This window comes from Paenibacillus sp. J22P90 (assembly GCF_059692195.1).
The window spans coordinates 692,060-749,730 of the sequence record NZ_JCAUAY010000002.1 but is presented as its reverse complement, the minus strand read 5'-3'; the positions used below and the strand labels follow the sequence as shown (position 1 = coordinate 749,730).

Below are 57,671 nucleotides of genomic sequence, written 5' to 3'. Positions count from 1 at the left end.
CTATGTGATGCCCGTTTTGGAAAATGGATTTGGCCCTGTCATGCAAGGCACCGTGTTTTCGACGCACGGCGTGCTGGAAATCGTTATCTTATTATTGATTCAGCAGCATTTGAAGCAGAAAGTAAAGACTTCTTTTTTATTTGTTTATGTGATCGTCTCCATCGGGCTGATCTTAGGAACGATGGTCGATATAATTATGAATTTCTCACCGAATGAGGTAGCGATTCAGCGTTACCCGACATTCGAACAGTGGGGACTTGTATCACTTGGTAAAAACATCTCCCATCTGGACTTCCTCTCGATTTACGAATGGCTAAGCGGCTCTTTCATCCGAATTTCACTTTGTATGTATTTAATTCCGGAAATGATGCAATTGAAGAGCCGGATGTCAAATAGTATAGCTCTCATCGCTTTAACTTTCATTATGCTGATCGTACCGCTGTTCCCTATTAGCGATCCAACTTTTGTGAAATTATTGCGAAATTGGTATTATCCTCTTGCTTTAGCACTTATTACATGTGTAATTTTGTTATTGATTCTATTTGCGGTTATTTATCGTGTGAGAGGAAGGGGACGTGAAGGCCATGCTACAAAACCCAATACGACCCATTGAGCGAACACTGCAGCAATTATTCGGGAGTTGCGCAGATGTTATCTTTCACCGGGTACAGGTCGTCCAAGAACACGGTGATTGGGGCGTGCTATTTATTTATTGCGAGGGCTTGTGTGAGAGCAAGCTAATCGACCAATTGGTCATTCCCCAATTAGAAAAACTGCCTCGTGCACGGGTCGAGTTGGGAATGCTGGGTAATTTGTCACTTGTGAATATTGAAGCAGATGCCCGGCAAGTGGTGGATGCCATTTTTTCTGGTCAGCTGCTCCTCTTACTCGATGAGTACGATTCGCTGTTAGCGCTGAACCTGTCCAATCCTCCGCAGCGGCAGCCGGAGGAGTCGAATACGGAGGTTTCGGTAAAGGGTCCGCGCGACGGTTTTACGGAACAGATCCAGACGAATATCGCATTAATTCGGAAAAGACTGCGCACTGAAACTTTGAGCTGCGAAAACTATATTATCGGACGGCGCAGCCGCACAAAGGTAACGTTGATGTTTGAGCGGGATATCATAAATCCTCAAATTCTAGAGACTGTACGAAATAGATTGCAAAACATCGATGTGGATGCTCTGGTGAGCAGCGAAGAGCTGGGAGAGCTCATCTCCGATTCTCCGTTTAAGTTGTTTCCGCTACTTGATTATATAGGGCGGCCGGATTTTGCCGTCGAGGCGCTCCTAAGGGGCCGATTTATTATCCTCGTCGACGGAACGCCGATGGTGCTAATAGCACCGACAACGCTGTCAGCACTTCTTAAAACGCCTGAGGACATTCATGCCTCGTTCTTATTTGTGGCTTGCGAATCACTGCTGCGGTATTTAGGGCTTTTTTCCGGGATCTTCCTCCCTGGGTTCTATATTGCACTAACTTCATTTCATTTTGACCAAATTCCAATCACGACTCTGGCGACGATCCTTAACGTACGGAAAGGTCTTCCCATCTCGGCGCCTCTTGAAGCTTTTCTGATGCAAATTACATTCGAGCTGTTCCGCGAAGCGGGAATAAGGCTTCCCAAAGGCGTTGGACAAACAGTCACCGTCGTCGGCGGGCTGTTCATCGGACAAGCCGCGATCGATGCGGGACTGACGTCCTCGGCGATGCTGGTGGTTACGGCAATGTCCATGGTCTCTGCGTACACGCTTGTCAATCAATCGCTCAGCGGATTAGTTACACTGCTTCGCCTGTTTGTATTGGCTTGTTCGTCTTTTTTGGGTATGTACGGTTTCTTTTGGGCAATGTTTGCCTTATTGATTTATTTGTCGAAACAGGAATCTTTCGGTGTGCCTTACTTGGCGCCGATATCACCGCCTGTCTTAAAAGACATACTGATGGCGCTAATAACGAAACCAAGGTCGCTCGTGCGAACTCGGCCTTTGATTTATAAACCGATTGATGACATGCGCAAAGGGGATAAAAAATAATGAAGATAAGCATCAGTACGGCTTCCTGTCTGCTGGTGACATGCTTGCTTCTGACAGGGTGCTGGGATGTAAAAACCTTATCCGAGTACAATTTCGTGACTTCCCTAGGTATCGACTATGCAAAAGGTAAGTACATCATATATACGGAACTGACGAATTTTGGGCAAATGGGTAATCAGGAGCAAGGAGCGTCCAGTGAGAGATCGAAGATGTGGATTGGGAAAAGTGAAGGTGATACGTTGTATCAAGCGATTACTGAACTCTACAAAACGGCGCAGCAAAACCTATACTGGGACCACTTAACAACGATTATTTTTAGCGAAAGTGTGCTTCAAAAAAATATAAGCAGCTTTATAGATTCCATTCCCCGTTTTCCACAAATTCGATATAAATCCTGGGTATTCGGCACGAAGGAACCAATTAATGAGTTGTTTAAATACTCGACGTTTTTCAATCTTTCACCGATCTCCAATCTCGTTCATAATCCGAAAGTTCTGAACAAACAATTGTCCGTTATACAGCCGGTCAGGTTGAGCACCGTGCTTGCCAATGATGGAGAGACGGGGCAAACCGATCTTATTCCGTCTTTGACAATAAATAAGAAAGATTGGGAGGACACGGAGAAGCCTCAGCCTGTCATTCAAATGAATGGAGCCTATGTACTAAATCAAGGTAAAGCAAAGAATAAATTCACGGAGAAGCAGCTGGGTGGAGTCCGCTGGACAGAGCCCAAAGCAAGACGCAATTTACTTCCTATTAGCCGCAATGGAAAAAAAATCGCGATGATTTCCATTTATAAGCCGAGGAAACAGGTGAAGGTGACATTCGATCAGGGGCAGCCTGTGTTTTCAATGCATCTAAAGTTCTTGGGAATTGTGGATGAAATACTAGACAATTTGACCGTTCAGCAGCTGGAAGAATTGGCTAAGAAAGAGATCACAGATGAAGTGCAGCAAACGTTCCAAACCGGCATCTCCAATCAAATAGATATCTACGGGCTTGAGCAGGTGTTGTACCGAAGTCATCTTGCTGAATGGAAAAAGCTCAAAGCAACCGCTTCTGGCGAAGAGCAGCTCATAAAAGAAGGTGCGCTTGGCACTGTGAACGTTGAGTTATCTATTTCGCATTCCGGTATGTATGACTTGGCGCCTTACCAAGAAACAAAAGAAACAGAAGATCTCAATAAAGGGATGCCGGCAATTTCGGCCAACTAATGAGAAATATCCAAGCACTTTAGTATTCAATACGTTAGCAACTTGGGAAACGTTGTATCCGGTTCATGACGCCAATGATCAAAGTTGGATAAATAAGGATCTGCAAAGCTCCTTATTTCTATTTAAAATATTGTTTAGGCGTCTGGCCATAGGTTCGTTTGAAAATGCGTATAAAATAGCTGGTCTCCATCCCCAGTTGCTGGGCCACCTTTTCCACTGTAATAGAAGGGTTCTCTTCAAAGAGTTGAACAGAACGGCGCATTCGGATTTGTTGGATATAAAGCATAGGGGAAATACCATAAATGCCTACGAACAGACGGTGAAAATGTTGAACAGAGTAACCGACGGCTCTAGCCAAGTTGGATAAATGCAAGCGTTCATTATAGTGATCATGTATAAGTTTGATCGCTTCTTGAAGAGCAGCATTGGAATGCCCGATTGGTTTAATTCGCTGCTTGATTTCTTGATTAGATTGTCCTTCAAGGACGGACAGCAGGAAATCATACATTTTTCTAGACGCTTCCCAGTAACTGCTTTCGCCATTTAAGTTGATAAGCTGCCATATGGATTCAAGTTTATTCCAATACTCCTGGAACTGAGTTTTCTTTAATACCGTGGGCTTTTGGTGGCCAAGGTGCTCGAGGATCGAACTCGCTGTGGAGCCGCTGAAAGCCACGAAACCCAGCTCCCAAGCATCTTCAGATTGATCAGGAAAATATTCATGAGGTACACCTGCCGGAAGGATGAGCATGGTACCTGGCGTCATCACCATATCGCGAATACCCTCTATACGAAATATTCCTTTCCCGCGTCGACTTAAGAATATTTGATGAGTTGGATACCCATCTGGTCTTAGAAGATGCTTTTGCTCATGACTGCCAACACAATACACATAGAGAGGCAACTTGTTCTCCAGCATAGCAAATTCAGCTAAAAGGAAAGGCATCATACTCTCCACCACCTATGTTCATATTGTACGATTTTTAATCTCATAATTTCTATTATTCTATCAACTCTTTGTCCTATAATCAAAATTAATAAGAGAATAAGACAATTATGAGGAAGAGAGATGATATGAAAATGACTCGCAAATTTCAACCCATTAGCAATAAGCTGCCCGTCATGATGCACGGCGCTGATTATAATCCAGACCAATGGCTTCACGACCCACAGGTTTTGGAGGAAGATATTCGCCTAATGAAACTAGCTGGCTGCAATGTGATGGCGATTGGTATTTTTGCTTGGGCGGCATTAGAGCCGGCTGAGGGAACCTTTACTTTCGAGTGGATGGATCGTCTACTGGATACATTTGCTAAGAATGGCATCTACGCATGGCTCTCAACGCCTAGTGGAGCGCGTCCAGCATGGATGTCGGAACGCTATCCAGAAGTTAGAAGGGTAGAGGCGAACCGTGTACGCAATTTGCATGGCCTTAGGCACAATCATTGCTTCACCAGTCCCATCTATCGGGAGAAGACGAAGATGATAAACAACAAGCTTGCTGAACGGTATGGTCAGCATCCTGCAGTCATCGGCTGGCATATTTCCAATGAATTTGGTGGAGATTGCCATTGTGGGTATTGTCAGGATGCCTTCCGGGAGTGGCTGCAGAAGAAATACGGCTCGCTGGAAGCATTAAATGCGGCATGGTGGACTTCATTCTGGGCGCATACTTACACGGATTGGCAACAGGTCGAATCTCCAGCACCTCATGGTGAGTATATGGTTCATGGGCATAACCTGGATTGGCGTCGATTCGTTACGGACCAAACGGTAGATTTCTGCAAGCACGAGATTGATGCGGTTCGTGGATCAAATCCTGCTCTTCCCGTAACAACGAATATGCATATGATTGAAGGTTTAGACTATCGCAAGTTTGCGGAAATATTGGACGTTATTTCGTGGGATGCCTATCCAACTTGGCATGAAGGGCAGAATAACAGCCAATTAGGAGCTTCCGTTGCTTTCTATCATGATCTGTTCCGCTCGCTGAAGAAGAAGCCGTTCCTGCTGATGGAAAGCACACCTAGTCTTACGAACTGGCAGTCGGTTAGTAAGCTGAAACAACCAGGTATGCACAGACTGTCCTCCCTTCAAGCAGTAGCGCATGGCTCGGATTCCGTGCAGTATTTCCAATGGCGCAAAAGCAGGGGATCCAGTGAGAAATTTCATGGTGCGGTCGTTGACCATTGCGGGCATGAACATACACGTGTGTTTAAGGATGTAGCAGATTTGGGACAGACCTTATCCAATGTTACAGAAGTAGTAGGCACCACGACACCTTCGGAAACAGCGATTCTGTTTGATTGGGATAATCGTTGGGCAGTTAAAAATGCCCAAGGACCGCGCAATATGGGCATTCATTATGAGAAAACCATTCTTGCCCATCACCAAGCGTTTTGGGAACAAGGTGTATCGGTCGACGTAATTGGCTCGGAGGATGACCTATCTGCATATAAGCTAATAGTTGCGCCTATGTTGTATCTTTGCCGTGAAGAAACGGGTCGTAAACTCGAAAGGTTTGTAGAGCAAGGCGGAACGCTGGTAACGACCTATTGGTCTGGTATTGTGAACGAGCATGATTTGTGTCATCTAGGCGGATTCCCGGGACCTCTTCGGAAAACGCTTGGCATTTGGGCAGAAGAGATTGAAGGCTTATACGACCATGATCGCAATTGCTTATCCATGTTACCAGATAATCAGCTCGGGCTAGCGGGGACTTTCGAGTCACATGAGATCTGCGAACTAATCCATACCGAAGGCGCAGAGGTGTTAGGTGTCTATACGGACAGCTTTTATGCTGGGCAACCAGCTCTTACGGTAAATCGTTACGGAGAAGGGAAAGCCTATCACATGGCCACGCGGTTAAAGGCAGATTTTCTTCAAGCATTTTACTCGAAAATTATTGAGCAAACTGGTGTTGCTAGAGCGATGAATACGTACCTTCCTCAAGGAGTAACAGCTCAGGTGAGAACGGACGGATCAATGGATTATGTATTTATCATGAATTTCAGCGGACAAACCGAACATATTACTCTTGATGACAGCTACTATTCGTATTTGGAATCGAATGCATCGGTAAAAGGTGTTATTGAACTGCCGGTTAATGGGATTGTGCTGCTTAAACGTAGCAAACATGCAAAATTAATGGCAAGCATCCATTCTGATAGCGGCGCTAGGCTGGAGTGAACAAAATAAGGTAAAATGGGAAGTGCGTGACACAGATGCTTCTACACAAGCGTTTTATGATTTGATTAAGTCCAACGATGCCAAATCGCTGCATGGTATTTTCAGTGGGCATGTGCATTTTGAACACGAAGAACGCATATCCGGAGAACTAAGGCAATATGTAACAAAGCCTGGTTAAGAGGGCTACGTGCGAATCGTGCAATTGGTGTGAGGAGGCCCGTCATTGAAGGCTCTAATTATTTCTGATATCCATGCTAATATTTATGCTTTAGAAGCGATTTGGAAACATGAGAAAGACAGCGAGATCATTTATTGTGCAGGTGATTTAGTGGATTATGGGCCTTATCCGAAGGAAGTGCTGCAGTGGGTAAAGGCGCATAAAGCTCTGTGTGTAAAAGGGAACCATGATGAGCGTGTAGCTGCCTTATACCGAAATCAAGATCAATTGTGGAATGTACCGGATGAAGAGCGAACCTGGGCGCATGACAACGCGCAGAAGCTCAGTGAGACGGAAATCGAATTTTTGGAAAAACTGCCATATTCCTTGGCTTTCACTATGGATTCCATTGGGTACAGTATGCAGCATATGTACAATAATTACGAGACTATCCCCAGTCTCCATCAGTATTACAGCTTTTGGGACAAGCAGACCGATGAGCCGGTCCGGAGCATGCAGCAGAAGCGAATGATTTTTGGCCACACGCATCGGAGAGTCATCCATTACCTGGACAACCATGTGCTTTGGATGAATCCAGGAAGTGTTTCGTATCGTAGACCTGACGATCCATGCAAGGAAGCACATTATATGACGATTACCGACGGCCGTATCGAAATGAAAAGCTTAGAATACGATCGTACTCCGCTGCTGCAGGCGACCTTGTCCACCAAGCTGAAGCAGCGAGGCGAGCTTGACGTAGCGCTTGTCTTTTTCGGGTAAGATGAGCTGAAGGGGTGAAAATGATGTGGAATCCAGACGATTATTTGAAGTATGTATACGATGGCATTCAACCTTCCCACAGCTTCAAAGGACAGTCGATGGCCGAATGGCGGCAATGGCGGAACGAATTTAGGAAGCATTTTGTTACACTGTTGGGCAGTTTCCCGGAGCAGTCTCCGGAGCTGTCCCCCCAACTATTAGAATCGGTGGATTGCGGAGATTATACGAGACAACGGATCCAAATTCAGACATTCGAGCGGTTATTCATGCCCGTATATGTGCTTATCCCTAAGCAGAGAGATGCGAAGCGAAGAGCTGTCATTGCCTTGCACGGTCACGGTTATGGCAGCAGGGATATCGTTGGGCTGAACCCCGACGGTTCCGACAAAACAGGAGAGGCTGGCTATCAGAACAATTTTGCCGTTGAGCTGGTGAAGAAAGGGTTCCTCGTTGCGGCGCCGGAGCTGTTCGGATTTGGGGACCGGAAGTTGACCGAGGACAAAAATGATCCAAACTCATGCAACCGTATCTCAAGCTTTTTACTGTCGGTCGGCAAAACGATGGCATCTTACCGTGTGTTTGAAACCATGCGTTGTGTGGACTATCTACAAACTCGTGACGATGTCGACGCGAAGAGGATCGGCTGCATGGGCATCTCTGGCGGCGGATTAGTCTGTTCGTATTTGGCCGCCGTTGACGAGCGAATTTCAGCTGCTGTCGTTAGCGGGTTCGCGAACACGTTTCAGGCCAGCCTTTTCTCCGTCCGTCATTGTATCGACAATTATGTGCCGGGACTTTCCTTAGCGGCAGAGATGCCTGACGTACTTAGCCTAATTGCGCCGCGTCCTTTACTTATCGAAGCTGGTAAAGACGACCGCATCTTCCCTGAACACGGAACTCTACAAGCTTACGAAGCGCTCAGCAGGGTTTATTCCCTGCTGGAAGTAAGAGATCGGCTAGAGCTGGATCTATTTGACGGGGGGCATGAAATCTCTGGGCAAGTGGCCTATGATTGGCTGGGTCGTTTGTTATAGTCGGAAAACAGCACAATCTTGTATATATTCAGCCACTCAAAGTATGTTTCTAATCGAGTCACGCCTCTATAATTAACCTATGCTACATTGTAAGTGCTTACATTTACCTATCTCCGGAGATTTTGTGACAGATACTGCAGCGTCTGTCACGATAGAAACAACCCAAAAGGAGAGTGATTTTTTATGAATAATGTTGTTAAAGCATCTAAATGGTTATGTTTCATATTCGCACTTGCTGTTCTTGCACCGTGGTGTACCTTCTCGAACCCCTCAACCGCTTCGGCGGCAACGGGGTCCCTGAAGGTACATATGCTGTCGCACGATGACGGACGCAACGACTCTTTTATATTCGAACTCCCTAACGGCGAGGTGATGGTGCTTGATAATTATGACAGCAGCGCCCTCATTACTAAGCTGGGCAGTCTGGGCATATCGGAGGTGCAATATGTGGTTGGGACGCACCGCCATGTCGATCACATTGGCGGCTTGGACGACTTCATTAACAGCGGCTTCACGATTGACAATACGAAGATATATTACCCCGATGGCGATATCAATAAGCTGTATGCCAACTATACGAATCTGGTGAGTGCTGCCACTAGCAAGGGCTTGTCGGTTGACTATTTATTGGACGGCGACTACATTTTGAATACCACGTATAATGGCAAGCCGCTCGTGATCATGGCTCTCGGTCCGTTATATTGGAGAGTGAACGGATACAACCAAGATACCAACGATTTTACGGTTGCTAATGATGCTTCACTTGTGTTGAAAATCACTTATGGCAACAAGTCCATCCTTATGATGGGAGATGCCAAATCGACGGTCGAGTCTGATTTAATGGCCTACCGTAATAGTTGGTTGAACGACATTCAAGTGCTGAAGGTCGGCCATCACGGAATCAAGGATGAAGGCGAATGGGCCGCCAGCGATGCATTCCTGGATAGACTAGGGGTTAATAAAGCATTAATATCGAACGGTACGCATGATATCGCCGTTACCATCGTCAACAATTTGCAAGAGCGAAACATTAAATATTGGTCGACTGGGCAGAACGGTGTGAAAGGTCCCGATGTGATGATTTCTACCGACGGGACAGCCGATTGGACTAGCGCATCCACACCATATTGGCAGTACGGGAATACGGGGACGACGTACTACTTTATTGAGCATGTGGGAGATACTGCAGACACGAATGGTTTGCGCAGGTTGTGGAACAATCCCGCTGATGGAACAGACGTATCTATTTTCGATGCAGGGAAAGGTTACTATGAGATGAGATGGCAGTTGATTGATGCCGGCAGCGGGTATTATTATATCCAGAATATGGCCAATGGCATGAGGCTGTATGCGAAGTCAGACGGATCGGATGACGTATATATGGTATCTGGCAGCAATACAAGCGACAACGTGAAATGGCAATTGAACGCATATGACGCAACGTGGAAATATATTGATAATAAAGCGATTAGTGATCGCAAGCGATTGCATGCAAAAGTGGAAGAAAGTTGGCTTGTCAGATTGTCGAGCACAGTGTATACAGGCTATAATTTACAGTGGAAGTTTGTTCCTGTTCCGTTAGGTTCTTAAATGGACATGAAAAGGACGCCGCAAGGCGTTCTTTTTCATGTTTCGTGCAAAATAGCAGTTTTCGTTGTAATAATAGCATTCTACAACAGTTACTGTTCACAGGATTCCAGTATAATAGAGGTATGCCTAGTGATGTTCCAGTGCGTATATCCTATAAAATGGAGGCATTGAATGTTCGAATCGCCGAAAAGAAAACCTCCCGGAGTCCTCTCGACAGATATTTACCGCAAGGAGTTCGGCTATCATGTCTATCGTTCGAAAGGGACGAGAGATTGGCAGATGATATTTACTTTATCCGGTGTTGGCGTCGTCAATAACGGCTCGAGCCGCTTTATTTGTGAAGCAGGAGATTTAGTCTTGATATCCCCAGGTACAGTGCACGATTACTATACGGCGGAAGGATCAGTTTGGGAGAAGATGTGGTGTCATTTCACACCGAGTCCTGATTTTTTTGAATGGTGGAGTTTTTTGGGGAACTTCAGAGGGATGCATTATTTTCGATTAGAACAAAATTATGTAAAGAACGAGATTCATGATGCGTTTGAACGGTTGATTTCTCATAATCAATCCCAAAGCCCATATTCGGAAAAGCTTGCAGTTCATGCGCTAGAAGAGATCCTTCTATTGATCGCCCAACATCAACATGCCACCGAGTCGGTTAACTTTGATCCGCGAATTCAAGAGTTAGTCAGATATTTGGAACAAAATTATAGGCAGAGAATTGATCGTGACCATCTCGCGCGCATAGCATGTTTGTCACCATCTCGGCTCACGCATTTATTTAAAGAAAGCGTTGGCCAATCTATCACAGATTTTCTTATGAACTACCGTTTGAAACAGGCTGCGCATATGCTTAATACGACAGAGAGATCCATTCAAGACATTTGTTTAGAAACCGGGTTTAATTGGCCAACGTTTTTTACTCGCAAGTTTATTGCGTTCTACGGAGTTAGTCCCGGCTTGTTTCGCAAGAGATGCAGAGGCTATGACGCAGACATTAATACTAATTTGGCTAAAATGAAATAAAACTCCCCGCAGCGAGCTGCGGGGAGTTAAATGGACTGAGATTAAACTTAATTTTTGTATTTGTCCAGCGTGTAATTTTGGGACGGGCTCCAATTTGTAAAGATCCAATCCTCTTTTTTCGCACCGGCTACCGATTTTAAAGCATCTTCCAAAAACTGCTGCTGCTCGGTTGCATAAGTATTCATATATTTGTCGATATCCATCTTTTTTCCACTTAAATACTCTTGCACGGTTTGTCCCAACGGTTCCGTTGACGTTTTGGTCAGCAGCTTGATTTTCACTTCGGTATCGACTGGATTTTTAAGTGAGGGAGATGGCTGCATCTTCACAATATTGTCGTACAACTGGATCAACTGCTTAAACTCTGGCTTCATCTCAATATTAGTTAATTTGTTAATGGAAGGTATGGGGGTTAAATCGATCGATTTCTCCAACAACTTCGGATAATAATGTTTGCTGAGATATTCAAACCACTTGATCGCTACATCGGCACTTTTCGATTTTTTAGAGACGACAAACGCATTGCTAGAACCGCCTTCTACTCCCCAGTAGGCAGGTGTGCCTGTTTTCGAAGGTAGTGGTGCCAAGCCAAACTCTAGTTCCGAATAACTTTCTTTCATCCACATGAGCCGCCAGTGCCCGTCAAATAAGAAAGCCGCTTCATTTTTTCCAAATTGCGCAGCAGCATTCGGACGTTCCATGATAACGAAGTCAGGGTTGATGACTTTTTCATTTTTCAATTTTTCCAAAAATTTAAGCGCTTCCAAAGCTGGTGCCGCCGTAAAGGCATTCCCGGTTTTCCAATTAAACAGCTTGCCCGGGAGTGACTCCATGTAAATGCCGCCACCATCCACTGTTGTGGCGAGCTGGGCAACGAGACGTTCTGCGAACCAGCCCGATTTCAAAGTGGTTGTGGCTCCATACACTTTTCCCCCGCTCTGTTGCGTAACTTGTTTGGACTGTTCAAAGAATTGCTCCCAAGTAACAGGGGGGCTATCTGGATTGAGCCCTGCATCCTTCATGACTTTTTTGTTATAGAACATGATGAGTGGTCCACGTATGAACGAGCGGTCTGGCCAGCCATACACCTGACCTCCAAGGGTCGTACTGCCCTCCCACCAAGCAGAAGGATCGAACTGTTTGAGGAACTCATCTTTGAATGGAAGAGGCTGGATCAGCCCGAGTTTATTCAACTGAGCGAGCGATATGGCGTAATGTGTTTGAAAAATATCCGGTAATTGGTTGCCGGATATGGCTGCTTGAAGTGACGCTTGATATTGACCGTCTGCAATCGACACTATTTCTATGCGATTGCCGGTTTCTGCTTGGAAGCCATTTGCCGCATCATTGAGAATTTCTAATGTTTCAGGGGTCCGTACCCACATGGTTAATTTACCAGGTACTTTCTTTGTTTCTGTTATCGATTTGTCCGCCGAGTCTCCCATATGAATGCCCAGACCGCTGCAACTTGTAATCACAATGCTCAAGACGAGCGCTGCAATGACACCAAATAGGGAAGAGCATTTCGACTTATGCAGTCTCATACAGTTAGCTCCTTTATAAATCTCTGTTCACTCATTAGATTGGGATTCGAGTGATGTTTTTTTCGAAATTTCCCAGGGCTTACTCCGAAAAAAGCTTTAAACGTCTTCGTGAAATAGTCAGGTGAACTGAATCCGACACTCTCGGCGATTTCATTAATCCGTAACGGCGTAAATTGCAGCAATTCGGTCGCATGGTGCAGCCGCATCCTCATTAATGTTCCGATGATGGAGTCTCCTACTTGTTGCTTGAATAAATGGGCAAGACGAGAAGGGGACAAGTGTACTTTCTTGGAGAGATCTGTAACGGTATGATCCTCGGTCAAGTTTTGAGAAAGATAATTTAGAACGACTTGTACCCGCATATCTAACGGTACTTTTAATGCTTGTGGCGATTGAATCCAGTTGGAAAGAGAACTTCCATGATTCGGATCAAATTTTTCTAATTTATCATTGCGAAAAGCAAGTGCGATATAACTAAACCCAGCCTGTTTGGCTTCCTCCAACATATCCATCCACGTATCCTTGCTATGACTTTTGGATGTCGAAGTATCGATCAACCAAAAATTGCGATCCGAGGACTTTACAGCATCCAGTCGTTCCAAGTTCAAACTCATGAGAGTGTCACCTTTGCCTTTCTAATAGAGACTTGTTGCTCATGATCAAATGTAACCCCTTACAATTTACTTTCTTCTTTATTGTAAATTTTAAGAGCTGCATTTGAAACCGTGGAATGCTTTGCAAAGAAGGGGATTTTTTTTGCATGTCGGATGAATTCTAATCTAACTTATCCGTAAAGAGGGTTTTTCGATATTCCTGTGGGGAAATTCCACAGTGCTTTTTGAACACTTCAGTAAAATAACGATGATCGAGGTAGCCGACTGATTCCGAAATATGAGATATTTTTAACACAGGTTCGCCTAGAAGCTCTCTGGCTTTGTTCATTCGCAGTCCTGTCAGATATTTGATGAAGGTGAGGCCTTCTTCGGAGTGAAACTTCCTGCTGAACGCTGCTGTGTTCATCTGAACTTGCTCGGCTACTGCATCCAAGGTGGCCACATCTATGTGTGCTGAAACCCACTCTTTTGCTAACGAGATCAAGCTTTGCGGTTCTTTTTCTTTCGAGACAGTTTGTTCCTCGGACTTCTCGTCCAGTTGTTGCCGAAGTCGGTTGATTACGCGGAGAATTTCCGTGTCTTCCAGTGGCTTGAGGAGATAATCGAACGCTCCCAGTTGAAGCGCTTTGCGTACATATTCGAACTCTGTGTATCCTGTGATCAGAACAACCTGGATATGCCCGTGATCCTTCCGAATCTGTTCCAGAAATAGAAGACCGTCCATCCCCGGCATTCGTATATCACTAAATACAACATCCGGTTCCAGCCTTTCGATCTCAAACAAGCCCTCGATCCCATTTGACGCAGTTCCGACAACTTGAAGATCACCGAATGCTTCTATCCGCCTGATTAAGCTTTCCCGAAATAATCTCTCGTCTTCCACGACAACAACTCGAATCATCCTGGATCCACCTTTCCAACTGGTGATGTTTCTATGTATAATGGGGGCACATTTTAAAATAGAGGAGAATAGATATGCATTTGCCCGTGCGATTCAAGCAATTAGCTTCGTTGCTCTTTAGCTCATTATCAGGACGGATGTTCCTAATGAGTTTATTGCTAATCTTATTTCCCCTAACAATCACTGGTGTTTATGGTTATATCACGTATTCAAAAAATATGGAAGTAGCCACACATCAATATTCCCAGCAAATTCTTGAAAAGTTGCGTCAGCAAGTCGATGATATGTTCCAACAAATCGATGACACGCTGGTAGTACTTTGGATTCAACCTGATTTGCAGAACTTGATCAAGGAGCCCCCGCAAGAATGGCGGAATCATCCAGCGGAATACTTCAATGTATCTAAACTTATCAATAATCTTTTTGGCTGGAAAAAAGGAAATAGGGGTCTGTTTATTGCCACGTCTGAGGGCGGATTGCTCCACGAGTTGACGCAAACTGCATTGAAATTTGGTTATGACTTCACCAAGGAGCCTTTCTTTGAAGCATCTAAAACAACACGCCCATTTTTTATATCAGGTCCACATCCCCAAAATTACACAGATAATTCTCCTGTCTTTTCAGTGACTCGACCACTGCTTGAGTTGCCGAATTTCGAATGGCGGGGAGTCATTCACTACGATTTGGATGTTCAACAAGTGTATCGGTTGTTCGACTCTATCGAGTTAGGACTAAGTGGGAGTGTGCTTGCGATAAATCCGGAAGGACAAATGGTGTATCAGCCTGAGGGGATTGCGATTGGTGATTTATTGCAGCTTCCGAATTGGGAGATGATTCGTTCCACCGAGCAAGGCAGCTTGGTGGCGGATATTGATGGGGTCCCGAATTTGATTGCGTATGAAACCTCCCTTCAAAGCGGTTGGAAGTTTATCGGCATTGTACCCGTTCATGAAATGAACAAGGGAGCGATCCATGTAAAGAATGCGATTATTAAGATTGCCATTTTGAGCATTCTCATAGGGTTTGTGGTTACATTTCAGCTAAGCCGTATCATCTTAAAGCCGTTGCACCAACTGAATCGCGCGATTGGCAAGCTTGCAAGAGGTGATTTCTCCGAGAAGATTCGCATTCCTCGATTGAGGGATTTACACATGGTAGTAAACAAATACAATAACTCTGTAGAAAAGCTTCAGCAGCTGACGGATGAACTCTATATTTCAAAGTTAAAGCAGTTGGATGCCGAGTTGGCCGAGCAGGGAATTCGTCTGAAGCATCAGGAATCCCAATTAAGAGAGCGAGATGCCGAGCTTACCCATCTTCAAGCGCAGATCAATCCGCATTTCTTGTACAATACGCTATCCTGTATAGACAGCATGGCCGAGGCCGATCAATCTCCCCGAATTCAAGAAGCTGTCGGACACTTGTCCCGCATTCTGCGCTACTTGGTAAGAGAAGGACCCTCAGAAATTCCTTTTTACGAAGAGTGGAAATATGTAGAGGCATTTATCGCCATCCAAACATTCCGTCATGCGGAAAGGATTCGGGTAGATGTTGATATCGATAGCGAGACGATGAATGCAGCCGTACTCTGTCTCACTATTCAACCGATCGTTGAGAACGCTTACTTTCATGGAGTTGAGCAGAAAATGGGAGAAGGGAACATTCGGATCCGTGCGGCTGTTCGTGAAGAAAGACTTATGATCCGAATCGAAGATGATGGTCTGGGTATGACGGAGTTCCGTTTGCAGGAGCTGCAACAATTTATTATGAATAAGGGCATCTTAGTGCAAAATGCTGCTGGCAGCATCCGATATTCCGGCTTATATAATGTGATCAGGCGGCTGAATCTGGCCTACGAAGAGCAATGTAGTATCCAAATTTGCAGTGATGAAATGGCAGGAACATCCATTACATGGAGCATCCCCTACAAAAAAATGGACGATAGAGAAAAAGAAAAACAGCAGAATAGTAAAGGTTTACTAGCAGAATAAGCGCTATTTTTGCAATAAACCCCGTTGATATAATAATTTCAAATTCCAAGATTACCAGGCATGCTTGTTGGAATTTCAAATCATGATATGGGGGACATGGAATGAAAAAAACGTTAATTAGCATCATGGCTACATTTCTAGCGGCAAGCGCTCTTCTGACGGGATGTACCAGCGCAACCGATTCGAATCAGAAAACACCAGAAGCAACGAACAGCAGCGCGAACAAAGGTGGGGAAGCAACGAAGGAAGCAACGAAAGAAAAAGTGACACTTGTTTTGTGGAACCGCATTCAGACGGATCTATTTGACAGAACAGTTGTTGAGTTTCAAAAGAAATATCCGAATATCACCATCAAGGTGGAGAATTTACCTTCGGCCGGGGCAGATGTTCCGCAGTATCAAGCGGCAATTACCAGTAATGAATTGCCGGATATGTTCGTCAGGCCTACGGGTTATAGCCTTACCCAACTCGTAGCACTAGATAAGCTTCATGATCTGGATGAAGTATTTCCCGCTAATATACAGAACCGATTCACGGATGGGACATTCGCAGAAGGGATTAGTAAGGTTGGAGGAAAGGTGTTCCAATTTCCGTTGTATTCCTCCCTGCACGGCACGCTCGTGATGTATTACAACAAAAAGTTATTTAATGAATTAGGATATAAGGAAAGTGATATCCCGAAAACGTGGGATGAGCTTAATGCATTCGGGAAAAATATTCAGCAAAAATCGGGCGGTAAGAAGTATGCGTTGGTTTTCGGGGCGAAAACGAACTACATGTCTACCTTCCTGGTGAATCAATTATCGCCGCCGTTGTCTCCTGAAATGGGCTGGAATTCCATGAATTACCTAACTGGACAATACAATTGGAATACTTCGGGCATGAACGAAACGATGAAATATCTCAAGGACGCCTACGATTCGAAGGTTCTTCATCCTTCGACGATCGATGCGGATACAGGTAAGTCTTATACATTGATGAAAACCGGAGAAACAGCCTTTGTGTTCGGTGGTAACTGGAGTGGAGGCGCTCTTGCCGATCCGACCGGAAGCTCAGCCCAATTCACGAATAATGATTGGGGAGTAGCTCCAATACCTACGAAAGATGGAAAAAATTCACTTACCTACTTTGAAGGTGGATCCGGTGAATCCCTATCTGTTGCGAAGACTACAAAGCATTGGCCTGAAGTAAAGTTGTTCCTGGAATTTGCGAGGGAATTTGTTTATGCGGACATCGTTAAGCAGGGTGGAACATTGCCATCAAGACTTATGGAGGATATTAAGGGTGTAGAGCCGCCTTTCGAGCAATATAAGACTATTGCTGATTTGATGGTGAAAACCAAGGTACTTACGCCAAGCGTTTACGATCGTAATCCTGGCATCGTCGATGTTATGACGAAGTTTGAAAGCTACAAGCCGCGTGAGAATGTCGGAACGATATTGCTCGGCTACATGTCAGGTCAATTCAAGGATGTATCAGCTGAACTGAATAAGTTAACAGTTGGGTTTAACGGGGCACTTGATAAGGCAATCGGTGAAACGAATGGAAAGGTGAAGAAATCGGACTTTATTTTCCCAGATTGGGTGCCGGGAAAAGCGTATAAAAAGTAGAGTTCGTAGGTCATCAGCGAGACACGGCGAATAATGACATTTGAAAGTAATTATATGTATCGGAGGCACGCCGTGTCTCCTTTTTCAGTTTTCATACATCGAGTTCCGGGGGCTGTGACATGGAGAACATAAAATCAATGAAGAAAGTCAATGTTAACTTGCGTCGCAAATATATGTGGGCTTATCTGTTTATTTTGCCGCAATTGCTTTACTTTTTAGTGGCATCCTTGTATCCGATCATCATGAGCTATGTATATTCGTTCTTTGAATGGGACGGACTTGGTCCACTTACCAAGTTTGTCGGCTTTGCCAATTATATTGAACTGCTCTCTGATGAGAAGTTTTGGAACAGCTTTGTGAAAGCGATCCAATATGCATTCGGCACCACCGTTCTTACGGTCGTTTTCTCATTAATGCTAGCGCTGGTTCTGAATGATTCGGCAATGAAGGGAAAATCTTTTTTTCGGGCGCTTTATTTCCTGCCGGTCGTAACGACCTCTGCGATTATCGGGATCATTATGAATAATATTTTCGGCGTCCAGGGCTTCGCGAATCAATTTCTGCAAAGTGTTGGCATTATCGACGAACCCATTCGTTTCTGGCTGGATCCTGTGCTTGCCATGCTCATGTTGATTATCATTGGATCATGGAAGCATGTCGGTGTGGTCATGGTCTATTGGTTGGCAGGGCTGCAGATGATTTCGAATGACTTATACGAGGCTGCGCGAATAGATGGAGCCAACTATTGGAGGGCGTTGTGGCACATTACGTTACCACTGCTCAAGCCTGTAGCCGCAACGATTCTACTGCTCACTGTTGGAAGCAGCTTGCATGTGTTTGACCTCGTAAAAACCTTGACCAATGGTGGACCTTTCCACAAAACGGAAACGATTGAATTGTTTATTTATCAATATGCCTTCGCATCAGATCTTGGCGGCGCGCGTGTCGGCTATGCATCAGCTGCAGGTGTATTTCTAGGCGTGTTCGTATTATTCCTCAGCTTGATATTCGGTTGGTTGGTCGTAAAGGCAAATGGCAACAGTAAAAGCAAATCTGCACTTAAGGGGGAAGAAGCATGACGACATCCAAGTTTTCTCGAACGGTTATTACGATCGTCTTGAGTCTAATCGGCATAGTCTGGATGTACCCATTCGTCTGGATGGTATCCTCCTCACTTAAGGACAATCATTCCTTTTATGCCTCAGGAGCCAATCCAATTCCGGCGCATTTCAACTGGGAGAATTATAGTCGTGCGTGGGAAGTGGCAAAAATTTCGCAGTATTTTGGAAATTCAGTGATTATTACAGTTTCTACAGTTATTATCGTTGTTGTACTAAGCTGCATGACAGGGTATGCCCTTGGAACAGTAGCGTTTCCAGGACGTAAGGTTATGATAGCGGGAATTGTAGCGCTACAGTTCATTCCTAAGGGGTATACGATTATTCCCTTGTATCAACTCATCGACTTTTTGGGATTAAAGAACTCGTACGTGGGAGTCATCTTTGCTGAATCCTCAGGTGCTCATGTATTGTTCATTCTTCTATTCGCGGCATTTTTCTCGAAGGTTCCCAAAGAAATTGAGGAGTCAGCGGAAATGGACGGCTGTGGATTTGTGGGCACATTTGCCAAAGTCATCTTACCTACATCAAAGCCTGTTATCGCAACGGCTTGTATTATGCAATTCATATGGACATGGAGCTCATTCCTCATCCCTCTTGTGTTGACCATTAATAAACCTGCACTAAAAACCTTATCTGTTGGTATGCTTTCTTTTACCGAATTATACAGAACAGATTGGACAGGGATGGCCGCAGGAGCAACGATTTCTCTGATTCCTGTTATGGTTATTTTTATTGTGATGCAGCGTTACTTTTACGAGGGAATATCAGGGGCGGTCAAATCATAATGAAGGGAAAGATGGCTATGTCAAAAGACAGACCTTTGGTTATCGCTCATCGTGGAGCCTCCGGAGAAGCACCGGAGAATACGATGGCGGCCTTCAGCTTAGCTCTTGAGCAGGGATGCGATGCTGTTGAATTGGATATTCACTTATCTGCTAATGGAGACCTTGTCGTTTGCCATGATGATACACTTCAGAGGACAACCGACCGAAGCGGTGTGATCCATGAATTGACAACTGACGAAATTAAACGAGCAGATGCCGGCAAGAAGTTCCATAAGAAGTACGAGGGGGAGCGAGTTCCCTTGCTGGATGAGGTTTTTGATCTAATGCCGCCTGAAATTATGATTAATGTGGAAATTAAAGGCTCTTATGGGCGTCAGACGGAAGCTAAGCTGGTCGAATTCTTAAGGAGAAGAGAGCGATTAGACAATGTGATTGTTTCATCTTTTGATCATAAAGGCTTGGTTGTATTAAAGCAGTTGGAACCGTCCATTCGCATTGGACTGTTGTATACCGGAAACTTCTTGTCCCATGCAAAGCTTGCGAATATTACCGATGTCCCTGTCTATTCGTTGCATCCATACTACAGACATATGGATGCGGCTGACGTTCGGGAGGCGAGACGGAGCGGGCTTCAAGTGTATCCGTACACAATTAATAAGGAAAAGGAAATGAAAAAGGCGATTGACCTTGGCGTATCTGGTATCATTACTGATTTTCCGGCTCGATTAAGGAGTCTGCTCGAAAGCGATACGAGTTCCATCATTGAACAATAGGGGGAAAAGGCCTTGGACATTTCCACATCGCTTAACGTGTTTGAAGTTGGGTACCCCATCGAACGGGCTATACAGAGATGTAAAGATGCCGGCTTTCATTCATTAGACTTCAATTATTGGGACTATCAGGAACATGTACTACAAATGACGTGGGAAGAGGAGCAAGCCTGGGCGTGGAAAATCAGGGCATCTGCAGAAGCGATTGGCGTTCACTTTACTCAGATGCATGGTCCCGTTCATGGAAGATCATTTGATGATATGGTGATGGGCTTGAATGTGGAATCCTTCCTTATACTTGCTGAAAAAGCATTGCATACGGCAGCTATTCTGGGGGTTCCTTGGGTCGTCTTTCATCCTAGTCTTCTCTCACAAGGTGGAGAAGAGCCCTATAAGGAAGTTGTAGACTTTAATTGCAAATTCTTCTCTAGGTTAATTCCAGTCATGGAATCGACCGGAGTGGGAATTGCATTGGAGAATTTATGTGATCGCACAAGCGCGGGGTTGGACCATTCTCGTCGTAATTACTGCTCATTGCCTGAAGAACTGATCGAGCTCGTAGAGAGGTTGAATCACCCCTTAGTTGGTACCTGTTGGGATACAGGACACGGACATAGGCAAGGTATCCGTCAAGTGACCGCGATCCGTACGTTAGGAAAGTCATTGAAAACCTTACATATTCAGGACAATGACGGCGTGCTTGATCAACATCTTTTACCCTATCAAGGAACAGTTGATTGGAAGGAAGTTGTTGAAACACTGAACGAAATCAGTTACCAAGGCGATTTCACTTATGAAGCTCATCGTTCCATTCGACATTTACCTGATGAACTGCGCGATGCGGCACTTGTATATGCGGCTAAGTTAGGTCGTTTTATTATTCAGAATCAAAATTAATTGTATAAAATTAAAAGCTACGGAGCTAGGAGTGCTAAAAATGCGTTTATACATCATTCGTCATGCAGAACCGGATTATGTCAATCACACGATCACCCAGCCTGGACATCTGGAAGCGAAGGCATTGGCTCATCGGTTATCCAAGGAAGGGATAGACCGAATATATTGTTCACCGCTGGAGCGGGCACTCCACACCATGCAGTATACGGCGGAACTGACTGGAATTGAACCTGTTGTGGAGCCTTGGTTAACGGAGTGGACAAAATGGAAAGTGACGAAATCTTCCGGTGGCAAGACAGAGGCTTGGAATGTAGATGGCGAATCAGTTCGTGGAACAGTACCACTCCCAACGAATGAGGGATGGTATCAACAGCAGTCTTCTGAAGGCTGCGATTTCATCTCCGAATTCGATGCAGTCAAGAAGCATTCAGATGACTTATTCAAAAGACATGGATACAGGCGAGAAGACGGCAGATACGAAATCATTCGTAGTAATACGGAGAGAATCGCTGTGTTCTGTCATATGGGGTTCGGACTTGCTTGGATTGCGCATCTATTAGAGCTGCCATTACCATTGGTTTGGAGCGGATATTGGCTGGCGCCAAGTTCGGTTACAACGATTTTATGGGACGAAAGATCTGCCCAATGGGCGGTTCCCCGCTGTATTGGTCTAGGGGATACTTCTCATCTTTATGAGGCAGGACTTCCAGTAAGTAGCATGGGCATTCAAGCAAATTTCGACTAATTATTGTTCAGAGAGTACTAGTTCGAATTGCAGAGGGAGATCATTGATGAGCACTGTCTGGTATATCAGTGAGTTGGATCTAACCATTCGAATGATTGCTGCAACTGCCATGGGAGGACTCATTGGTTTTGAGAGAGAGTGGAACAACCATGCAGCAGGCCTTCGTACGCATATGCTTGTTTGTACGGGATCAGCTGCGATTATGCTTCTTTCCATTTATGGCTTCAGTGAATTTGCAGATGAGTTCAATGTGAGGATGGATCCAGCACGTTTGGCTGCCCAGGTAATTACGGGCATTGGATTCTTAGGCGCAGGAGCAATTATGCGCAATGGCTCGACTGTCTCGGGGTTAACGACAGCTGCCTCCATTTGGGTTGTAGCAGCAATTGGTCTTTGTATAGGAGCAGGTTCTTTCTACTTAGCGGGTTTGTCAACGTTCATTGTATTGGTTAGTCTGTTTCTGTTGAATAAGCTGGAGAAACGCATGATGCGGAACCGAAGAACACAGGTAGTGACAATTCAAATTTATGAAAGAGCAGGTATATTAAGCAAAATTGCTAATCTCTTTGCAGAGCAAGAAGTTCAAATAAAAAACTTGAAATATAAACATATAAATACGCAGCATGAAAGTGATGGCGGGGTATCGGCTCTGGAATTAAAATACGATGTAATCATGAGTAATACAGAAAAGCTGAATCGAGCTATTGATAATATTTCAAAAACAAGCGATGTCATTTCGCTAGAATCACGCCATTATAATTTACATATAAAGATGGATAACAGACTCAAATCACACACGATGTAAGTCTATCAACTTAGTAATTTGCTAAAAGGTTTTACAAGGGGGAATTAGCATAAAGAACTATGCGGGTTATATATTTGATTTGGATGGAACGATTTACCTCGGGGACAAATTAATAGATGGCGCTGCAGAGGTCATTGCCTTACTGCAAGAAAGGGCCAAGAAAGTGTTATTCGTAACGAATAAAACAATTGAGTCGAGAGTTAAGTATGTAACAAAATTAAATAATCTCGGAATCCGAATAGGCATTGAACACATATTAAGTCCAGCACTAGTTACCATACGGGTTTTACAAGAGAAATTCGGTAATTGTTGCCTATATGTGATTGGCGAGAATGTGATTAAAGAGGAATTAAGGCAGGCTGGATTTACATTTGCCGAGTCACCAGAAGAAACGGATGTCGTTGTCACCTCATGGGATCGAGACTTCCACTATTCTCATCTTAATTTCGCCTATCAAGCCATTAAAAAGGGCGCCAACGTAATTGCCACGAACCCAGATCGAACTTGTCCGATTGAAGGGGGAGACGTGCCAGATAATGGGGGAATGATTGGAGCCATTGAAGGAGCTACAGGTAGGAAGATCGAATTTATTACAGGTAAACCCTCCATTTATATGGCAACAACTGCTTTAGACATTTTACAGTTATCGACGGACCAAGTCTTGATGGTTGGTGACCGTATCGAAACCGATGTATCCATGGGGAAATTGGTTGGCATGGATACGGCATTGGTATTATCTGGAATTACAAAAAGAAAGGATTTGGAGGGTTCAATTGATCCACCTACTTATATAGTGAATTCTGTTTGTGATCTTATCTAATCCTTTTTTGGAGGCGCATTGTGACCACTAGACCTAATATTTTGCTTATTTCTGTCGACCAGATGCGGGGGGATTGTCTACATTACCTTGGCCATCCAGTTATACAGACGCCAAATTTAGATGAATTGGCACGCACAGGTGTAACGTTTACCAATGCGTATACAGCAACGCCGTCCTGCGTACCTGCTAGAGCTTCAATCATAACAGGTATGGAGCCTAAACATCATGGCCGAGTAGGCTATTCGGACAAAGTTCCATGGAATTATAAACATACATTGCCAGGCGAGCTTGCCAAAGCGGGCTACCACACGCAGTGTGTTGGTAAAATGCATGTCTATCCAACACGCAATTTATGCGGTTTTCATAACATTGTACTGCATGATGGGTACATGCATTATAACCGAGACCGCTCACAAGCGACTGCCTTACAGTGGTGGGATCAAACGGATGATTACTTGCCTTGGTTGAAAGAGCGAGCAGGCTATGGGCAGGATATTATGGATCATGGTTTAGATTGCAACTCATCGACGGTGGCTAGACCTTGGCATCTGGATGAGTCACTTCATCCTACGAATTGGGCAGTTACGCAATCCATTGATTTCTTACGAAGACGAGATCCAAGTAAACCATTCTTTCTATGGACTTCTTTTGTACGTCCGCATTCACCTCTGGATCCTCCGCAGGCATTTCTCGATATCTATGACGGCCTTGAACTTCCAGAGCCGCCTATCGGTGATTGGGCGATGCAGGAAGATCCAGATAAAGAAGGAATGAACCCTACGACCAAACGGGGGATTGTCCAAGAACGAATGCGGCAAAAGTCTCTTGCAGCGTACTATGCTCTGATCACACATATTGACAATCAGATTGGAAGGCTGCGTAATGCTCTGTTCGAGTTTGGTGTCAGTCAGAATACGATGATTCTCTTTGTTTCGGATCATGGCGATTTAATGGGCGATCACAGGCTGTATCAGAAGCGGCTTGCCTACGAAGGCAGTGCCAAGATTCCCTTTATTTTAAACGACCCTACTGGCATGCTGCAGGTCAACAAAGGGAAGTTGGTAGAGAGTGTGGTTGAACTTCGCGATATCATGCCAACCTTATTAGATGCAGCAAATGTGGCCATTCCTACTTCTGTCGATGGCTCCAGTGTTCTTCCTTTAGGAAGGAAAGGTGACCAGGTAAGTTGGAGATCTTACATTCACGGTGAACATGAATATGGCAATTTATCCTATCATTTTGTCACGGATGGGAAGCGGAAATATATTTGGTACTCTCAAACGGGTGAGGAACAATATTTCGATCTTGAGCGTGACCCGAATGAAATAATTAATTTAATGAAGATGGAAGACTATGCGGTCGAGATCAAGCAATGGAGAAATAGGCTAATCAAAGAACTATCTGGAAGAGAAGAAGGCTATACAGATGGGAATCAGCTGCTGGTGGGAAGAACGCCAAAAACCAGTTTAAATCATATTATAACAAGTACTTATTGATGTGCGAACCAAAAAGACTCTACGCGAACCCCGCGCTAGTGTCTTTTTTTGTGATATGGCCATTAACTAGGACGTATAGGACAATCACTTTCCATATAAGATGTACAATGACCGATTGGAAAAGGGGGGAGCGAAGCTTGACCGTCATTGGCAAAGCCATTCCACGAGTTGAATCGAAGGATAAAGTGACAGGAGTTGCTCGATATACGAATGATACCCAGTCACCTGGTCACTTGCATGGCTGGTTGGTGACAAGTCCCCATGCCCATGCCCGGATTCAATATATTGATTGCTCTGCAGCACGCCAAGTAACCGGTGTTCACGCAGTTGTTACCGGTGCAGATAACGAGGTGCTTGTCGGCAGTGTGCTCGCCGATCGGCCACCGCTAGCAAGAGATAAGGTACGATACTATGGCGAGCCCTATGCAGTCGTTGTGGCGGATAACGAGCACATTGCGAAGGAGGCAGCAAGGCTAATTCGAGCTGGCTTCGAGCCGCTCCCTGTCGTGAATTCGCCAAGCAGCGCGCTACAAACCGGAGCGCCATTAATTCATGAGAACTTGGCGAGCTACCAAAAGAATACAGGGGTTTATCCTGTACCGGGGACCAATATCGGAAATCACGTGAAAATTCGAAAAGGTGACATGCAAGCAGGTTGGGCGGCAAGTGAAGTGACGGTTGAAGGCAGTTACGCTTTCAATACGTCGGACCATTGCGCGATGGAACCGCGCTGCGCCATTGTAGAAGTGAAACCAGACGGTACGGTAGAAATTGAGACGTCGACGCAGGACCCTTTCACGATGAAACGATTTTTTCAGCGCTTTTTCGGGATTGACCAATCGAAAGTCATTGTTCGCGTACCGCTGGTCGGGGGTGCATTTGGGGGGAAAGGATCCGTACAACTCGAATACATCGGTTATCTGGCATCGCTCGCCTGCGGCGGCCGTCCGGTCAAGGTGAACAATACCCGCGAGACCGATATGATCGGTTCGCCAAGCCACATCGGATTGGAGGCGCGAGTGAAGCTTGGCGCCACACGAGACGGGCTGCTAACTGCGGCCGAGATCACACTTTTGTTTGACAATGGCGGATATACCGATGAAGGAGCGATCGTGACGGAATCTGCGGCTGTGGATTGTACAGGGCCTTACCGAATCGAGCATGTCCATTGTGACGCACTCAGCGTGTATACGAACCATCCTTATGCAACCGCATTTCGAGGGTTCGGCCACACCGAAGTGCTCTATTGTACAGAGCGAGCGATGGATATGCTGGCGAAGAAGCTGAAGATGGATCCCTTAGAACTAAGGGACCTCAATGCCATTGGGCCGGGGGACACCACACCGACGCAAACGCTAATGGACCGCAGCAGCGTTGGCGATCTAAGGCAATGCATTCGCAAGTTGAGAGAACTGATGCAGTGGGATGCAGGGCAGCAAGTGCAGCGAGGGCAGCAAGATCTCTTCAAGCTCAGAGCCATCGGGTTCTCGTGCATTTGGAAAGTATCCGGTACCATGATCGATACCGGATCAGGCGCTACCATTACGTTCAATCACGACGGATCGCTGAACCTGAGCGTTGGCTCGATCGAGATCGGTCAAGGGAACCGAACTGCCATGGCACAGCTCGCAGCGGAGAGAATGAATATGCCCATTGACCAGGTTCATATCAAAATTGATGTTGATACCCAAATCACGCCTGAGCATTGGAAGACGGTTGCAAGCAGCAGCACGATGATGGTCGGCCGGGCCGTGCTCGATGCAGCGGATGATGCGATCGCACAATTGAAGCATAACGCTTCCGTCGTGCTGAAGATGCCCCCGGAGGAGCTTGCAGTTGGCGGCGGAAACGTCTATGTAAAAAATCAGCCGGGGATGTATCTAGAGATACGAACTCTCGTCAGCGGATATATGTACCCGGATGGCAGCGCTTCTGGCAATCTGGTAATCGGTCGCGGAAGATACCGCGTGCATCATCAGAAGGCGCTGGATCCGGAGACGGGCAAGGGAATTCCCGGCCAACAGTGGACGGTAAGCGCACAAGCGGTTGTCGTCGAATTTGATACGCGGGAGTGCACGTACCGGATCTTGAAGGCAGCTTCTGTCATCGATGCCGGCAAAGTGATCAACGCTGGGACGGCACATGGGCAAGTCGTTGGCGGGATGAATATGGGGCTGAGCTTCGCGACCCGTGAAGCGTTTCTGTTCAGCCAAGCAGGCGTCGTATTGAATCCCCAGCTACGCACTTATAAAATAAACCGGTTCGGCGACCAGCCCGAATACTTGGTTGATTTTGTTGAGACGCCGTTTGTCGATGGCCCTTATGGTGCTCGAGGCGTAGCGGAGAATGGAACGATCGGCATGCCTGGCGCTCTGGCGAATGCACTCTCTATCGCTGCTGGAGTAGAGCTGAACCAGCTGCCGCTTACCCCCGAGTTGATATGGCGAGCAAGGAGGTCTGCACATGATCTCATTTGATTTCGAATATGAGTTGCCAGCTACGGTGGAAGAAGCGACTCAAGCTTTTCAGCGCGCCGATTCACTGGGACTGGAGCCGATTTATTATTCCGGAGGCACGGAGATTATTACATTGGCGAGACTATATCAGCTTCGAACCGGGGCAATGATTGATGTAAAAGCTATCCCAGAATCCAATGTGCTGCTGCATAAAGATGGACAGTGGATCGTCGGGGGAGCACGAACGCTTTCGGAGCTGACCGAGGACAATTCTTTCCCGCTGCTCACAGAGACGGCTCTGCATTTAGCCGATCAGACGAACCGCAATAAAATAACGATTGGAGGCCATCTGTGCGGGAAGCTGTTTTATCGGGAGGCGCTGCTGCCTTTCTTGCTCACGGACAGTCAAGTTGTTCTCGCGAGTCCCAAAAGTGTGCGGCAAGTATCGATTCATACCATCTTCAACGGGGGACTGCGTCTGGAGAGAGGGGAACTGCTGCTCCAGATCATCACCGACTCAAGGTATCTAGATCAGCCGACGTTCACAATAAAGCGAACTAAGATAGCGTATATTGATTACCCGATCGTTCGCATTTGTGCGATGAAAACAGCTGGTTGGATGCGGTTTGCCTTCAGTGGTATAAGCGCGGTGCCGTTTCGCTCGCAGCAGATTGAAGAGCTTTTGAATAATCCGGCTCTACCTCCTGAAGTGCGGATCGATCAGGTCATTCGAAATTGGCCGCTGCCGGTGCTTAACGACATTCTCGCTTCCGCGGACTATCGCAGATTCGTACTTCGCAATGCCTTATCGGATACATTAGCCGCACTGGAACGGAGGGGAGGTTGACGATGCAAGGACGTGGTAGCGGAAAAAGAGAAGTCGAGCTCATGGTCAATGGGAAAAGGCACCAAGTGACCATTCGATCAGCGGATACGCTATTGCGCGTGCTGCGGGAGAATCTTGGGCTTACCGGCGCTAAGGCCGGATGCGAGAATGGGGATTGCGGCGCATGCACCGTGCTGGTGGATGGCGTGCCGATCAAGTCCTGCTTCATGCTTGCCGTTGAAGCTCCGGGATGCAAGGTGACAACGATTGAAGGCTTGGGAGGAGACACGGCTGTGCAGCAAGCGTTTATTGAGACGTTTGCTTTTCAATGCGGCTTTTGTACACCGGGGTTTATTATGGTTTGCCATGGCCTTCTGCAATCGAAGCCTGATGCCGATGACGATGAGATCCGTGGATGGCTGCAGTCGAATATTTGCCGCTGCACCAGCTACGAAGAGATTCGGGAAGCTGTTCAAGTTGCGAAGGTGAGAAGCAGCATGAAGGGTGACAGCTGAAACTACTTTATTTAGAAAGCGCCTGAGAACTAGGCGTTTATTTTTTTATGTGTAAAGTAATATAATTAATGAGCAAGAAAGCTATGCACTTCGGTATTCAGGTAAAATTATGAATCCTTTTACTGAAAAATAAAGGAGGCTGTATCGATGAGTGTTAGTTTAAACTGGATTTCTGCAGGTGAATTGGAAGCGCTTAAACAAGTGGGCAAAAAGGTGATACGAGGAGGTATCGCTGTTTTTTATCATGAAGACCAAATATACGCGGTGGACAACCGCTGCCCGCATTTAGGCTTTCCACTCCAAATGGGGAGCTTGTGCGACGGAATTTTAACGTGCCATTGGCATCATGCTCGGTTTGATGTCTGCAGCGGTGGTACGCTTGATCCGTGGGCGGATGATGTTCCCTCATATGAAGTACGAATCGATGATGGCGAAGTATGGGTAAATCCAGTTTCCAGAAGAGTAGAAGGCGAGGACAAATATAAACATAGATTGAAAGAAGGGCTCGAGCAAAATATCGGCATTGTCATTGCGAAAGCGGTTGTCGGACTGATCGAAGCGGGAGTATCGGAGCAGGACATCGCCCGAGTTGGCATCGAATTTGGTACCACCTATGGAACGGGCTGGAATGCTGGACTTACAATTCTTACAGCGATGGCGCAAAGCGTCGACAAGCTAGACAAGAACGGCAAGATACTCGCTTTGTACCAAGGCCTTGTCCATGTCGCTCGTGGGAGTTCGGGCAGAGGAACCCGCCACTTGCTATCAGCACTGCCGTCTACGGACGTGCCGTCTGAGCGGTTGACCGAGTGGTATCGCAATTGTATAGAGGTTAGGGATACTCAGGGAGCTGAGAAAGTGCTGATCACTGCTATTTTGAAGGGCATTGACACGAAGCGTTTGTCGGAAATGATGCTTATCGCCGCAACAGATCACTTTTACTTGGACGGCGGTCATGTGTTCGATTTCCACAGCAAAGCTTTTGAAGCGTTGGAATGGGCAGATGTGTCACAAAAGGAGCGGATCTTAACTTCGCTTGTACCGATGATGGCGCGTCCGACAAGGAGCGAGGAGCTGCACCACTGGCAAGCGCCTCTAAATCTTGTAGAACCAATCAAGCAAGCGGTCAACGAGATTGAACGGCATGCAGCGAAGGCTAAAAACGCTGATGATTCAACGGATTCACGGCAAAAGTTAGCTCTGCCTTCAGAGACGGAAGAGCAATTGCTGCAGTTGCTGCTTAGCGATTCGCCGGAGCAGACGATTGCTAAGCTACGCGACCTGCTCATCTCGGGAACGGCTCCGGCACAATTGGCGCAGATCGTTGCACTGGCCGCCGCGGAACGAATCGTTCGTTTCCATACGCAGAACGATTTTGGCGATTGGATTGCAGTACTCCATACGTTCACTTATGCGCACGCCGTACATGAAAGGCTTCTGCAATCGGATGAGCCGCTGCTGCAGCGGGCGATTTTTCACGGAGCCGTCAGCGTCTATCTGGACCGTTTTTTAAATGTGCCGACAGCCTCGCGGCCGAAGTCATCGGTCTCTTCGGCGCCAGCCGATCTTCAAGAGCTGCTAGATTTACTCGATCTACGCCAACAAGTCGGACCAGCCGCGCAATGGGTTGTGAACTATATATATGGCGGTGGCGAGCCAGGAGCTCTGCTTAACACACTTGGCCATGCGCTGCTGCGAGAGGATGCAGAATTCCATTCTTTCCAAATGTATGAGGCTGCAGTGGCCGAATACGACCGCTGGCAAGCGGTGACAGGATCTTTCGCGGAGAGAGCTAAAGAAACGATGCTGCTCGCCTGCACCCGTTATTTAGCTGCACACGCGCCAACCGCGCGGGAGCTCCCGCATACAGCTAAAATTGCTTGGAGATTGCATAAGGGTGAACGGTTGTTTGAAGAGGAATGACAGGTTGGCACACCTCCATTAGAAAAGAGGCTTACAATGAAAACCTTGCGAGACCGTTGGTTTCAAATATTAACAGGCGGACAACTGGATTTGCCCAATGGTCCGTATGTCACCAGCCGCGTCAAGGCTATAACGGCTGAAACGGAGAAATGGTGGGGGACGATGAATCCTTCCAGTCATCGAGCCTACTTGTGGGAAGATGCTGCTACACAGGATGATTCAGCGGATTTGACGACCATGTATACGCGTTTGGGCCAAATGGCGCTGGTACTTGTTCGCCAGATATCCTGGAGCGAGATTACTTGACAATAACCAAGTCGCATGGCGTTGCCCCTCAAAGCGAGACCTATAGTTATATGGTGCTGCCTGGGAAAAACGCGGAGGAGACCCGACAATTTGCAGAGAACAATCCGATCCAAATTGTAGAGTTATCCGCTGCCGTCCACGCAGTTCAGCATAGAGAAGCTGGGTGGATGGGCGTGCACTTCTGGGAAAAGGGGATACACACCGTCGGTTCTGTCAGATGTACGGGGCAAGCTAGTGTCCAACTTCTTGTACAACCCGATAGCTCATGGTTGGCAGTTTGCGATCCAATACAGGAGCAGGAGGAAGTTGTCATCGAGCTTCTGGGGACAGTTGCGTCGAATGTTCGATTCAATGAATTTGTTCAGGTTACCCAATATCCGGATCGCGTGCAATTTGCAGTTAACGTTCGTGCTGCGACAGGGACCACAAGGGTCGTGCAGTGGAATCATGGCTAAGAATGTCATTCTCTAGCCTGCTGCAGGGCATGCCTATATTCGCGTGGGGACATTTCCATGTTTTTTCTAAATAAATTAGAAAAGTAAGGTAAAGTAAAGCCGCCAATAGTAGCAGCAATCGATTGAATGGGCATGTCAGTTGAACTTAGCAGCAAGCATGCTTCTCTTAGTCTGCGAGCCGTTAAGTAGTCCATGATGGTCGAACCGGTGTGGTCTTTAAATAAATGCGAGACATGATAGGACGTCAAATGAAGGTCCTCCGCCAGTGCTTCTAAACGAAAAGGTTTATGATAATGCTTTTCGATCCATGCCATTATGGCTTCAACATGTGTTAGCTTTCGGGCGGCAGAGGGGCTGGCGTTTGCTACATTCCCTTCCGTAAAGCAAGAATTAAAAAGAGGGAGGAAAGCAAGCAGAAATAACATTAATATTTCTTGTTTATGCAGTGCTGGACGCTGTGCCAAGCTAGCTTGCGTCCGTAGGAACAATTGCTCAAATTCTGCTGCGTGTTCACCTAGTTGAATGACTTGGGCAGAAAGCTTCTCTTTCCATAAACGATGAAATGAAGACAGCAGCTGAGGAAACGGTTGCAGATAGCGCTCTACAATATGGGGATCCACAACGACCATACTGCGTTCGTAAGCTACGGAAGAGGAATGCATATGTACACGATGCATCTGATAAGGCTGAAAAACGGCTATCATGCCTGCCCGAAGTGGAATGACTTGTTGTTCGATAATGAGGTATCCTTCACCTTCATGAACAAGTAGAAATTCCAAGCCTTGATGCGCGTGGAAATAATCGGAGTCTACGGACTCCGTCCGGGTATGGGCATTAAATAAAATGGCTCCTTGTCCGAGCTGCAATGTTTCAATTCGTTTCATTTTCTCACCTTCAGATACCGCAATATAGAGCAAGTTTATCACAACGAAAGGCAAACGGAAACGATTACAATTAAGGCATAACAAGTTAACTTTTCATGAAGGGGATAACGAAAATGAACGAACATCGTGAAAGCAATGTGGTTGACAGGGAGCAGGTTGAGGGGAAAAAGGGAAAGCAAAGTCGTTATTTGCGGCCGATTGATACGGCTAAGCATCTGACTAACTTGCTCTGGTTGGAGTTTGAATGTTCGCGGTTGGCTTTTGGCTGGGCACCTGCTGCACCAACCTTTGAAACGAAAACGAAATTATGCCGATTCGGTTATATCCACAATCGGAATGCCAAGCTGCTCTATACTCGCTTGCAGGAGCTGCCTGGAACGCCGTCCAACAAAGCAGCGGTTCCCGAGTTGTTCCGCGATGCGTTTGAACGATTATCCTGTGCACCAAGTATTGAGGGTTTCTGGTCCGTGTACTACCTTATTGTTCAGCGCCTTTACCGTCGCTACGACGAGTTAATGGAGCTGATGGATGAGCTGCTGGATGCACCGACGGTCGATCAATTGAGATTTATTTTTGTAGATCGTACAGCACATACCTCTTGGTTAAAAGAGCAGAAGCAGTTCGCTCACCTAGGAGATGATTCAGCATCTGACATCCATGCGGAATGGCATACGTATGCTGCCTTAGTCTGGCACTTCTTTGAAGGAGCGATAGATGGCGATCTGCCGTTGTCCAACGTGACGTACCCGAAACCGCTGCTGGCTGAACCAGCAGGACCTGTGCCGCCGGTTGCTGCAGAAGATCCTGCTTTTCCTCCATATACGGCCAATTCCGACTATAAGTTGGCGTATTCCGATCCGGCGATGTCACCTCTTGGAGATTCCGTGAAGCAGATGCACTATATTAATGCAACGGAAATTGGCGCTGCACAGAGCCTTTGCTATTTGTATTACGGGGTTCAGCAGATGCCGCTCACCTTCTACTTCGATCTTGCCCGTCATTTGTGGGATGAAGCGAGACATAGTGAGATGGGCGTACGCCGGCTTAAACAAATGGGGTACTATACAACCCAATTTAAGTTCTTTAACGGCAGTCCGGATAAACGAATGGATGAGTTGAAGGCTGAATTCTTTCCGGAAATGTACGCTTATCTTACGATGATCGCGGAACCGTGCTCGTTTATCAAAAAGCGTAAAAGCGCCGAGAGCTTCTGGAAGTTCGGTGACGACTTGTCGGCCATTCAATGTGAGTTCGATATGGTGGACGAGCGGATGCATGTGGATTTTGGAAAAACATGGGGACCTGAGCTTTACAAGCAAATCGATCAACTGGTTACGGCGCAAGAAATGTCGGAGAGAATGCGCGTGCGGCGCTTGGATGGTTATCCCGAGCTCACCAAAGATGAAATCATGAAAATTATTAAGAACTTCCCAGGCTTTTGCGGACTGTCAACCGTGGAACTTAAATATGCGAACTATTAAATAAAATAGCGGTAGTCTAGGATTTGATTTTATCGTCCAAGACTGCCGCAATTTCTATGTTATACCCGATAATTTTTACGATAGCCAGAGGGACTAATCCCCATATGCTGTGAAAAAACTCTGCTTAAATAAAAAGCATTCTGAAAACCGCATTGCTCCGCAATGCTTTCCAATGAATCCTGGGTTTCAACGAGTAGAAGGCGAGTCCTAGTTAGTCGTATCTTCGTTGCAAACCGCACAGGCGATAAACCATAGGTACCTTGGAAACGCCGTGTGAGCTGGGAGGCACTTATTCCGAGTGATGTGGCAAGCTCTTGTAAGGACAACTCATGCTGGCATGTCCGTGATTCAATATAGGCCGCCGCTTCAAACATTAAGGGGTCGACGGTTCCTCCATGAGGATGCTGTACCTTGAATTGTTCCCTGGATACCATGGACATTTGCGTTCAACGCCAGGAGAACTTCGCAATTTGAATGTGGATGAGATTGCTGAAATTGATCCGAAGACAGGCGTTATTGTAGAAACGAATCCGGGTGACGTTATTATTTTCCACTCTTTCACACCATATCAAAGCGGCGCTAACACATCCGAAGTCAGTCGTAAGCAGTTGTATTTAACGTACTCCCCAAGTAAGAATGGTGATTTATACAAAGCCCAATATCAACATTACCAACGTTACAATTTAAAAGGGAAAGACACATCCAGCTATCATTTCTTGTAAAATATCTAAAGAGATCTGCCTTCAAGTGGTAGGTCTCTTTCATTTCCGCATCATAGTCATAGTGGACCATTTTTCCGTTCCTTTAAGATGGCAGAGGGAGGTGAGCCTACGATTCGACGATACACTCGGTTGAAGTAAGACTGATCACAAAAACCAAGCTCTTCAGCAATTTGACCAATACTTTTATGCGTATTCAGTAGCATATCGCGAGCCGCAGAAATACGAACTTGGTGCAGATACTCGATTGGCGGTACACCCATAATTTCTCGAAATGTACTGGTTACATAATTTGGCGTTCGATCTACCAAGGAGGCTAGCTCCTCTATTCGCAACTGCTTCATGTAATGATCCATGATGTATTGTCGAATGACTGAGACGAGCGCAAGCTTCTTATAAGGAAATTTACGTTCCTCATATTCTCTGCAAGCAGCACCTATTAATTCTTGTAACATCGCGCAGCAAATCGGTGAATAATATGGAAGTTTAGCCATCCATTGCTGGGCAAGTAATTGAAATCGCTGCTTCAAATAGTCAAATTGCCGTGTTGGAGCGACGAAAGATTGGCTTAGGAGTGGAAATTGTTCAGGGGCTAATGGGTTCGGTGTGAAATGTGCGGAATACTTCTGGTGTGGATGACCTGCAACAGGATATGCGAATCGCATAGTGCCTGCAGGAATATAGACGATATCTCCTTTTTTTAACGATAACTTGTGGCCAGCCAGCTCGTATATAACCTCACCTTGCGTGATTAACATTAAAATATCAAACTCAGTCGGCGAGAGTGGTTTCGTCCAATCACGATCAGGTAAATCATCATAATAAATCGACTGCAAAGTCAGCATCAAGTCAGATCCTCCACGTATTTAATAACATATTATATCGTAGAATCATCCTAAAATATATAGAATCGTTAATCGCTTTCATTCTTGGAAAAAGCTATTCTTTAGATAAGAAGCAACTACAAGGAAAAGGGGATAACGACGATGAATGATAATCTGAAAATAATTGACTGTGACGTTCATAATAGCTTTGTGAGTCATATGGAGCTTGTGCCTTATTTAAAAGAACCTTGGAAACGAATCGTGTCTGAATTTGGGTTTCGTCTACCCTTTATGTATAGCTCACCGATTGGTGTATTACGCAAGGATGCAACCCCTCCTACAGGAGGTCCCCCGGGATCCGATCCGTCGTACATACTGGAGCATTTAGTAAAACCGCTCCATTTGGAACATGTGCTGCTAACTGGAGATACGTTCATTCATTTATCCAATCTACCTGATGCGGACTATGCGTCTGCACTTGCATCCGCCTATAATGATTATCTGATCGAGATGTGGTTAAGTAAAAGCCCTGTTTTCAAAGGCGCAATGGTTATTGCTATGCAAGATCCGGCACAAGCAGCGAGGGAAATTGATCGTATTGGGCCACATCCTGATATTAAAGCAGTAGTTATCTGCGGCGCATCGCGAATTCCCTATGGTCAGCAGTACTATGATCCCATCTATGAAGCGGCTGAGCGTAATGGGTTAGCGATCATGATTCACCCAGGCTCTGAAGGATCGGGGATATCGGGACCTCCTACTGGTGCGGGGTATCTGGGCTCCTACCTGCAATGGCACACTTCGTTATCTTCTGTGTATATGGCGCAATTGATAAGTATCGTGTGTGAAGGCGTATTCGAAAAATATCCTAACCTTAAGTTTATTTTCTGTGAAGGTGGCGTGACGTGGTTGCCTCATCTCATGTGGCGTCTAGATAAAAACTTTAAAGGACTGCGCTGGACGGCACCTTGGCTTAAGAAAATGCCTAGTCAGTATATTCGTGAGAACTGCTTTCTGACGACGCAGCCAATTGAAGAGCCAGAGGATTTCAAGCATCTTCAGCAAATGTTCGATATGATCGACGCCGAGAATATACTGCTATTCTCCAGTGATTATCCGCATTGGGATTTTGATGATCCTACTGCCATTCTGAAGAGATTACCTCAGGAAGCTAAACGGAAAATATTTTATCAAAATGCAAAGACATTATTTCAGCTATAGGAATAGGGAAAGGTTGGGTCATCATGGCGAGTTATTATGTGGCAGAGGCAGCTTCCATTGAGGCAGGTACGCATAAAATTGTGCAAGTCGAAGGGCGCTCAATCGGTATTTATAATATCAAAGGTGAGTTTCATGCTTTGTCCAACTATTGCCCTCACGAAGGGGCAGAACTCTGCAAAGGGCAAGTATGTGGTACAACCCTGCCTTCCAAGGTAAATGAATTCATTTATGGGCGCGATCAGGAGATCGTTCGTTGTCCTTGGCATGGTTGGGAATTCGATATATTAACAGGTAAGTCGCTGTTTAGCGATAAAGTTCGTACACGTAAGTATCAAATAGAGAAGAACGACGGAAAGCTTCATATCGTAATAGGAGGTTGAACAGCCCATGTCAAAAAACAATGAAACAATACCAGGACATCCTTGGTGTATGACAATCGCAATTGGTTCAACACCGTTAGTGAAAGATCAGTGGTACGCGCTTGCTTTTACCTATGACGGGACCTATGCCAAGGTGTAATTTCTATTTCCGCGTTATGAAATCTCGAATAGTCCGAATTAGCCAAACTAAATCACCCCAAACAATCTGTATGCTAGAAAAATGGGGGAATAGTTCGGCAGAGTCGGACTATTTGACTTTTTTAGGATGGTATCCTCGTTTTAGTTCGGTAATTTCAGACTATCGCCTTTTCCGCAAGCTAACCATTACCCTTTACGACCATCTCCTCGACCACGGCTCCCCCACCAGAAAAAATCCAAAATAGCTGCTCCTGTGAGGCATTTATCGTTCATCTCAAGCTACATTCTCAATTTATGAATCATACCTCAAAAAGTGGTGAGTCTAATTATCAATTTTTACATCCCTACTCCCTAACTGTTTGTATACAGATGATCTGAATTTTCCTATCTTGGAACTGAGAACCCGAAGCCATGCAGCGGGAGCATTCTTAATAGAAGACGGGAGGTCAGAATAATGATTCAAAAACGTAAGCGCTTTCTAGCTATCATTACCGTAATTGTCATGCTGTTTTCTTTTCTAGGTCAGGCAGGAACTGTCCTTGCAGCCCCCGCTGACGCGTACGAGCAGATGATTGAAAGGTGGAGTGATCAGCTGACGGGAGGCAGCCTATTCGACGATACCGAGACGGACACGCGTGCCGCAATCGACAAGCTGACGTTAAACGCGCAATCTTTATGGGGAACGATGATTAAAACGCCAACTAGAACCACACTGTGGACTGGATTAGAAGGAACGACCATTCCGGCGCAAATCACGGCAACCTATGGCAATCTCAAAACGATGACGCTTGCTTATAAGGTTAAAGGCTCGTCCTTACAAGGAAATGAGTCGCTTAAGGCGGATATCATCGGTGCTCTAGATTGGTTAAACACGAATCGATATAACGCTGCCAGCGTCGAATACGGGAACTGGTGGGAGTGGGAAATCGGGACACCTTTGCAATTAAACGATATCGTAACGCTTCTTTACTATGACTTGACGCCTACACAAATTTCTAATTACATGGGTGCTATTGAGCATTTAGTTCCGAACCTTAATTTTCAAAATTCACTCTATAACAGCACGGGGGCTAACCGCGTTTGGTTGAGTAAGGTTGTGGGCATTAGCGGTGCTTTGGCTAAAAAATCTGCAAGAGTCACAATGGCGAGTGCGGGTTTGACGCCGGTATTTCAATATGTGACGAGCGGTGACGGTTTTTATGCAGATGGCTCGTTCGTTCAGCATAGCTACTATGCTTATACAGGTGGGTATGGTGTATCCTTGCTGCAGGATTTGACGGATGTGCTGTACTTCTTTAAGGGATCTCCCTATGAGAATACCGATTCTGCCATATCTAATATTTACAAATGGGTATATGACGCCTACGAGCCTCTCATCTATAAAGGCGCGATCATGGACATGACACGGGGTAGAGAGATTGCCAGAAGCTATACACAGGATCATTTCTCAGGTCATGGTGCGATTTCGGGTATTATCCGGTTGTCTCAAATGGCTGGGACGACAGATGCACAGAGACTTAAGGCAATGGTCAAGTATTGGATCAGCACCGATACGAGCTTCAGCTATTTTAAAGACGCGGGAATAAGCGCGCTAATTGCAGCCAAGGAGATCATGAACGATGCAAGTGTGACTCCGCGAAGCGAATTGCTTCTTTCGAAAGTGTATGCGGGTATGGACAGAGCTGTTCATCTGCGACCGGGCTTCGGCTTCGGAGTCAGTATGTCGTCTAGTCGAATAGCGAACTACGAATCCATAAACAGCGAGAATTTGAAGGGCTGGTACACGGGGGAAGGAATGACTTCTCTTTATAACAACGACCTGGCCCAATATACCGACTACTGGCCGACCGTCAATAAATACCGGCTTCGCGACATCATTTCAGATACTTCAGCTTTGCAGGTGTTTGATTTGACAGACTCGACAGCGAGATACATTAAGCTTGTTGGGCACGGCAATTCCGTGAGTGCTTGGAATAGCATTGCAGAAGTGCAATTCTATGCTCCTTCGGCAGGAGGCAATGTTATTATCCCAGTGAACACGACCCCACTAACAATGAATGCTGGGACTGACAACCAAGGAACGACAGTAGCAGCGGCATCTGATGGGAATATCAACTCGTATTGGTCAGCGAGTGCGGATGGTGCGTGGCTGAAATATGATTTGGGTTCTTCTGTTTCAGTTGGATACGCTGGACTTAGTTTTAACCGAGGTAATGAGCGCCGCTATTCGTTCGACATACAGGCCTCAACGGACAATACCACTTGGAACACCATCTACAGTGGACAGTCGGATGGACTTACACGTGAAATAACAGCATATGACCTAACGGATACGCAAGCTAGATACTGGAAGGTCATTGCTCATGGCAACAATGTAGATGCGACTTCAGCTATTTCGGAAGTGCAATTCTATGCACCTAATACGCTAGGTCCAGTGCTTTCACCATTACACAATTCTCAGATTTATAAAGGAGATGAAACACTTGTCGTAAATGGAACGTCTAAATCGACTGCATTGGGTTGGAGCGAGACGATGAACTCGGTATCCTCCATGTATTTAGAGGGCACGGGGGGCTATTATTTCCCGCAGCCAGCAACCGTGAAGGGATTGAGAGAAGCTCGGACAGGGAGCTGGTCGCAAGTAGATGCCGCTGCTGGTTCGACTGCAACAATAACGAAAAATTACGCAACGCTGTGGTTTGACCACGGGACCAACCCAACGAACGGGTCATATTCCTATGTCGTGCTCCCTAATAAAACTGCACAGCAAACAGCCGATTATGCAAGTAACCCGGACATTCAGGTTGTTAAAAATAATGCTACCGTTCAAGCTATTAAGGAAGTGAATAGCGGCGTCACTGGAGCCAATTTCTGGGCAGCGGGAGCTGTTGGCGCGATTAAGGCTTACCAGAAGTCGTCTCTCATGATGAAAGCATGGGACGGGGTGCTCGATATTGCGGTATCTGATCCGATGCAGTTACAGAATAAAATTACGTACGAAATCGGTAAAAAAGGTTTGTCCGTCCTCTCGAAGGATCCGGAAGTTACGATACTTCAAACGAGTCCTACGATCAAATTTGAAGTGAATTCAACGAGTTCTGCAGGGAAGTCTTACCGAATTAAGCTTCAATATGATACAACTGTGCCTGATGTGATCATGCAAGGTGGTTTGACACAGCTGACACTTCAAGCTGCAACTCCCCTTGTCGAAGTAGGGAAGACGCTTCCGTTAACGCTGTCTGGAACGACAGATGATGGCAGTGCCGCCAATCTAGCGAATGCGACCATCACTTATTTCAGCAGCAAATCAGCTGTCGCTGCGATATCCTCCACGGGAGTAGGAACGGCCTCAGCTGCCGGGCTTGTACCTGGTAAGACAGTCGTTACAGCGACGGTGACGTTGGACGGTGTGACGAAGAGTACGACACTTGCGCTAGAAGTACCAGTCGGAGCTGTTGTGACGACAGATTTGATGCCTACTGACGACGCTTATGTCAGAGACGGAGCCGATGTAAATACGAATTTTGGCACATCACAGGATTTAGTAGTTAGTAATGCGTTTACAGGTTATGTTCGTGTTTCGTTCCTGAAGTTCGATTTGAATTCCGTTCCAGGCAAAGTTGTATCAGCTATTTTCTCATCCAAGGCTAGAACGGCGGACGGTAGTAATCCCGGTGCGTCCAAGGAGCACAAGGTGTACCCAGTAACCGTGGATACGTGGAATGAGAGTACGATCACGTGGAGCACCAAGCCTGCTGCGAGCAGCACAGCGATTGCCTCTGCAACGATTGCTAACAATACGGATCCGAATAGTGCCGTATGGCCTTGGTACAATTTTGACCTCACCTCCTATATCGCCCAGGAACAAGCTGGAGATAAAAAGGCCAGTATGGCTGTGGCACAAGAAGGTACTGGTATCTTGTCGATCTTGGCAAGTAAGGAATCCGCGAATAAACCGCATCTGAGTGTGGTTTCCTACCAACCTGTTACGGTTGCCAATGATACGTATGCTCCGACGGTTACGGTGGTTAGCGGCAGCGTTCAATCAGACAACACGGTTGCTTTAACTTGGAACGCATCGCAGGATAACTTGGATGAAACGGTAACTTACGTTGTTTACCGCAATGGAGCGTTCCATGCAAACGTATCTGCACTGAGCTTTACGGATACGGGTCTGTCTCCGTCTACGACTTATACGTATACGGTTAAGGCTAAGGATGCAGCAGGCAACTTCTCAGTGGTTAGCAATACCGTTTCCGTTACGACAGGTGCGGGGTCTGGGTTCACCAAATATGAAGCCGAAAATGCCGTGCTGACTGATGTTACTGTCGCGACGGCAAAGGCTGGATATTCCGGAACAGGGTATATTCTGGACAATTCCTTTACTGCAAATGGTGACAAGATCAAGTTCACGGTCAACCGAGCAACCGCAGGAGCCTATCCATTAAAGATCCGTTATTCTGCTATTGATAACAAACCTAATTATTTATCAGTAAATGGGGGTGTTACAATCAGTGTCTACTTCGCCAATACATCTGGCGTTTGGACTACACTGGACTACGGTAACATTAATCTAGTAGCTGGCAGTAATACGATCGAGATCTCCAAGTTCTGGGGCAATATTAATCTCGATTATATTGAGGTTGGCGGTTCGGAACCGACGGTCACTCCTCCGTCTACGCCTTTGGTTATTGGCACAGGATTGAGTGGACCAGCAAGTGTATTGGGGGCACAGGAATTCAAGACAAATTACAGCTTGACGAATGTAGCAGGCAGTGTCTATGGCAATGTGTATGCGCAGCAAGTTACCGTATCTTTTGATCCGAATTTGGTGGAGTTTGTCTCCGCCACCCCGGTCAAGGCTGGATTGTCACTGGTAACAAATACGGACACACCTGGGCTAGTTAAGCTCGTCGCGGTTTCCCCAGGCTCTTCGAGTGCGATCACGAGTGACGGCGTCGTATTCGAGCTCACTTGGAGGGCGAAAGCGATCACTGCGACGCAATCCGCAACCTTCGCTGTAACGAAGGCTAAGCTATCAGATGGTATGGGCCGAGAGTCAGATGCGAGCCTCTCAACATATAACGTATCCATCGTTTATGTGAATAAGACAGCGCTGCAAACGAAGATTAGTCAGGCGCAGGCAGCTTATAACAGTGCAGTCGAAGGAGCGGGACTTGGACAATATCCAAGTGGAAGTAAAGCTTTGCTATTGACCGCTATTCAAGCCGCTCAGGTGGTTGCAGCGAATGGTGCAGCAACACAGCAAATCGTAGACGATGCTTTTACAGCATTGGGCAGTGCGCTGCTAACCTTCCAAGGTAAGGTGATCACCTCCATAAAAGGCGATGTTGTTGGAAACGATGGGCTCATCACGATTGGAGATCTAGGTTTTGTAGCGTCACATTATGGCATGATCTCAAGTGATCCATTATGGAACACGATTAAAGCAGCCGATATGGACGACGATGGTCGCATCGGAATCGTCGATTTAGCAAGAATCGCCCAGAAGGTTTTGGAGTAGAAGTATATTTGGATTAGAGAGGAACGTATGGCATGAAGCAGCTTATGAGCAAAATCATGATCCTTACAATGGCATTTCTACTGCTGTTTTCCGTTGGCATGTCCATGCATGTATTTGGCAACCTTTCTGACCAGCGGTTTACGTTAACTGCGTCGAAGCAGACCGTCGAAGTTGGCGAAATGGTAACCGTGGACATCCAGGGACACCAACTGACCGATTTATACGCTTATGAATTTACACTGGAATTCGATGATACTAGGCTGGATTTTGTTAGCCAGTCTAGTTCCATAATAGGGATTATGCCGGAGCCTATCATCAATGGCGGGGAAATGATTGCGGCGAATACCTATGTGGGTACCAAGTCCGGCTTGGCAGGCGATGTCGTCATTCACAGAATTACATTCGAAGCGCTCACAGCCGGTCGTGCAGAAATTAAGCTAAAGGCCGTCACCATGGTGGATTCCACTAGTGAAGGTGCGGCAGGTGTCACAACATGGCAGGAGGGAACACAGCTTGGGATCACCTTGAACGCTAAGGATAGCGGGCCTCAGCCGACTCCGACGGTGACGCCAACACCAACGCCAACACCAACGCCAACAGTAACACCTCCACCAACTGTGACGCCAACACCAACAGTAACACCTCCACCTACTGTGACGCCTCCGCCACCGGTGACGCAACCAGCACAACCAGCTTCACCGGATGGTGGGGCAATTCTCCAGCCGCAGGTTCGAGTCACGCAGGAGTCGGGTAAAACGAGCGCTCTTGCCATGATTTCTGAGGAACAATGGGATCACGCAGTTGATCAGGCTACTCAGAACATGATTCAGATTAAACTGGAATCGCCGGCAATCGCATCAGATTATGCTGTGCAGCTGCCCTTTCATGCGCTGGATGGCAGCGATAAAGCGAGTAACATCGAACTAACGACACCAATTGGAACATTAACAGTGGCGGGTGAAATGTTAAGTCCATATCTAAAAGCTGGAGCTGGCAATCAAGTAACGCTGTACATTGGCTATGCGGATGTTGGACATTTAAATGAAGATACGAAGCGTAAAATTGGCAGCCACCCCGTGATTGATTTGAATGTTGCAGTGGGCGGCAAGCCTCTGTCATGGGAGAACTCGCAATCTCCAGTGACAGTTCGTATCCCCTACACACCATCATCAGAAGAAAGTAAGGATCTGGAGCATATCGTTGTTTGGTATGTGGATTCGCAAGGAGACATTCACCCTGTTCCAAACGCAAGATACGATATCGTCAGTGGAACCGTGACCTTTGCAACAACACATTTTAGCAACTATGCGATCGCATTCGTGACCAAAACCTTTGATGATCTAGGAAGTGTAGAGTGGGGACGGCATGCCGTCGAGGTATTAGCTTCGAAGGGGATCATTAACGGCGTCACGGATGAGCAATATGCGCCTCTTCAAGAAGTTACCCGTGCGGATTTTATCCTACTGCTGATGAAAACGCTGGAGCTTAGAGCACAAGGAGTTGGTGCCTCTTTTGCAGATGTTACGGAAAGTGATTACTATTTTGAAGCTGTACATACGGCAAGAAGCTTGGGAATTACAGAAGGCAGCGGGGATAACCGCTTTATGCCACAAGGCTCTATCACGAGAGAAGAGATGATGGTGCTTACCGCAAGGGCTTTAAAAATTTCTAATAAAATGGAATTTCAGGCTGGCGATTACGGGAACCTCTTGACATTCCAAGATTCGGCTCAGGTTGCAGGTTATGCGAAAGAGTGGCTTGGCGGTTTGGTTCGAGCAGGGATTGCCGAAGGGGATAATCAATGGCTTTATCCTAAGGCGACAACGAATCGGGTACAGGCAGCGGCACTTTTGTATCGGATGGTTGCAAAAACGAGATCATGACTAGTAGAGGAGCTAAGTGCATTTTGCACTTAGCTTTTTTCCCTTTAACAAAAGGCATGAAAGGTCAAAAATGCAAAAGAGCACTAATTTTTATTAAAAACAGCTACTTATAATTAAATTAGTGCAAATAGGCATCCTTTCCCCCTAGAATGGTGTCATCCTGGCATTTACTAGCAGAAATAGTTGCACTTTCGCAATTATTCCAGTTTGAGCGCTTATATCGATACAATTAGTTGCACTTTTGCATTTTTGCACCTTCCATCATAACACTTAAGACTTCTGGCACACGATTAAGTCTCATTCCGTACCCAATGTCAAAAAACGAGGTCTCGTAAAAAGTTGTGGATTTACAGAAGGCGGAAGATTCAGTAGCTTGAGTGTTGTAAGCCCTTTCTTCTACGTCACTTCCCAGAAAGGAGACCATCCTGTAATCAACAGCACTATCTATTTTACACATCAAAAAGGAGGAAATTAACATGATGAAGCTCTCAAAGTTGATTGTCGTATTCGCTTTATTACTAAGCGTCGTGCCGTTCATGGCAGGGGTTCAGCCTGCAAGTGCAGCAGACGAGTTTGACGATTTACGTGACAAATGGAAGACGATGATTACGGGAGGCACTTCGTTTAACACGACGGATACCGATATCGCAACGCGAATCACCCGTATCAACTCAGCGAACGACAGTGCTATAGCAGCATTTAAGACGGGAACGGACCGTACGACATGCAATTGCTTATTTAACGGACTCGATTTCAAAAAATCGACCTCCAGTACAGCTTGGGACAATTCCGCCGAGGTGACGGGTTCCTTCTCCAAGCTGCGAGAGATGGCATTGGCGTATTCAACGGTGGGTTCGACTTATTACAATGATGCCGCCCTGATCACGAAGATCAAAGATGGTGTCGACTGGATGATCCAGAATGTCTACACCAATAACAATACGAATCAATTCGATAACTGGTGGGAATGGGAAATTGGTGCTCCATTGCAACTAGAAGATATTTTGATTCTCACGTATGCGAACTACACGGCAGCCCAAATTTCCAGCTATGTAGCGGCAATTAACTTCTATTCCCCTGATCCGACCTTAATGATCCAGGGCACAACGGTGACAACAGGAGCTAACCGCGTATGGAAAGTTGCTGTCGTTGCCTTATCTGGTGTCATTGGCAAAAGCTCGACCAAGTTAATAGCATCCAAAAATGCCTTAAGTCCTGTCTTTACTTACGTGACCTCTGGAGACGGCTTTTTTACAGATGGTTCCTTCCTCCAGCATACCAAGCATGCTTATAACGGCGGTTATGGATCCCATATGCTCAAAGATATCGCCAACATCATGCATTTGTTAAGCGGTTCTACGTATGCAGTGACAGATACGAATCAGATTAACGTGTACAAATGGGTATCCGATTCATTCGAGCCGTTTATTTATAACGGAGCGATGATGGATATGGTTCGGGGAAGAGAAATCTCCCGCAGTTATTGGCATGACTTATTGCAGGTTTTGAGACGATGCAAGCGATTTTGCGGTTATCTGGGTCTGCCCCAACTTCGCCAACCAATTATGCAGCCAGCTTCAAAAGCATGCTTAAATACTGGATTCCAGCCTCAGCAACAGCCTACAATTTCTACAAATCGGTGGATTCCATCGACTATATCGTGCTAGGCAAGGCGCTTGTGGCTGATTCATCCGTCACTTCACGCGGTGAGCTTCTCATAGGCAAGGTGTTCAACAATTCGGATAAAGCGGTACAATACCGCCCCGGATACGGTTTTGGCATTAGCATGTTCTCCAATCGGATTTATAATTATGAATCCATTAATGCTGAGAACATGAAAGGCTGGTATATGAGTCATGGCCAGACTTATCTCTACAACAGCGACCAAACCTATTATAATCAGGATTATTGGTCAACGATGGATTATTATCATCTGCCAGGAACTACGGTAAATACGAGAATAAGAAACAACTATCAGGCTCAGAGCACAGCATCCTCTAAAAATTGGGCAGGCGGCGCAGCTATTAATGGGTATGTAACGGCCGGAATGGACTTAGCTGATCCGACCAGCGCGTTGACCGGCAAAAAATCGTACTTCCTCTTCGACAACGAGCTTGTAGCTTTAGGCTCAGGGATTACAGATACGGCTACCGTTGATGCCAATAATGGCAACGCACCTGTGTATGTTCACACAACGATTGACGATCGAAAATTGAATAGCTCAGGAAATAATACGTTCACAGTCAACGGAACGGCGCAATCCACATCGCTGACACAAGGCGTCCAATCGCTTACCGGCGTGAATTGGGCTCATGTCGCTGGCAACACGGCTTCCGGCTCCGATCTCGGCTATTATTTCCCAACAGCGGCTTCCTTGAAGACGGAACGTTTAGCAAGAACAGGAAGCTGGTTCTTAATTAACGTTGCTGGCTCCCAAACTTCCGTCACTAAGAACTACTTGAATATGTACGTCGACCATGGAACAGCTCCGACGAATGCAACGTATTCGTACGTGCTGCTGCCGAACCGAACAGCGGCTCAAACGTCCACATACGCAAGCAACCCGGATATTACGGTGCTTCGGAATGATGCGACAGCACAGGCTGTTAAAGAAAATAGCGTGAACTCGGTAGGTGCGAACTTCTGGACAGATACAATCACGACAATTAATGTAGGCGGATCCGCTTATCTTTCAAGCGATAAGAAAGCTTCAATTATGACCAAAGATTGGGGAACTTCGCTGGATGTCAGCGCTTCAGATCCTACGCAATCGAATACAGGTGTCATTAACTTTGAAATTCAAAAAAGCACCTCTGGCGTTATCTCCAAAGATGCCAACGTAACGGTGACGCAAACAAGTCCGACGATTAAATTCTCAGTGAATGTGAACGGAACGAAAGGCGCTGCGGCAAAGGTTAAATTTAATCTATCTACGGTAACGAAATATGAAGCAGAATCGGCTGCACTGACAGGCGTCACAACAGCAACGACCAAAGCTGGTTACTCAGGAACAGGTTATATCCTTGCCGGTTCCTTCGAGGCGACAGGAGATAAAATGGTTTTCACGGTCAATGCCCCGAGTGCAGGCACGTATCAACTCAAAGCACGGTACGCAGCCGTTGTAGATAAAGCACAGTACTTGAAAGTGAACGGTGTATCGCTCAGCAATATCTCATTTCCGAATTCATCCGACACTTGGGCGGACGTAACTTACGGCAATATCACCTTGAACGCAGGCAGCAATTCGATTGAAATTAGTAAATTTTACGGCTGGACCGACATCGATTATATAGAAATCAGTCAATAAACACCCCAATTGTCAAAAATGCATAGCCCTCACATCAAAAAATGCACGGTAGTTATCAGTTTTCGCATCCATGGGAAAATTATTGACGATTTACGAAGGTGCAGGTGCCGGGCTATGTTGGATTCAAGGCAATGCCTAATACGATTCAGGGGGAAAAACAAGCATGCATTCAAAATCTAAAAAAGCAGTAAGCGTAAGTATGACGGTTGCCTTAACGGCAGTAATGGTCAGCGCATGTGCAGAGAAGAGCGCTTCGCCAAGCCCGAGTGCAGCATCAACAGCAGCTACAGCAACAGCAACACAGCCTACAGCGGCTGCAACGAGCAAGCCGGTTAACATTTCTTTATGGGCGGAGCTAAATGTGAATGCCGCAGCCGTTCTAAGTGATTTGAATAGTACGGCATCGGTTCAGGAATGGTCGAAGAAAACGAACGCGACATTTAAATTCCAGCATCCACCAGCGGGCGCTAATGATGCTTTCGGTTTGATGCTTGCTAGCGGCGAATTACCAGATGTCATCTTCCAGAACTGGAGTTGGATCCCTGGAGGTCTAGCGAAATTGAAAGCAGAAGGTCAAATCATTGCACTGAATGACTTGATCGACAAGAATGCCCCGAATTTGAAGAAGCTATTGAACGACAATCCGGAAGTTATGAAGCAGCTTAAATCCGATAACGGCGAAATTTATGCCATTCCTCACTTGCGAGTGGGTCCAAATGGCAAATATAAAACGTTCAGCGGCTTGATCCTCCGTCAGGATTGGTTGGATGAGCTAGGACTGCAAAGACCTGAAACGATTCAAGAATGGGAAACCGTGCTAACAGCGTTTAAAGAAAAGAAAGGTGCAAAAGCGCCATTCACAACGGATAAGGGGCAGCTTCTTGGCTACAATGACTTCCTTGGGGCCTATGGCATCGGGATGGAATTCTATGTGAATAATGGTACCGTCAAATATGGTTCCATTGAACCACAATTTAAAGAATATCTGACTACAATGAAAAAATGGTACGATACAGGGCTGATTGATAAAGATTTCCTGACGAACGATACGAAAACGAAAGACGCGAACATGACAAGCGGTAAGGCTGGCGCATTATACGGATTTATTGGAGGGGCAATCGGTAACTATACAACAGCTTTGACAAAGGATAATCCTAAAGCGAAGCTTGTAGCTGCTCAATATCCTGTTATGAAAAAAGGAGATCAACCTTCCTTTATTAACCGCAACTGGGATTGGGATTCCTATGGCGGTGCGATTTCCAAGTCGAATAAAAACCCTGCAGAAACCGTTAAGGCATTAGATTATCTGTTCAGCCCTGAGGGCTCCCTATTGAAAAACTTCGGGGTTGAAGGTCAAACCTACAAGATGGTAAACGGCCAGCCGGTGTATACAGATCTTATTATGAAAAACCCAGATAAACTGCCAATCAGCCAAGCGATGGCAAAGTATTTCCAAGCTAGCTATCCGTTCATTGGGAATGACGATGATCGCTATAATGACCAGCAATATACCTTGGAAAGCCAAACAGAAGCATTGAAGATTTTCTCGAAATATGCGGATAACGCGACCAAAGTATTGATGCCTCCTGTTAGCTTTACAGCAGATGAGTCCAATCAATTGGCGAAAATCGTTGCGAATGCCAAAACATACCGTGATGAAATGGTTGTGAAGATCATTCTTGGTGCAGAACCGCTTTCTTCCATTGACAAAATGGTAGATCAACTGAAAAAGATGGACATCGAAAAGGCAATCAAAATCAATCAAGACGCTTTGAACCGTTACAACAAACGTTAATCCAGGAAGATGAAATAGGGGAGCTGCTCCCCTATTTCTTTTAAAGAGAAGGAGGTGGAGGCACGATGAACCTACTGCAGCTGTTTTGGCGTGATTTGCGCATACATAGAACGATTTATTTGATGACGCTGCCCGTCATTTTGTATTACATCATCTTTAAGTACGTCCCAATGGGAGGCGCCATTATTGCCTTCAAGGACTACAATATTTCCAAAGGGATTTTGGGCAGTCCTTGGGCTGGTTTCAAGCACTTTCAGGAATTTTTTGAGAGCTTTTATTTCTGGCGATTGATTCGTAATACGGTTTTGATCGGCTTCTACGATCTAGTTTTTGGCTTTCCGGCTCCTATTATTTTGGCGCTTCTGTTGAACGAAATACGCAATTCCTTATTCAAAAAATTGGTGCAGACGTTCTCCTATTTGCCGCATTTTATTTCGCTTGTTGTCATTTGTGGTTTCATCATCGAATTTACTAGCCGAAATGGCTTTATAAACACGATACTATCGTGGTTTGGCGGAACTCCAAGCCCCTTACTTGCAGATGCAGACAATTTCCGAGCGATCTATGTGATTTCGAATATCTGGCAGGAGATTGGATGGGCTTCGATTATTTATTTGGCCGCATTAAGCGGGATTAATCCTGAACTCTATGAGGCAGCTAAAATGGACGGTGCAGGCAGGCTGAAGCAAGCCATGCATGTGACGATTCCAGCTATCCTGCCTGTTATTTCTATTCTGTTGATCTTGAAGCTGGGCAGCCTGCTAGAGATCGGATTCGAAAAAATTATTTTGCTCTATAACCCGGCAACCTACGAAACAGCGGACGTCATTTCATCCTTCGTCTATCGCATGGGGGTAGGGCAGCGCGATTACAGCTTCACGAGTGCAGTCGGCCTGTTTCAATCCGTCATCAATTTTATTATGTTGATCAGCGCGAATACGATGACTAGAAGAATAACCGGCAACAGTCTTTGGTAGAAAGGAGGACCCCCATGAAACGAACGAAGCCAGAGCTTCTGTTTGATACCGGCAATACGATTGCCATGCTGCTATTAATTGTCGTAACGCTTTATCCTTTTTATCATGTGCTGATGGCCTCACTTAGCGATTCCAAAGAACTGATATCCCACACGGGATTGATATTTGCCCCTCTTGACTTCAATACAGGCGCTTATAAAATGGTGTTGCGCAATCCCAATATCCTAACCGGCTATGGGAATACGCTGCTGATCGTTATTTCTGGAACGGCGATCAATATCGTGATGACGATTATTGCGGGGTACGCACTCTCCCGAGATTTCATGCTCAAAAATTCGATCATGCTGATGATCGTGTTTACGATGTTTTTCAGCGGTGGACTGATTCCGAATTTCCTGCTTGTGAATAACGTCCTCCACATGGGTGGAACGTACTGGGCATTAATCTTGCCAGGGGCGATCAACACGTGGAATTTCATAGTTATGCGAACATCATTCCGCGGTATTCCTGAAAGTCTCATGGAGTCGGCACGGATGGATGGCGCGGGTGAGTTTAAGATTTTGATCAAAATTGTCGTGCCGTTGTCTATGCCGGTTATTTCAGTCATGCTTCTTTATTATGGTGTGGCTCATTGGAATTCTTGGTTTTCTGCGCTTCTTTATTTACGGGAACGTACGATGTATCCCTTGCAGCTTATTTTGCGGGAAATTCTCATCCTGAATAATACCGAATCCACGGCCATTGGTACTGCGCAAGGCGATCAGGAAGCGATTGGAGAGAGCATTAAGTACGCGACCATCATGGTTGCGACACTGCCGATTATCCTTGTTTATCCGATGCTGCAAAAGTATTTCGTCAAGGGAGTCATGGTCGGCGCAATCAAAGAATGATCTTGCGAGTCCAACATATTCCATACTACAATAACAGGACTACATGAAGACCGGGGGCATCGCCATGAAGAAAAGAAACGGCATATTTCTGATTTGGTTCGTTTCTTATTTGCTGGTTTTATCTATACCACTATTGTTCTTTATCGTCTTTCAGTTTAAAAGTCAACGACTTCTGGAATCGGAAATTAAACGCTCGAATGACGCTTTATTGACGCAAGTGCAGCAAAGTATGGACAACCAGCTTAATGATATAAGCCGTTTAAGTACGCAATTGATGAACGATCCCCGGATCAACTATTTTCTGCGCAATGTGAACGACACCGATTCACACTGGAAATTAACAGCGGCAGATCTGATCTCCAGCTTCTCAAACATCAAGATCGCGAACGGAGCTATCTCTGATTTCTATATGTATGTCAACGGTACGGATATCGGCTTAACGACGTCAACCATGAATCAGGGCAATCTCTTGTATGCCAATTACCATCAGTCTAGTGGTATGACCATGGATGCGTGGTTCGCGTTAATGGCGAAGCGTGAGAATGGCACGTTTATTAACCTGGGAAAAAATGTGCAATCAGGCACACAGCTTGTGTATTTAAAAAGTTTGGCCTTTCCCTATTTCGATAGGGATGCTGTGAAACTGGTCGTCCTGTTGAATAATGAACGGATGCTGAAGGCGATCTCCAATGTGAAATTGACGGGAGACACGACTGTGATCATCATGGATGGCGAACAGCACGTTGTGATGTCCACAGATCCCTCATGGTCGGAAACGGATTCCGGACGTCCTCTTTCCCATTTTGACAGCCTCGCTGGCTCTATGAAATCGAACTGGAATGGGAAGAATGTCACCGTTTCTTATTTGAAATCAGATAAAACGAGTTGGACCTACCTGACGGTTGTTCCTACGGAAGTTTATGAATCTGGGATGGCAACATTGCGGACGTGGATGGGGTGGTACATTGTGCTGTGCATCGGCATTGGTGGAGCGGCAGCCTACTGGATCACGCGCAGAAATTACCGTCCAATCGGCAGTATGGTGGATTTCGTATCCGACAAGGTTAAAATCAATTTGGAACAATCGAAGAATGAATTCTCCCTTTTACAAGACTATATGCAAGAAAGTGTGACTAGACAGGACGAGTCGGACCGAAGATTGAGTGAGCAGCACCAGACGATGCGTGGGAATTTCCTAGTTCGAATGTTGCGGGGCAAGATGGATGCGAATCCTGTTCTTACCCACGCGCTGGAGAGGTATGAATTCCGTTTCGAAAGCGATATGTTCATGGTGCTTTTAGTTCAACTAGAGGACTTTGAAGGACTGTTTCGGACGCAAGTAGAGCCAGAGCAGCGAGATCAATTTGTTCACCTCATTGTGACGAATATTATGGAAGAGATGATCAACCGGCATCATCAATCCTATTCGGTAGAAATTGAAGGCAAGTTAGCCTTTCTCGTCAATGTTAGCGGGCAGGCGGACCTTGCTAAGCAAATCACCTTGCAGGCTGTAAAAGAAGCGCAGCAGTTTATTCAAGAAAAATTTTGCATTAAATGCTCGATTGCGATCAGTGATCCTCATATGAATTGGAATGGTATTGCAACGGCGTACCAAGAAGCTTTGGAAGCAATTGAATATAAATTTATTCTGGGACAAAATCAAACGATCTCTTATGACATGATCAAACGTCCGAAGGAAGAGCTGTACTATCCGATGGATGTCGAGAGACAGCTGATCAGTCACATTACGATCGGAAATTATGATGAGGCTGCTGAGGTTGTGCAGCACGTGCTGAGCACGAATTTCTCAGGCGGGACCTTGTCCATCCAATGGGGAAAATGTTTGATGTTCGAGCTGATCGGCACAATGCTGAAGGCTGTGGAACAAATTAAGTTTAGTTCTAAAGAAATTGAACTGGAGAAAATGGATTTGTTCCGGAGCATGGTTCAGTGTGAAACGATTGCTGAGATTGAAGCGGAAATTATGTCTTTTCTAACTACAGTCTGTGTCTATTTGCAATCGAAGAAAAAGAGCCATAATACCGATTTGAGGGATGAAATCCGCCAATACGTCATGGAAAATCTGCATGATAATAACCTCAGCCTGACCATGATCTCGGTGCAATTTAATATTAACCCATCTTACTTGTCTCGTTTTTTCAAGGAACAGTTCGGTGAAAATCTCATCGACTTCATTAGTACACAACGTATCGAGCATGCGAAAATGCTGCTTCGCGATGGCAATATGACCATTAATGAGGTGCTGGAGAAGGCTGGATTTGCCAATAACAATACGTTTACGCGCGTTTTCAGACGCTATGAAAATATGACACCGAGCCAATACAAGCAAATGTTCACAAATGTCTAGAGGGGAGCAATCTGGATGAACTTGCAGGAGCGTAGGGCGCAATTTGAACAGACGAAGCAGATTTACGAGAGATCAACGTTAGCGTTTCATGGGGTGGATGGATTTGATGTGTATAATATCTCCATTCCGTTTGAAAGTTCGGGCAAGAAATACCTTTTCGGCCGGGTCGAACGACGCGAGGAGTGGGCACGCTCTTGGGTACGGCTTTTTGAAGAGGCCGGTAAGGATACATGGTCACTCGTACCAAATAGTATGATTTATACTTTAGAAGATCCGTATGTGAGTAAGGTTGGCGACCAGCTTGTGCTCGGAGGCACCCATGTGCAATATGTACATGGCCAACTCAGCACATATTATGGTTATTTCTATCGGGGAACGGAGCTCGACAATTTATATTATTTCACCACGGGTCCCAAAAAGATGAAAGATATTCGCTTAGTGGAGTTGAACGATGGACGCATTGGCGTCTTCTCACGGCCACGGGGTGAAGATATGCGTGAGAAGTACGGCAGTGAATCGATGATTGGATTTACGATCATTGACAGCTTGGATGATTTGTCTCCAGAAGTTATTGAGAATGCCCCTTATCTACCTGGCCTATTTGGATTGGATGAATGGGGCGGAGTGAACCAAGTATACGCTTTGGACAGCGGAAAATTGGGCATCATCGGGCATGTTAGCTACAAGGATCAGGATGCTAGCGGTGAAGAGTTGTTGGTCTACTTGAATATGTCTTTCGTTATTGACCCGGAGACACGTGAAGTGATGAATTACCAACTCATTGGAAGCCGTAACTGTTATCCACCCGGACCAGCGAAAGTGTCCAACCTGATAGATTGTGTATTTACATCGGGAATCGTCATGAGAGAAGACGGGAAAGCGGATCTGTACAGCGGCTTGGGCGATTGTGAGACGGGGCGGATTACGATTGATTACCCGTTTGCTGGGCATGGCAATATGTAATGATATGAACACGGAATCCCAGCGGGGGTTTCGTGTTTTTTGTTAACCCCCACATGAAAATAGCTTACTTTTGTGCTAACACCTCGTATTATTATGCATTCATTTTCCGTTTTTCACATTTTACAATAGTGTAAATCGCAAATTGTGGAAGGGGAATATAGATGAATCACGCGGTATTAGCTAAACCGACGGAGCAGCAGCGCAGGTGGCAAGACATGGAGTTGGGGATGTTTTGTCATTTTGGCATCAATACATTTTGTGATCAGGAGTGGGGGGAAGGAACGGATTCGCCGGAGTTGTTCAACCCTACTCAGTTTGATGCTCTTCAATGGATCCGCGTTGCCAAACAAGCGGGATTTAAATACTTGATTTTAACCGCAAAGCACCATGATGGCTTCTGTTTATGGCCAACGAAAACAACCGACTATTCCGTCAAATCGAGTCCTTGGCGAAATGGGGAAGGGGATGTTGTTCGTGAGGTTGCCGATGCGTGTGAGCAGGAGGGGATCCGTTTTGGCATCTATGTATCTCCGTGGGACCGACATGAGACTTGTTATCAAGATAAGGAGGCGTATGACGATTTTTACGCCGAACAGCTTACTGAATTGCTGACGCAGTACGGCCCGCTTATGGAAGTTTGGTTCGATGGAGCCGGTTCTACAGGCAGGGAATACGACTGGAGACGCATTATGGGATTAGTAAAGCAATATCAGCCGGATGCCATGGTTTTCAACATGGGCGCACCAACGATTCGGTGGGTAGGCAATGAGGATGGCGTCGCGCCGTATCCGTGTTGGAATACAGCTGAATCGGCTAAGCTTAGTATGTTTACGAACGAGATGGCGTCATGGCTGCCAGAGACACCAGCATGGGTGCCGGCTGAGTGCGATGTGCCGATCCGAAAAGATCGCTGGTTCTGGCATCCGAATGACGAGCACACACTGCGGACGCTAGATAACTTGCTCGATATTTATTATCGATCTGTTGGACATGGCTGCACACTTTTGCTAAATTTGGCTCCCGATAACCGGGGACTCTTACCTGAGATCGACGTTGATCGGTTGCTTGAACTCTCTGACGAAATCAAGAGAAGATTCTCAAATCCGATTGACCAAACGGAAGGGGAGGGAGATTCCATTGACCTTTTGTTTGATGAGGAAACCGAGGTCAATCATGTCATCTTAATGGAAGAGATAGCCGAAGGTGAGCGCGTTCGTGCTTATGTGCTTGAGGCCGAGCAGCAAGGGCAATGGATTGAGCTGGTCCAGGGCAGCGCAATAGGCCATAAAAAGATTGACCGCTTCGAAACGATCCGAACTAAGCAGTTGCGGTTAAGGGTGAAGGCTAGCGTAGAGAAAGCGCTGATTCGAAGCTTTGCTGCATATGACACTCGAAAGGAAGAGTCCAAATGAAGCTGTTATATCACAGTCCAGCTAAAGAATGGACAGAAGCGCTCCCCATTGGCAACGGTCGAATGGGAGCGATGATTTTTGGGGGAATCGAAAAAGAAATCATACAATTAAATGAAGATACGCTCTGGTCGGGGGGACCGAAAGATGGGAACAATCCTCGTGCCAAAGAAGTACTGCCGGAGGTGCGTCGTCTCTTAGCGGAAGAGAGATATGCGGAGGCTGATCTCTTGTGTAAGGAGATGTTGGGGCCGTACACGCAATCGTATTTGCCTTTAGGTGATCTCACCATTGCATTTGAGCACGGAGATGTCGCGCATTCATATCGCCGAGAACTGGATTTGCAGCAAGGGATATCCTGCGTCGCGTACAAGGTCGGCAATGTTCAATACACAAGGGAGATATTCGCTTCCTATCCCAATCAGGTTATTGCTATCCGACTGCAGTCCAGCCATGCCGGGGCGTTAAATTTTACCGCGCGTTTGGATAGCCAGCTGCGTGTTCGCATGGTAAATGAGAATGATCAATGGATCATTCGTGGAAAGGCGCCAGTGCAGGTGGCGCCAAGCTATTATCGGGTTGACCAACCCATCGTATATGAAGGGGAAGAAGATGGTGAGGCGATGTCCTTCGAAGGTCGACTAGCGATTGTGCTGGATGACGGTTCCATTCATGCAGATCAAGCTGGTCTACATGTTCACGGAGCCACGAATGTGACACTATACTTCAGTGCGGCTACGAGCTTTAATGGCTTTGATCGTTCACCCGGCAGAGAGGGCAAGGATCCATGCGCGATCGCGAAAGCTTACTTGGATGACGCGATGCAGCATACGTATCACAAGCTTCGTGTCGCACATGTCGAGGACTATCGCAGCTTGTTCGATCGCGTGAGCATTCATCTGGGGGAGACACTAAGTCCTGCAGATCTGCCGACCGACCAACGAATTACCGAATTTGGTGCCAAGGATCCGGGATTAGTCGAGCTATTATTCCAGTTCGGTCGTTATTTGATGATCGCGAGTTCGCGCGCAGGCACACAGCCAGCGAACCTGCAGGGTATTTGGAATAAAGAGACGAGACCGCCGTGGAGCAGCAATTATACCTTGAACATCAATACGGAGATGAACTATTGGCTTGCAGAAACTAGCAATTTAGCAGAATGTCATCAACCGTTGCTAGATTTTATAGGGCAATTGTCGGTAAACGGTAAGCGTACCGCGGAGATCAATTACGGTGCCCGTGGATGGACAGCGCATCATAATTCAGACATTTGGGCACAAAGCGCACCCGTAGGCGATTACGGAC

The 57,671-nt window shown here is 46.0% G+C and carries 48 protein-coding genes (2 of these 48 running past the window's edge); 41 read left to right on the top strand and 7 right to left on the bottom strand.

Going from position 1 to position 57,671, the window contains the following annotated elements; translation table 11 throughout:
- The 3 genes in view from AC58UX_RS08130 to AC58UX_RS08120 are tightly spaced (each overlapping or abutting the next) and all read left to right on the top strand, a layout consistent with a single transcriptional unit that may run on beyond the window.
- On the top strand, window positions 1-613 hold the 3' portion of the coding sequence (locus AC58UX_RS08130; protein ID WP_497251267.1) for a GerAB/ArcD/ProY family transporter. Its footprint begins 506 nt before the window's first position; 613 of the gene's 1,119 nt are visible here — the last part of the coding sequence; the start codon falls outside the window, past its left edge; the stop codon is at window positions 611-613.
- On the top strand, window positions 585-2,033 hold the full coding sequence (locus AC58UX_RS08125) for a spore germination protein (protein ID WP_497251265.1): 1,449 nt from the start codon (window positions 585-587) through the stop codon (window positions 2,031-2,033). The genes AC58UX_RS08130 and AC58UX_RS08125 overlap by 29 nt, the downstream gene beginning before the upstream one ends.
- Window positions 2,033-3,247, top strand: coding sequence for a Ger(x)C family spore germination protein (locus AC58UX_RS08120; RefSeq protein ID WP_497251263.1), 1,215 nt, complete (start codon window positions 2,033-2,035; stop codon window positions 3,245-3,247). The genes AC58UX_RS08125 and AC58UX_RS08120 overlap by 1 nt, the downstream gene beginning before the upstream one ends.
- A gap of 118 nt (window positions 3,248-3,365) precedes the next feature.
- On the opposite strand, the gene AC58UX_RS08115 is transcribed toward AC58UX_RS08120, so the two are convergent.
- Window positions 3,366-4,196: an AraC family transcriptional regulator gene (locus AC58UX_RS08115; protein ID WP_497251261.1), complete on the bottom strand. Its 831-nt coding sequence runs from the start codon at window positions 4,194-4,196 to the stop codon at window positions 3,366-3,368.
- Between the two features lie 131 nt (window positions 4,197-4,327).
- Between AC58UX_RS08115 and AC58UX_RS08110 the strand changes: the two genes are divergently transcribed.
- The 6 genes from AC58UX_RS08110 to AC58UX_RS08085 all read left to right on the top strand — a co-directional run bounded on the left by AC58UX_RS08110 (window position 4,328) and on the right by AC58UX_RS08085 (window position 11,023).
- A complete protein-coding gene (locus tag AC58UX_RS08110; protein WP_497252119.1) occupies window positions 4,328-6,436 on the top strand; it encodes a beta-galactosidase in 2,109 nt (702 codons plus the stop codon).
- Window positions 6,437-6,458: 22 nt separating this feature from the next.
- The gene (locus AC58UX_RS08105) at window positions 6,459-6,614 is read left to right on the top strand and encodes a hypothetical protein (RefSeq protein ID WP_497251259.1); all 156 of its coding nucleotides are present in this window, start codon (window positions 6,459-6,461) and stop codon (window positions 6,612-6,614) included.
- Between the two features lie 45 nt (window positions 6,615-6,659).
- A complete protein-coding gene (locus tag AC58UX_RS08100) occupies window positions 6,660-7,373 on the top strand; it encodes a metallophosphoesterase family protein (protein WP_497251257.1) in 714 nt (237 codons plus the stop codon).
- A 23-nt stretch (window positions 7,374-7,396) separates the two neighbouring features.
- Window positions 7,397-8,407 carry an alpha/beta hydrolase gene (locus tag AC58UX_RS08095; protein ID WP_497251255.1) on the top strand — a complete coding sequence of 337 codons (1,011 nt, stop codon included), beginning with the start codon at window positions 7,397-7,399 and terminating at the stop codon, window positions 8,405-8,407.
- A 183-nt stretch (window positions 8,408-8,590) separates the two neighbouring features.
- The gene (locus tag AC58UX_RS08090) at window positions 8,591-9,997 is read left to right on the top strand and encodes a hypothetical protein (protein WP_497251253.1); all 1,407 of its coding nucleotides are present in this window, start codon (window positions 8,591-8,593) and stop codon (window positions 9,995-9,997) included.
- Window positions 9,998-10,168: 171 nt separating this feature from the next.
- Window positions 10,169-11,023 (top strand): helix-turn-helix domain-containing protein, encoded by an 855-nt coding sequence (locus tag AC58UX_RS08085; RefSeq protein WP_497251251.1) that lies wholly within the window; start codon window positions 10,169-10,171, stop codon window positions 11,021-11,023.
- A 47-nt stretch (window positions 11,024-11,070) separates the two neighbouring features.
- Here the strand turns inward: AC58UX_RS08085 and AC58UX_RS08080 are convergent, their stop codons facing one another.
- The 3 genes from AC58UX_RS08080 to AC58UX_RS08070 all read right to left on the bottom strand — a co-directional run bounded on the left by AC58UX_RS08080 (window position 11,071) and on the right by AC58UX_RS08070 (window position 14,082).
- Window positions 11,071-12,567: an ABC transporter substrate-binding protein gene (locus AC58UX_RS08080; protein ID WP_497251249.1), complete on the bottom strand. Its 1,497-nt coding sequence runs from the start codon at window positions 12,565-12,567 to the stop codon at window positions 11,071-11,073.
- Window positions 12,564-13,181, bottom strand: coding sequence for a helix-turn-helix domain-containing protein (locus tag AC58UX_RS08075; protein ID WP_497251247.1), 618 nt, complete (start codon window positions 13,179-13,181; stop codon window positions 12,564-12,566). Before AC58UX_RS08075 ends, AC58UX_RS08080 begins: the two co-directional genes overlap by 4 nt.
- Before the next feature lie 160 nt (window positions 13,182-13,341).
- Window positions 13,342-14,082 (bottom strand): response regulator transcription factor, encoded by a 741-nt coding sequence (locus tag AC58UX_RS08070; RefSeq protein WP_497251245.1) that lies wholly within the window; start codon window positions 14,080-14,082, stop codon window positions 13,342-13,344.
- Window positions 14,083-14,156: 74 nt separating this feature from the next.
- Between AC58UX_RS08070 and AC58UX_RS08065 the strand changes: the two genes are divergently transcribed.
- The 16 genes from AC58UX_RS08065 (at window position 14,157) to AC58UX_RS07990 (ending at window position 31,603) form a co-directional block, all read left to right on the top strand.
- Window positions 14,157-16,073, top strand: a complete 1,917-nt coding sequence (locus tag AC58UX_RS08065) for a cache domain-containing sensor histidine kinase (RefSeq protein ID WP_497251243.1) — start codon at window positions 14,157-14,159, stop codon at window positions 16,071-16,073.
- 101 nt (window positions 16,074-16,174) lie between these two features.
- Window positions 16,175-17,683, top strand: a complete 1,509-nt coding sequence (locus tag AC58UX_RS08060; protein ID WP_497251241.1) for an ABC transporter substrate-binding protein — start codon at window positions 16,175-16,177, stop codon at window positions 17,681-17,683.
- 137 nt (window positions 17,684-17,820) lie between these two features.
- Window positions 17,821-18,762 carry a carbohydrate ABC transporter permease gene (locus tag AC58UX_RS08055; protein ID WP_497251239.1) on the top strand — a complete coding sequence of 314 codons (942 nt, stop codon included), beginning with the start codon at window positions 17,821-17,823 and terminating at the stop codon, window positions 18,760-18,762.
- Window positions 18,759-19,589 carry a carbohydrate ABC transporter permease gene (locus AC58UX_RS08050; protein ID WP_497251237.1) on the top strand — a complete coding sequence of 277 codons (831 nt, stop codon included), beginning with the start codon at window positions 18,759-18,761 and terminating at the stop codon, window positions 19,587-19,589. The genes AC58UX_RS08055 and AC58UX_RS08050 overlap by 4 nt, the downstream gene beginning before the upstream one ends.
- A gap of 17 nt (window positions 19,590-19,606) precedes the next feature.
- The gene (locus tag AC58UX_RS08045) at window positions 19,607-20,362 is read left to right on the top strand and encodes a glycerophosphodiester phosphodiesterase (RefSeq protein ID WP_497251235.1); all 756 of its coding nucleotides are present in this window, start codon (window positions 19,607-19,609) and stop codon (window positions 20,360-20,362) included.
- A 12-nt stretch (window positions 20,363-20,374) separates the two neighbouring features.
- On the top strand, window positions 20,375-21,256 hold the full coding sequence (locus AC58UX_RS08040; RefSeq protein WP_497251233.1) for a sugar phosphate isomerase/epimerase family protein: 882 nt from the start codon (window positions 20,375-20,377) through the stop codon (window positions 21,254-21,256).
- Between the two features lie 40 nt (window positions 21,257-21,296).
- A complete protein-coding gene (locus tag AC58UX_RS08035; RefSeq protein WP_497251231.1) occupies window positions 21,297-22,001 on the top strand; it encodes a histidine phosphatase family protein in 705 nt (234 codons plus the stop codon).
- Window positions 22,002-22,047: 46 nt separating this feature from the next.
- Window positions 22,048-22,806 (top strand): MgtC/SapB family protein, encoded by a 759-nt coding sequence (locus AC58UX_RS08030; protein WP_497251229.1) that lies wholly within the window; start codon window positions 22,048-22,050, stop codon window positions 22,804-22,806.
- Window positions 22,807-22,849: 43 nt separating this feature from the next.
- The gene (locus tag AC58UX_RS08025; RefSeq protein WP_497252117.1) at window positions 22,850-23,626 is read left to right on the top strand and encodes an HAD-IIA family hydrolase; all 777 of its coding nucleotides are present in this window, start codon (window positions 22,850-22,852) and stop codon (window positions 23,624-23,626) included.
- Window positions 23,627-23,646: 20 nt separating this feature from the next.
- The gene (locus tag AC58UX_RS08020; protein ID WP_497251227.1) at window positions 23,647-25,122 is read left to right on the top strand and encodes an arylsulfatase; all 1,476 of its coding nucleotides are present in this window, start codon (window positions 23,647-23,649) and stop codon (window positions 25,120-25,122) included.
- Window positions 25,123-25,229: 107 nt separating this feature from the next.
- Complete coding sequence (locus AC58UX_RS08015) at window positions 25,230-27,599, top strand: xanthine dehydrogenase family protein molybdopterin-binding subunit (protein ID WP_497251225.1); 2,370 nt, start codon at window positions 25,230-25,232, stop codon at window positions 27,597-27,599.
- Window positions 27,586-28,425, top strand: a complete 840-nt coding sequence (locus AC58UX_RS08010; protein WP_497251223.1) for an FAD binding domain-containing protein — start codon at window positions 27,586-27,588, stop codon at window positions 28,423-28,425. Before AC58UX_RS08015 ends, AC58UX_RS08010 begins: the two co-directional genes overlap by 14 nt.
- A gap of 2 nt (window positions 28,426-28,427) precedes the next feature.
- On the top strand, window positions 28,428-28,919 hold the full coding sequence (locus tag AC58UX_RS08005) for a (2Fe-2S)-binding protein (protein ID WP_497251221.1): 492 nt from the start codon (window positions 28,428-28,430) through the stop codon (window positions 28,917-28,919).
- Window positions 28,920-29,066: 147 nt separating this feature from the next.
- Window positions 29,067-30,842 (top strand): Rieske (2Fe-2S) protein, encoded by a 1,776-nt coding sequence (locus AC58UX_RS08000; protein ID WP_497251219.1) that lies wholly within the window; start codon window positions 29,067-29,069, stop codon window positions 30,840-30,842.
- A gap of 36 nt (window positions 30,843-30,878) precedes the next feature.
- A complete protein-coding gene (locus AC58UX_RS07995) occupies window positions 30,879-31,148 on the top strand; it encodes a hypothetical protein (RefSeq protein ID WP_497251217.1) in 270 nt (89 codons plus the stop codon).
- Window positions 31,145-31,603 (top strand): polysaccharide lyase beta-sandwich domain-containing protein, encoded by a 459-nt coding sequence (locus AC58UX_RS07990; protein WP_497251215.1) that lies wholly within the window; start codon window positions 31,145-31,147, stop codon window positions 31,601-31,603. The genes AC58UX_RS07995 and AC58UX_RS07990 overlap by 4 nt, the downstream gene beginning before the upstream one ends.
- A gap of 5 nt (window positions 31,604-31,608) precedes the next feature.
- On the opposite strand, the gene AC58UX_RS07985 is transcribed toward AC58UX_RS07990, so the two are convergent.
- A complete protein-coding gene (locus tag AC58UX_RS07985; RefSeq protein ID WP_497251213.1) occupies window positions 31,609-32,487 on the bottom strand; it encodes a helix-turn-helix transcriptional regulator in 879 nt (292 codons plus the stop codon).
- Between the two features lie 113 nt (window positions 32,488-32,600).
- Between AC58UX_RS07985 and AC58UX_RS07980 the strand changes: the two genes are divergently transcribed.
- The gene (locus AC58UX_RS07980; protein WP_497251211.1) at window positions 32,601-33,968 is read left to right on the top strand and encodes a DUF455 family protein; all 1,368 of its coding nucleotides are present in this window, start codon (window positions 32,601-32,603) and stop codon (window positions 33,966-33,968) included.
- Between the two features lie 59 nt (window positions 33,969-34,027).
- On the opposite strand, the gene AC58UX_RS07975 is transcribed toward AC58UX_RS07980, so the two are convergent.
- A complete protein-coding gene (locus AC58UX_RS07975) occupies window positions 34,028-34,342 on the bottom strand; it encodes a helix-turn-helix domain-containing protein (protein WP_497251209.1) in 315 nt (104 codons plus the stop codon).
- 27 nt (window positions 34,343-34,369) lie between these two features.
- On the opposite strand from AC58UX_RS07975, the gene AC58UX_RS07970 reads away from it, so the two are divergent.
- Window positions 34,370-34,690: a phytanoyl-CoA dioxygenase family protein gene (locus AC58UX_RS07970; protein ID WP_497251207.1), complete on the top strand. Its 321-nt coding sequence runs from the start codon at window positions 34,370-34,372 to the stop codon at window positions 34,688-34,690.
- 56 nt (window positions 34,691-34,746) lie between these two features.
- Here the strand turns inward: AC58UX_RS07970 and AC58UX_RS07965 are convergent, their stop codons facing one another.
- On the bottom strand, window positions 34,747-35,532 hold the full coding sequence (locus AC58UX_RS07965) for a helix-turn-helix domain-containing protein (protein ID WP_497252115.1): 786 nt from the start codon (window positions 35,530-35,532) through the stop codon (window positions 34,747-34,749).
- A gap of 141 nt (window positions 35,533-35,673) precedes the next feature.
- Between AC58UX_RS07965 and AC58UX_RS07960 the strand changes: the two genes are divergently transcribed.
- The 14 genes from AC58UX_RS07960 to AC58UX_RS07895 form a co-directional block, all read left to right on the top strand.
- A complete protein-coding gene (locus AC58UX_RS07960; RefSeq protein WP_497251205.1) occupies window positions 35,674-36,732 on the top strand; it encodes an amidohydrolase family protein in 1,059 nt (352 codons plus the stop codon).
- A gap of 23 nt (window positions 36,733-36,755) precedes the next feature.
- Entirely contained in the window at window positions 36,756-37,112 is a 357-nt protein-coding gene (locus AC58UX_RS07955; RefSeq protein WP_497251203.1) for a Rieske (2Fe-2S) protein, read from the top strand.
- Window positions 37,113-37,119: 7 nt separating this feature from the next.
- Entirely contained in the window at window positions 37,120-37,251 is a 132-nt protein-coding gene (locus tag AC58UX_RS07950; protein ID WP_497251201.1) for a hypothetical protein, read from the top strand.
- 453 nt (window positions 37,252-37,704) lie between these two features.
- On the top strand, window positions 37,705-42,774 hold the full coding sequence (locus AC58UX_RS07945; protein ID WP_497251199.1) for a polysaccharide lyase family 8 super-sandwich domain-containing protein: 5,070 nt from the start codon (window positions 37,705-37,707) through the stop codon (window positions 42,772-42,774).
- A 44-nt stretch (window positions 42,775-42,818) separates the two neighbouring features.
- On the top strand, window positions 42,819-44,657 hold the full coding sequence (locus tag AC58UX_RS07940; protein WP_497251197.1) for an S-layer homology domain-containing protein: 1,839 nt from the start codon (window positions 42,819-42,821) through the stop codon (window positions 44,655-44,657).
- 476 nt (window positions 44,658-45,133) lie between these two features.
- A complete protein-coding gene (locus AC58UX_RS07935) occupies window positions 45,134-46,324 on the top strand; it encodes a hypothetical protein (protein ID WP_497251195.1) in 1,191 nt (396 codons plus the stop codon).
- The gene (locus AC58UX_RS07930; RefSeq protein WP_497252113.1) at window positions 46,243-47,964 is read left to right on the top strand and encodes a polysaccharide lyase family 8 super-sandwich domain-containing protein; all 1,722 of its coding nucleotides are present in this window, start codon (window positions 46,243-46,245) and stop codon (window positions 47,962-47,964) included. Before AC58UX_RS07935 ends, AC58UX_RS07930 begins: the two co-directional genes overlap by 82 nt.
- A 163-nt stretch (window positions 47,965-48,127) precedes the next feature.
- Window positions 48,128-49,759 (top strand): type 2 periplasmic-binding domain-containing protein, encoded by a 1,632-nt coding sequence (locus tag AC58UX_RS07925; protein WP_497251193.1) that lies wholly within the window; start codon window positions 48,128-48,130, stop codon window positions 49,757-49,759.
- A 65-nt stretch (window positions 49,760-49,824) separates the two neighbouring features.
- Window positions 49,825-50,736 carry an ABC transporter permease gene (locus AC58UX_RS07920; RefSeq protein WP_497251191.1) on the top strand — a complete coding sequence of 304 codons (912 nt, stop codon included), beginning with the start codon at window positions 49,825-49,827 and terminating at the stop codon, window positions 50,734-50,736.
- A gap of 14 nt (window positions 50,737-50,750) precedes the next feature.
- Complete coding sequence (locus AC58UX_RS07915; protein WP_497251189.1) at window positions 50,751-51,626, top strand: carbohydrate ABC transporter permease; 876 nt, start codon at window positions 50,751-50,753, stop codon at window positions 51,624-51,626.
- A gap of 64 nt (window positions 51,627-51,690) precedes the next feature.
- Window positions 51,691-53,994, top strand: coding sequence for a helix-turn-helix domain-containing protein (locus AC58UX_RS07910; RefSeq protein WP_497251187.1), 2,304 nt, complete (start codon window positions 51,691-51,693; stop codon window positions 53,992-53,994).
- Between the two features lie 15 nt (window positions 53,995-54,009).
- Window positions 54,010-54,957: an MTP-1 family protein gene (locus tag AC58UX_RS07905; RefSeq protein ID WP_497251185.1), complete on the top strand. Its 948-nt coding sequence runs from the start codon at window positions 54,010-54,012 to the stop codon at window positions 54,955-54,957.
- A 161-nt stretch (window positions 54,958-55,118) separates the two neighbouring features.
- Window positions 55,119-56,369 (top strand): alpha-L-fucosidase, encoded by a 1,251-nt coding sequence (locus tag AC58UX_RS07900; protein WP_497251183.1) that lies wholly within the window; start codon window positions 55,119-55,121, stop codon window positions 56,367-56,369.
- Window positions 56,366-57,671, top strand: partial view of a glycoside hydrolase family 95 protein gene (locus AC58UX_RS07895; protein WP_497251181.1) — the 5' portion only. Its footprint extends 1,085 nt past the window's final position; 1,306 of the gene's 2,391 nt are visible here — the first part of the coding sequence; the start codon lies at window positions 56,366-56,368; its stop codon lies beyond the right edge, outside the window. Before AC58UX_RS07900 ends, AC58UX_RS07895 begins: the two co-directional genes overlap by 4 nt.

What these genes read in the sequence shown, in the direction of transcription:
- AC58UX_RS07935 (WP_497251195.1), top strand. Translation starts at nt 45,134, where the DNA reads ATGATGAAGCTCTCAAAGTTGATTGTCGTATTCGCTTTATTACTAAGC.
- AC58UX_RS08090 (WP_497251253.1), top strand. Translation starts at nt 8,591, where the DNA reads ATGAATAATGTTGTTAAAGCATCTAAATGGTTATGTTTCATATTCGCA.
- AC58UX_RS08050 (WP_497251237.1), top strand. Translation starts at nt 18,759, where the DNA reads ATGACGACATCCAAGTTTTCTCGAACGGTTATTACGATCGTCTTGAGT.
- AC58UX_RS07945 (WP_497251199.1), top strand. Translation starts at nt 37,705, where the DNA reads ATGATTCAAAAACGTAAGCGCTTTCTAGCTATCATTACCGTAATTGTC.
- AC58UX_RS07950 (WP_497251201.1), top strand. Translation starts at nt 37,120, where the DNA reads ATGTCAAAAAACAATGAAACAATACCAGGACATCCTTGGTGTATGACA.
- AC58UX_RS07940 (WP_497251197.1), top strand. Translation starts at nt 42,819, where the DNA reads ATGAGCAAAATCATGATCCTTACAATGGCATTTCTACTGCTGTTTTCC.
- AC58UX_RS08010 (WP_497251223.1), top strand. Translation starts at nt 27,586, where the DNA reads ATGATCTCATTTGATTTCGAATATGAGTTGCCAGCTACGGTGGAAGAA.
- AC58UX_RS07910 (WP_497251187.1), top strand. Translation starts at nt 51,691, where the DNA reads ATGAAGAAAAGAAACGGCATATTTCTGATTTGGTTCGTTTCTTATTTG.
- AC58UX_RS08075 (WP_497251247.1), bottom strand. Translation starts at nt 13,181, where the DNA reads ATGAGTTTGAACTTGGAACGACTGGATGCTGTAAAGTCCTCGGATCGC.
- AC58UX_RS08005 (WP_497251221.1), top strand. Translation starts at nt 28,428, where the DNA reads ATGCAAGGACGTGGTAGCGGAAAAAGAGAAGTCGAGCTCATGGTCAAT.
- AC58UX_RS08055 (WP_497251239.1), top strand. Translation starts at nt 17,821, where the DNA reads ATGAAGAAAGTCAATGTTAACTTGCGTCGCAAATATATGTGGGCTTAT.
- AC58UX_RS08060 (WP_497251241.1), top strand. Translation starts at nt 16,175, where the DNA reads ATGAAAAAAACGTTAATTAGCATCATGGCTACATTTCTAGCGGCAAGC.
- AC58UX_RS07980 (WP_497251211.1), top strand. Translation starts at nt 32,601, where the DNA reads ATGAACGAACATCGTGAAAGCAATGTGGTTGACAGGGAGCAGGTTGAG.
- AC58UX_RS07905 (WP_497251185.1), top strand. Translation starts at nt 54,010, where the DNA reads ATGAACTTGCAGGAGCGTAGGGCGCAATTTGAACAGACGAAGCAGATT.
- AC58UX_RS08115 (WP_497251261.1), bottom strand. Translation starts at nt 4,196, where the DNA reads ATGATGCCTTTCCTTTTAGCTGAATTTGCTATGCTGGAGAACAAGTTG.
- AC58UX_RS07960 (WP_497251205.1), top strand. Translation starts at nt 35,674, where the DNA reads ATGAATGATAATCTGAAAATAATTGACTGTGACGTTCATAATAGCTTT.
- AC58UX_RS07995 (WP_497251217.1), top strand. Translation starts at nt 30,879, where the DNA reads ATGAAAACCTTGCGAGACCGTTGGTTTCAAATATTAACAGGCGGACAA.
- AC58UX_RS08070 (WP_497251245.1), bottom strand. Translation starts at nt 14,082, where the DNA reads ATGATTCGAGTTGTTGTCGTGGAAGACGAGAGATTATTTCGGGAAAGC.
- AC58UX_RS07900 (WP_497251183.1), top strand. Translation starts at nt 55,119, where the DNA reads ATGAATCACGCGGTATTAGCTAAACCGACGGAGCAGCAGCGCAGGTGG.
- AC58UX_RS08045 (WP_497251235.1), top strand. Translation starts at nt 19,607, where the DNA reads ATGTCAAAAGACAGACCTTTGGTTATCGCTCATCGTGGAGCCTCCGGA.
- AC58UX_RS08120 (WP_497251263.1), top strand. Translation starts at nt 2,033, where the DNA reads ATGAAGATAAGCATCAGTACGGCTTCCTGTCTGCTGGTGACATGCTTG.
- AC58UX_RS07920 (WP_497251191.1), top strand. Translation starts at nt 49,825, where the DNA reads ATGAACCTACTGCAGCTGTTTTGGCGTGATTTGCGCATACATAGAACG.
- AC58UX_RS07955 (WP_497251203.1), top strand. Translation starts at nt 36,756, where the DNA reads ATGGCGAGTTATTATGTGGCAGAGGCAGCTTCCATTGAGGCAGGTACG.
- AC58UX_RS07930 (WP_497252113.1), top strand. Translation starts at nt 46,243, where the DNA reads ATGCTTAAATACTGGATTCCAGCCTCAGCAACAGCCTACAATTTCTAC.
- AC58UX_RS07970 (WP_497251207.1), top strand. Translation starts at nt 34,370, where the DNA reads ATGCTGTACCTTGAATTGTTCCCTGGATACCATGGACATTTGCGTTCA.
- AC58UX_RS08080 (WP_497251249.1), bottom strand. Translation starts at nt 12,567, where the DNA reads ATGAGACTGCATAAGTCGAAATGCTCTTCCCTATTTGGTGTCATTGCA.
- AC58UX_RS08110 (WP_497252119.1), top strand. Translation starts at nt 4,328, where the DNA reads ATGACTCGCAAATTTCAACCCATTAGCAATAAGCTGCCCGTCATGATG.
- AC58UX_RS08065 (WP_497251243.1), top strand. Translation starts at nt 14,157, where the DNA reads ATGCATTTGCCCGTGCGATTCAAGCAATTAGCTTCGTTGCTCTTTAGC.
- AC58UX_RS08095 (WP_497251255.1), top strand. Translation starts at nt 7,397, where the DNA reads ATGTGGAATCCAGACGATTATTTGAAGTATGTATACGATGGCATTCAA.
- AC58UX_RS08000 (WP_497251219.1), top strand. Translation starts at nt 29,067, where the DNA reads ATGAGTGTTAGTTTAAACTGGATTTCTGCAGGTGAATTGGAAGCGCTT.
- AC58UX_RS07985 (WP_497251213.1), bottom strand. Translation starts at nt 32,487, where the DNA reads ATGAAACGAATTGAAACATTGCAGCTCGGACAAGGAGCCATTTTATTT.
- AC58UX_RS08035 (WP_497251231.1), top strand. Translation starts at nt 21,297, where the DNA reads ATGCGTTTATACATCATTCGTCATGCAGAACCGGATTATGTCAATCAC.
- AC58UX_RS07915 (WP_497251189.1), top strand. Translation starts at nt 50,751, where the DNA reads ATGAAACGAACGAAGCCAGAGCTTCTGTTTGATACCGGCAATACGATT.
- AC58UX_RS07965 (WP_497252115.1), bottom strand. Translation starts at nt 35,532, where the DNA reads ATGCTGACTTTGCAGTCGATTTATTATGATGATTTACCTGATCGTGAT.
- AC58UX_RS07975 (WP_497251209.1), bottom strand. Translation starts at nt 34,342, where the DNA reads ATGTTTGAAGCGGCGGCCTATATTGAATCACGGACATGCCAGCATGAG.
- AC58UX_RS08030 (WP_497251229.1), top strand. Translation starts at nt 22,048, where the DNA reads ATGAGCACTGTCTGGTATATCAGTGAGTTGGATCTAACCATTCGAATG.
- AC58UX_RS08085 (WP_497251251.1), top strand. Translation starts at nt 10,169, where the DNA reads ATGTTCGAATCGCCGAAAAGAAAACCTCCCGGAGTCCTCTCGACAGAT.
- AC58UX_RS07925 (WP_497251193.1), top strand. Translation starts at nt 48,128, where the DNA reads ATGCATTCAAAATCTAAAAAAGCAGTAAGCGTAAGTATGACGGTTGCC.
- AC58UX_RS08125 (WP_497251265.1), top strand. Translation starts at nt 585, where the DNA reads ATGCTACAAAACCCAATACGACCCATTGAGCGAACACTGCAGCAATTA.
- AC58UX_RS08015 (WP_497251225.1), top strand. Translation starts at nt 25,230, where the DNA reads ATGACCGATTGGAAAAGGGGGGAGCGAAGCTTGACCGTCATTGGCAAA.